This window comes from Streptomyces sp. NPDC021224, from assembly GCF_044332905.1.
Taxonomy (GTDB): Bacteria; Actinomycetota; Actinomycetes; order Streptomycetales; family Streptomycetaceae; genus Actinacidiphila.
The window spans coordinates 57,672-99,209 of sequence record NZ_JBIRPW010000024.1; the positions used below are offsets into that span (position 1 = coordinate 57,672).

The following is a 41,538-nucleotide window of genomic DNA, read 5'->3' on the forward strand; positions in this document are numbered from 1 at the left end:
CGCCCTGCCATGTCGCGTCGGGCCGGTCGACGGTGACCAGCACCCGCGCGCCTGCGGCCTGCCAGTCTCGGGTCTCCGCTGCGAACAGCAGGTCCCCGGGCCCGCGTACGCCGATGAGCACGTTGACCTCGGCGTGCGGGGAGGAGGAGCGCAGGATCCGCCTGACCAGGGGCCGGAGGGGTGCCAGGCCGATACCGCCGGCCACGACGAGCACGTCACCCTCCCCCGGCTCGGCCCATCCGTTGCCGAACGGGCCGCGCACGCCGACCGTACGCCCTCCGCCGCGCAGTGCGGCGGAGACGCCGCCCACCGAGCGGACGGTGAGGACCAGCCGGTCACCCTCCACGGCGCTGACGGACACCGGTGCGTCACCGGCGCCGAAGGCGTACACCATGGCGAACTGGCCGGGCCGGAAGGGGGGCAGCGGGGCGTCTGCCGGTTCCAGGACGAGCGTCGAGGTGCCCGGCGCGGCGTCGACCCGCCGCACGACGTGGTAGGGCACGGGTAGGGCGTCGCCGCCGATGCGGTCGGGAGCCGTCACGGCCGCCCGCTCCCGGTGGCCGGCTCCGGGCCGTAGAGGTCGAGCAACCGGATGCGACAGGCCCGGAGCCGCCGCCCGATCGCCACGGCGGCGACGCAGCGCGTCACGGCCAGACCGAAGGACGGATCCTCGTCGATCGCCCGGCGTACCGTCGCGGCGTCGAATTCCAGGGCCTCCACCGGCTCGCGCGCCTCGGCTCCCAGATGCCAGCGGTACGGCTCGAACAGCCACGACCAGCCCAGCAGCTCCCCGGCTCCGAGCGTCTCCACCACGGCCGGTCTGCGGCCCGGTACCTGGGCGTCGAGGGCGACCAGGCCGGATCGGACCACCCAGAAGCGGCGGGCCTGCGCGTCCTCCTCGAAGATGCGGGTGCCCGCCGGGAAGGTACGGTCGACGGCGAGGCCGAGCAGGCGTTCCCGGTGGGGAGCGGGCAGGGCGGTGAGGAACTGCCCGCCCGGCGCCGTCACAGCTCCCCCCGCGCGGATGGGGAGTCCCGATAGTCGGCCAGCGCGTGGGCCTCCTCGGTGATGTCGATGCCCACCGGGCACCACACGATGCAGCGGCCGCAGCCCACGCATCCCGAGGTACCGAACTGGTCGTGCCAGGTGCCGAGTTTGTGCGTGGCCCACTGCCGGTAGCGGCTGTCGGGCGTGGCACGGACCGGTCCGCCCGGCAGGTGGCTGAAATCCAGGTTGAAGCAGGAGTCCCAGCGCCGCCAGCGTTCGGCGTGGTCACCGGTCAGGTCGGTCGTGTCCTCCGCCGAGGTGCAGAAGCACGTCGGGCACACCATCGTGCAGTTCCCGCAGGTAAGGCAGCGCGAGGCCACTTCGGCCCAGCGCGGCGCGTTGAGCGTTTCGCGCATCAGGTCGCGCAGGTCGACCAGGGGCATGTCCCTGCCCATGCGGTCCGCCGCACTGCTGACCGCAGCTTCCGCGGCCGACCGGGTTGCCGGGTCGGCCGGCCTCCGTGGAAGCTCCGCCAGCACTTCCTCCCCCTCGGCCGTCCCGGCGCGTACCAGGAAACGGTGCCCGTCCGGGTCGACGACCTCGGTCAGCGCGAGGTCGTACCCCTGCTCCGCGGCGGGGCCCGCCCCCATCGACACGCAAAAGCACGTCGCCCCCGGTTCGGTGCACTCCACCGCGACGAGGAAGGCTCGCGCACGACGGCGTTCGTACCCGCGGTCGTGGTGCCGGCCACCGGTGAGCACCGTGTCCTGGACCGCGACCGCCTTCAGGTCGCAGGGGCGTACCCCGAGAAAGGCGTAGGACGGCACCGGGTCGTCCTGCGCCGTGAAACTGACGTTGCCGTCCGCGTCCCGGTCGGCGCTCCACTGGCGCTCGCGCTGCGGGTGCAGGTAGGCCTTCCACGACTGCGGGCCGGCGCTGTGGGCGAAGGCGGCCCCGTCCTTTCTCGGGGTCAGGCGGTAGCGTCCCGCTTCCAGTTCCACGCCCCACCCGTAGGGCAGGTCCTCCCCGCCCCGCACCTCGGCCAGGACGATGGCGCCGTCCCCCACCGTGGGCCCGACGACCGTGCGGCCGCGCGTCCGTAGTGCGCGGATCAGGGCGTCGACGCCGTCCTTCCCGATCACCGCAGCGCGTGCGTGGTCCGCCATGGCCGCCTCCTGAGTGCAGGGCACGGACGTCTCCGTGGCTCCTCCGGCAGTGTGCTGACCGTGCACCCTCGCGGGGCGCGCGACATACGCGATGTCCTCCCGTTGCCGCCCGGGTGTCCCCCGTGCGGCCCGCTCCGGTGGGTCGCCGTCAGGATCGGCCGCGATTCGCGCGAAAGTGGGTGCATGGCCGTCATGCCCACGCGTCCGACGAGGATCAGCGTCATCGGGATCGGCAGCGCCTTCCGGCGCGACGACGCCGCCGGATGGGCGGTGGTGGCACGGCTGGCCCGGTATCGCGCGCAGGGGCGGCTGCCTGCCGGCACCGTCCTCCACACCTGCGGCGCGGATCCCGCACATCTGATGTCGTGCTGGCAGGGCGCTGCCCTGGCCGTACTGGTGGACGCTGCGCGTGTGTTCCCGCCCGGTTCCGGCGCCGTCCGCCGGATCCGTCCGGGCAGGGATGTCGTCCTCCCTGCCTCAACCGGCACGAGCAGCCACGGCCTCGGGCTGTCCGATGCCCTCGAACTCGCGCGTGCGCTCGGCCGACTGCCGGAGAGCGTCCTGCTCTACGCCGTGACGGCCGAGGACACCGGATACGGGCCCGGACTGTCACCCGCCGCCACCGCGGCCGTGCGCACGGCATCCGAACACATCTTGCGGGAAGTCGCCGAGTTCGCCTCGGGCCCCGACAGCCCGTGAACGCGCATTCCGCCCCCGGGGACGTCAGCCGCCGTCGACCTCGATCCTCCGGGCCTTCGTGCCGGTCTCCGCCAGCGGCACGGTAACGGTGAGGATTCCCTTGTCGTACGACGCGGTGATGTCATCCTCCCGGGCCCCGGGCGGCAGCGGTACGGTACGGGTGAAGGAGCCGTAGCGGAACTCGGTGCGGTGGCTCGCCGTCTCCCGCTCCGCGCGCTCCGCACGGACGGTCAGCGCACCGTCCTGGACGGTGATGTCGACGTCCTTGCCGGGGTCGATGCCCGGCAGCTCCGCCCGCACCACGTACGCTCCGTCCTCGGTGCCTTCCTCCAGACGCATCGGATGCTCACCGCCGAAGAGCCGGAGGTCTCTGGGGAGATCCTCGAAGATGTCCGGCCACCAGCGCCTGCGTGCCGTTTCCGCGGCCACGGGAATCGCCTCCCACGCGTGCCTCGTCTGCTACTTCCCACGCTCCTGCGCGTGGCCGTCGTCGGCAAACCGGCGTCCGTCCGCCGGGGCCAGATGGGCCTCCGGCCCCGGGAAGAAGACCGTCTCCCGGTCGTCCTCGGTCCACCGGACGACATACGGGGGCGAGCCGTCGGGATGTTCCAGGCCCACGATCTGCCCTCTGCGGCGCGGGCCGTCGAGATGCAGGGCTTCGACCACTATCCAGTCTCCGACCTCGGCGTGCATGGTGTGCTCCTTCCTGCTCCCCCTCTCCAGCCTGCGCATTACGGGCGGAAGCGACAAGTGCGGTTCGGCCCTGCCGCGGGAGGTGCCGGTCACCACCGGCCCGTCGGCATCCCCAAGACGGAGGGATGCCGCCAGGAGCACACCTGCGTGAACGGCTCCGGGTCCAGGAGCGGCAGTCCGGCGGGCAGCGGAGCGTCCTGCCGCGCCCGGGGACGTTCGGCCCGGCGCGGCGGCCCTGCCCGGTCGGGGTACGGAAGGTGCCGGTCGGCGCCCGGTCGGATCCGTACGGCCTCTGCCGCGTGGGCGCGCACCCGCACAGGCTGGCATGGACGAGAGCTGGAGGCGGAGTCATGACGGCGACAGGCGTGCGGGGCAGAGGGGCATTCGCTCTGCTCTCCGACGGTGGGACCGTGTACATCCGTGTCGCGCGGCCGGAGGACCACGCGGGCCTGCTGGAGCTGTACGGCGAGATGTCACGGGAGAGCCTGCGGTCGCGGTTCTTCGGCGTCACCCGGCGGGCCGGTGAGGTGGCCGCCGAGTGGGTCCTGGCACCGCCACGGACCGGACACGCCGGTCTGGTGGCGGTGCACGGCGACCGGATCGTCGGGACCGCCGAGTACGAGGTGACGGCCGATCCGCGGGTGGCCGAGGTGTCGGTCGCGGTCGCGGACGACTTCCACCGGCGCGGTGTCGGCACGCTGCTCGTCGAGCACCTGGCGAACGCGGCACGCGAGGCGGGCGTCGAGCGCTTCACGGCGGACACGCTCGCCTCCAACCACCTGATGCAGCGGCTCGTCGCAGACCTCGGGCAGAAGGTGGAGCGGCGGCACGAGGACGGCGAGGTGCACGTCACCTTCCCGCTGGCGCCGGACGAGCGGTATCTGGCAGCGGTGGAGCGCCGCGGCAGCACCGCCGACCTGGCCAGCCTGCGTCCTTTGTTGCGCCCGCGCTCGGTCGCCGTGATCGGCGCGGGCACGTCGGCCGGCTCCGTCGGGCGCGCCGTCCTGCGCAACATCCTCGACGGCGGATTCACCGGGCGGGTGTACGCGGTCAACCCGCACGCGCACGCCGTCCTGCGCACGCCGTGCTTCGCGGCGGTCGAGGACCTGCCGCACCCGCCGGACCTGGCGGTCGTCGCGGTGCCCGCGGCCGCGGTACCGGAGGTCGCCGAGCAGTGCGGCACCGCGGGAGTCGGTGCCCTGGTGGTGCTGTCGGCCGGGCTGGGCCCCGAGGAGGGCGCCGCCCTGCTCGGCGCGTGCCGGCGCCACGGGATGCGCCTGGTGGGACCCAACTGCCTCGGTGTGGCGGTCACCGGCGAACACACCGGCCTCAACGCCACCTTCGCCGCACACCGGCCACCGGCAGGCGGAGCAGGGGTGGCGGTGCAGTCCGGCGGTGTGGGCATGGCCCTGCTCGACGGGCTGGCCCGACTGGGCACCGGGGTGAGCGAGTTCGTCTCCCTCGGCGACAAGTTCGACGTCAGCGGCAACGACATGCTCCAGTTCTGGGAGGCCGACGGCGGGACGTCGATGGCCCTGCTCCACCTGGAGTCCTTCGGGAACCCGCGGGCCTTCTCCCGCACCGCACGCAGGGTCGCCCGCCGCATGCCCGTCCTCACGGTCGATGCGGGACGCTCGGGACCGGGACGGCGGGCCGCGGCCTCGCACACCGCGGCCGCGGCCACCGCGACCGTGACCCGGCAGGCGCTCTTCCACCAGGCCGGCATCACCGCGACCCGGACGATCGCGGAGCTGCTGGACACCGCCGCCCTGCTGGACGCACAACCGCTGCCCGCCGGTGCGCGCACCGCCGTGGTGTCCAACGCGGGCGGCGCCGCCGTCCTCGCCGCAGACGCCTGCGCGGAGGCGGGGCTCGTCGTCCCCGAGTTCCCCGCCGACCTGACCGAAGGCCTGCTCGGCGTGCTGCCCGACGGTGCGAAGGCCGGAAACCCCGTGGATGCCACGGCCACCGTCGGCGAGCAGCCGCTGAGCGACTGCCTCGATCTGCTCACCCGGCACGACGCGGTGGACGCCGTCGTGGTCGCTCTGGTGCCGACAGCGCTTGCCGCAGCCACCGGGGACGACCCGTGGCGCGCGCTCACGAACGCGGCTCCCGGCAGCCGTCCCCGCCCGGTGGTGTCGGTCCTGCTGGGCCAGGCCGAGCAGGTGCGGATGCTGCACGGCCGCGACGGGGCCCGGCTGCCCTCCTACGCCGATCCGCAGTCCGCGGCCCGGGCACTGGCCCGCGCCGGCGAACGGGCCCGCTGGCTGGCCCGTTCGCCGGGCACCCGTGCCGTCCCGGCCGGGACGGACCCCACCAGGGCCCGTGCACTGGTGGACGGTCACCTTGCCGAAAGTCCGGACGGCGGGTGGCTCGACCCGGACGGGTGCGCCGCGCTGCTCGCCTGCTACGGGATCCCGCAGGCACGAACCGAGCTGACCGCCACCGAGGACCTGGCGGCAGCTGCCGCCCGCACGCTGGCGGGAGACGGTGAGAGGGTGGCGCTCAAGGCGTACTGGGCGGGGCTGACGCAGGAGCCCGTAGGGGGCGCCGTGCGGCCCGACCTCCGCGGGGAGGACGAGGTGCGGGACGCCTTCCGCGAGCTCGCCGGCCGCTTCGCGGACCGGCTGGCCGGCGTCGTCGTCCAGCCCGCGGCCCCTCGCGGCGTCGAGTTCGTGGCCGGGGTGGTCCAGGACGGCGTCTTCGGCCCGCTCGTCCTGCTCGGCCCCGGCGACACCGCGGCGGACGCGCTCGCGGACCGGGCTGCACGGCTGGCGCCGCTGACCGACAACGACATCGAGGACCTCGTGGCCGCCCCGCACTGGGCGCCCCAGCCGGTCTCCGACACGGACGCCGGCGAGGGCGCCGGGCCGGTGACGGGCGCCATCGATCTCCCCGCTGTGAAAGGACTGCTGGCGCGGCTCTCGGCGATGGCCTGCGATCTGCCCCAACTCGCCGAGGCCGAACTCGACCCGGTCCTCGCCCGCCCGGACGGCGTCCTGGCCGTCGGCGTACGCCTCCGCCTCTCCCCTGCGCGCCCGTCCGACCCCCACTTGCGGCGGCTTCCTTGAGCGTCACGGTCCCGGCACGTGCGCGGGCCGCCCCGGCCCGGGGCGGCCCGCGCACGTCACGCGTCACCCGTCCTGCGGCACGACGGCGACCGGGCAGGGAGCGTGGTGCAGCAGCGCGTGGTTGACGGCCCCGAGTTGGAGTCCGGGCCCGCCGTCACGCCGGTGCGCGCCCACCACCAGCAGGTCGCTCGACACGGCGGCCTCCAGCAGAACGTCCCTGGCAGGGGCTTCCGCGGTGCCGGTGCGGGCCGTCACCGCGGGGAAGTCGCCGCTGACCACGCCCACTGCGTCGTCGAGGACCCGCGCCGACCGTACCGATTCCGCTCCGGCGTCCTGCGGGGCGTCGCCGGTCCCGGTGTGCCTGCGGCGCCATGCGTGCAGGGCGTTCAGCTCGGCCCCGCGCGCCTCCGCCTCCCGGAACGCCCACCGCACCGCGGTGGAAGACTCTCCCTTGCCGCCCACACCGAGGCTGACGCGGCCGAAGTCCCCCCTTACGTTCGGTTCGGCGCCGCGGACCACGACGACCGGGCACGGGGCGCGTCCGGCGACCCGGAGGCCGACGGAACCGAGCAGCATGTCGGCGAGTTCGCCGCGCCCCCGGTTGCCGACCACCAGGGCCGACGACTCGGGCGCCGCCTTGAGCAGCGCTTCCACCGGATCGTCGAGGAATACGTCCGCGGTCACCCGCACATCGGGGCCGAGGCGCGCCACACGCTCCCGGGCCGACCCGACGATGTTCTCCGCCAGGACCCAGCGCCCCGGTCGGGCGGTGCCGAAACTCGGCGCCGCCCTGGTGTAGCGCTCCCAGAGCGCCGCGTGGACGACACGCAGCGGCAGATTGCGCCTGTCCGCCTCGGCGATGGCCCAGTCCAGGGCCCGCAGGCTGGCGTCGGACCCGTCGACACCGACCGTCAGTGGCTTGTTCATGACCGCATCCGCCTCCCGGCCTGGTGTTTCCCGTTTTCTCCACTTTCTCTCCCCTGCCGTACCGCGGCCAGTGCCGTACGGCGCCGGAGCGGGGACGAACGGCCCGGCCGCCCCGGCGGGTCGGGACGCGCAGACCACCCGGACGGCGCGGTGCAGGCCCGTCGGGCCCTGGCAGCCGCCGTGCCGCAGCATGAGTATCGAAACCAGCAGTGGCGGCTCGGAGCCGTACGCACGGCGGAGGAGGCACGTCATGGGCCGGTCGGAGGGGTTCTCCGCTCAGTCGCCGATCCGGGTGTTCCTGCTCGACGACCACGAGGTGGTCCGGCGGGGGCTGCACGACCTGCTGGACGCCGAGCCGGACATCGAGGTGGTCGGCGAGGCGGGCGACGCCGACCACGCGCTGGCCCGGGCGCCCGCGCTGCGCCCGGACGTCGCCGTGCTCGACGTGCGGCTGCCGGACGGTGAGGGCATCACCGTGTGCCGCGAGCTGCGCTCGTCCGTCCCCGGGCTGGCGTGCCTGATGCTGACCTCGTTCGACGACGACGACGCGCTGCTGGACGCGATCATGGCCGGGGCCGCGGGCTACGTCCTCAAGCAGATCAAGGGCGCCGACCTCGTCGACGCGGTCCGTACCGTCGCCACCGGCCAGTCGCTGCTGGACCCGGCCACCACGGCGCGGCTCATGAGCACGCTGCGCGGCGACCGCGCCCCCGCCGCCGCCACGGAGCAGCCGCTGGACGAGCTGTCGCCGCGCGAGCGGGAGATCCTGGACCTCGTCGGCGAGGGCCTGACCAACCGGCAGATCGGCGAGCAGCTCTACCTCTCCGAGAAGACGGTCAAGAACAACGTCTCCCGGCTGCTGGCGAAGCTCGGCGTGGAGCGCCGGGTGCAGGCAGCCGTGATCGCGACCCGTGGGACGCCGGGGTCACGGCAGGGCGGCCGCTGAGGCAGCCTCCGGGCCGGGCCGTTCGACGCCGGGAGCGATGGCCTGAGGCCCTGCACCGGCCGTTCCTCTCTCCTGCACGCTGGGAGCGGGGGGTGAGGAGGCGGCCATGACGAGCGGAACGGCGGCACGAGCGCTGGACGGGGCGGCCTTGGAGAAGCTCGTGGCCGCGGCCGCGCCCTCGATCCACAACACGCAGCCCTGGCGGTTCCGTCTCGACCCGGCCACCACCACGGTGGAGGTGCACGCCGCCGCCGACCGGGCGCTGTACCGCATCGATCCCGGCGGGCGGGGGCTGCACGTCTCCGCCGGGGCGGCCGTGTTCAATCTGCGGGCAGCCGTGGCCCGCTTCGGCTGGGAGCCGGTCGTCCGGCTGCTGCCCCGGCCTGCCGACCCGGGCTGCTGGCAAAGGTACGCCTGGCCGGCCCCCGAGGCTTCGGGGAACGGCACGAAGAGGCCGAACTGTACGAAGCACTCCGGCGCCGGCACAGCAGCCGTTTCCCGTTCAACCGGCCCTCCGGTTCCGTCCGGGATCCGTGCCGAGATCGCGGCGGCCGCTGCCGCGGAGGACGCGCACCTGGTGTTCCCGGGCCCGCAGGAGACCGCGCGCGTCCTGCAGCTGACGTCCGAGGCCGAGTGGCGCGGTCTCGCCGATCCCGCGCGGGCCGCGGAGAGCCGGGCGTGGGTGCGCGACGGTACCAGCAGCGGTGTCCCGACCGCAGCGCTCTCCTCTCGTGACAGCACCGGGCGGATGCCGGTACGCGACTTCACCGCGGGGCTCGGCACCACTCCACGGCTGCCCGAGGCGTACGAGCAGCGCCCCGCCGTGGCCGTTCTCGGCACCATGAACGACGGGCCGGCGGACTGGCTGCGGGCCGGGCAGGGCCTGGAACGCGCCCTGCTGGTCGCCACCGCGCACGGCGTGCGGGCGTCGCTGTTCAGCCAGGCGGTGGAGTGGCCGGACCTGCGGTGGGCCCTGCGGGACCCGCGCGAGGAGTACGTGCACGTGCAGATGGTGATGCGGTTCGGCTACGGGCCGGAAGGACCCGCGACGCCGCGCCGACCCGTCACCGACGTACTCGGCATTGGCGCCTGAACGCCCGAGGAGTTCATCCGCCGGTTCCGCCGAGCGGTACGCACCAGGTCAGGCGGGTGCCACCACGTGGGCCCGGAGTGATCCCGAACCCGCCGCCGAGGTGTTCGGCACGCCGGGCGAGGTTGGCCAGCCCGCGCCGCGGAGTGCCCGCCGGGACGCCCTTGCCGTCGTCGGTGACCGTGACGGTCAGCCGTCCGGCGGTCACGGCGAGCGCGACCTCCACGGCGCCGGCCCGGGCGTGCCGCGCGGTGTTGGACAGCGCCTCGGTCACCACGGCGACTGCCTCGTCCGCGATCGGGGGCGGCACGTCGGTGTCGAGCAGCCCCTCCATGCGCAGCGCGGGCGTGAAGCCCAGGGGCCCCGCGGCCTGCTCGACCTCCGCGGCCGCCCGGGCGCGCAGCCCGGGCGGGCGGCCTGCCGCCTCGTCGGCCCGCAGTCCGAAGATCGTGGCTCGGATGATCCTGATCGTCTCGTCCAGGTCGTCCACGGCCCGCTGCAGCCGCTCGGCGGCCTGCGGATGGTCCACGAAGCGCTGGACGCTCTGCAGGGTCATGCCGGTGGCGAAGAGCCGCTGAACGGCCAGGTCGTGCAGGTCCCGGGCGATGCGGTCACGGTCCTCCAGCACGGTGAGCTGCTCCGCGGCCCGGCGCCGTTCGGCCAGTCGCAGAGCGAGCGCGGCCTGGCCGGTGAAGGCCAGCAGCGGCTCGGCCTCGATCTCCGTGAACGGCGCCGCACCCTGCTCGCGCGCCAGCAGAACCGCGCCCCGTACTCCCTCGTCGGTGATCATCGGGACGGCGACTGCGGGTCCGAGGCCGCCGAACCGAGGCGGGCCCGCGCCTGCCCGAGGGTCCTTGCAGATGTCCTCCGTGGTGATCGGCGCCTCCGCGGCCATCGCGGTGCCCAGGAAGGACCCCTCGCGCGGGAGCACCAGGCCGCGGTGGTCGTCGGCGCACGTTCCCACCGCGATCACCACCTTCAGTGCACCGCCGTCGGCCGGCAGCGCGAGGACGCCGAGGTCGGCGGTGGCAATGTCCCTGGCGTGCCGGACGATCCGCTCCAGCACCTCCTCCTCCCCGACCTCCCCTACGCCGGAGAGCAGGCCCGCCACGATGTCGGCGTTGGCCTCGATCCAGCGCTGCCGGGCGCGGGCCGACTCGTAGAGCCGGGCGTTCTCGACGGCGACACCCGCCGCCACGGCGAAGGTTCCGAGAACGGTCTCGTCCTCGTCGTCGAACTGCCCTCCGCCGCGCTTCTGGGTCAGGTACAGGTTGCCGAACACCTCGTCGCGCACCCTGATCGGTATCCCCAGGAAGCTGTGCATCGGCGGCTGGTGCGGGGGGAAGCCGCACGACGACGGGTGATCGCCGATCTCGGTCAGCCGCAACGGCGCGGGGTGGCGGTTCAGCTCGCCGAGGATGCCGTGCCCCGACGGTGGCGAGCCGATCGCCCTCGCCTCGTCCGCGCCGACGCCGACGGTGAGGAACTCCGCCATCCGGCCGCCTTCGACGACCCCCAACGCGCCGTACTCGGCGTCCACGAGCGCGACTGCCGATCCCACGATCCGGCGCAGCACCTGTGTGAGGTCCAGTTCCCGGCCGATGGACAGCACCGCTTCCAGCAGGTCGTGGGTCCTTCCCTGAGTCCCACGGGCGACGTCGAGCCGCCCGTGCAGCTCGTCCAGGAGCTGATCGAGCTCCAGCCGCGGAAGGTGCGCCTCGTTGCCGCCGGTCTGGCCCACTGCGTCCTCCCGAGGGGTGCGTGATGTACCCGACCCGGCACCACCCCCGCCATCTGCCACGGTAACCGCCGCCCCTGGCGACCGCCGTCGCACGCGGTCCGTCCGGTGACAGCGGCGGAACCGCGGCGGAAAGGGCCTTCCGGCCCCTCCCCCGGGGTCCGTGCCGCTCATGCGCCCGCCGCCACGCCGCGGCGAACCTGGACGTGACAGGGCCGGGCCCCGGGCAGGGCCGACGGCCGCACGTCAGGGGGGACAGGAAGGCGGGCGCCATGGCACAGGAATCCGCTCCGGTCGGTGACATCGGCCGCCGGCTGGCGTTGCGCCGCCGCGAGCTGGGCCTCAGCCGCGAGCAGGTGGCGGACCGGGCCGGTATCGCCCCCGAGTACCTGCGCTACGTCGAGGAGCGTCCCTTCGCCTCCCCGGGGCCGACCTTTCTGCTGAGGGTCGCCGGCGCCCTGGACACCAGCGTGACCCGGCTGCGCGGCGCCGACGCCGGGCTGCCACCCGGCCTCGGCGAGGCCGCGGACGCCCCGCGGCTGACCGCGCTGGACCCCGACGAGTGCCGCACGCTGCTGTCCGACCACGGAATCGGCCGGATCGCGGTGACCACGGAGGACGGGCCGGCGGTTCTCCCGGTCAACTACGCCGTGGTGGGCGGCGCCGTCGTCTTCCGCACCGAGCGGACCGCCGGCCCCGCCCTGGCCGCCGGCCGGCGGGTCGCCTTCGAGGTGGACCGCACCGACGAGGCGCTCAGCGAGGGCTGGAGCGTCCTGGTCGTCGGCCTCGCGTCCGCCGTCACCGACCCCGACGCCGTACGCGACCTGGGGACGCAGACCGCCTCAGCGCCGTGGGCCGGCGGTGAGCGCCTGCTGTGGGTGCGGATCGAACCGGAACGGATCACCGGCCGCCGCATCACCGCGGGCTGACCCCGAGGAGAGGCAATCCCCATGACCGAGACACACGAGGGCGTGGTCGCCGGCGTCTCCACCGTCCGGACCGAGCGGAACGGACCGGTCGTCGAGTGGGCCGCCCAGGAGGCCGCGGCACGCGGGCTCCCCCTGCACCTCCTGCACGCCCAGGAGTGGCCGCGCGGCACCTCGCCGAACGCCGGACCCGAGCACCCTGCGCACGCGTGGGCCCGGCACTTCCGGGCGGGCGGGGAGACGGTGCTGGGCAGGGCGCGCGACGAGGCGCTGGCCTCGCGGCCGGGGCTGAGGGTCACCACCGAGCTGGTGAGCGGCCGAGCGGTGCGCGTCCTGCGCGACGCGGGTGAGCGGGCGGCTGTCATGGTCCTCGGCGCCCGTCGGCTCACCGGAGTGGAAGGGGCATTCGCCGGGAGCGGCAAGGGGCATGCCCTGGTCGGCCAGGTGCCGTGCCCGGTGGCCCTGATCCCCGGAATCCCCCCGGACGCCGCGGGACCGGTCGTCGTCGGCGTCGACGGGTCGTCCGCGTCCACGGCAGCGGTGGACCTGGCCTTCGAGGAGGCTGACGCCGCCGGGGCACCGCTGGTCGCCGTCGCGGTGCGCAACCCCCGCGACTACGCGTGGGCGGAGTACCGGGAGGACACCGAACTGCTCGTGGCCGAGCAGCTGGCGGGCCACCGGCGGCGCTACCCGGACACCGAAGTGCGGCAGGAGATCCGAAGCGGCGACCCCGCGCTGATGCTCGCCTCCGTCTCCCGGCAGGCCCGCTGCCTCGTCGTCGGCAGCAGGGGTCGCGGCGGCTTCCGCGGCCTGCTCCTCGGCTCCACCAGCCGCGCCCTGGTTCATCACACCGACTGCCCGCTGCTCGTCGCTCCACGACCGCCTGACGCCTGACGCCGCCGGACCGTGGAGGACCGGTCGGCCCCGCACCGAGCGACCGACGGCCCTGAACACCACGGCACGAAATCGGCACGGTGGAGTGGAGTCCCGTGGAAAGGAGACCGGCGATGTCCACGCACAGGACCGTCAGCGACCTCATGACGCACACGGTGGTACGGGCCAGGCCGGAGACCCCCTTCAAGGAGGTCGCCAAGCTCCTGGTGGACAACGGCGTCACCGCCCTGCCGGTGGTCGACGACGAGGACCGTCCACTGGGCGTCGTCTCGGAGGCCGACCTCGTGCACCGGGAAGCGGGGCGGCCCGAGCCGGCCGGACTGCCCGGACTGCTGGACGTGCCGCCGCCGGAGCCCTCGGCGGAGAGGACCACTGCGGCCGCGCTGATGACCGCGCCGGCCGTGGTGGCCAGGGCGGAGTGGTCGGCGGTGCAGGCAGCCCGGGCCATGGACCAGGCCGACGTCAAGCGCCTTCCCGTCGTGGACGACACGGGTCGCCTGGCCGGCATCATCAGCCGCGCCGACCTGCTGCGGGTCTTCCTGCGCCGCGACCACCTCATCCGCGAGGAGATCGCCGGTGACATCCTCGAACGCACGCTCGGCATCAGCGCCGACGAGGTGGGGGTCAAGGTCACCGACGGCAAGGTGGCGCTGCACGGCAGCGTGGAGCGGCGCAGCCTCGTCCCTGTGCTGATGCGGCTCTGCGAGGGCGTGGACGGGGTCGTCGAAGTCACCGGGGACATCGGCTACCGCACCGACGAGGCGACCGCGGTGGCGCCGCACGAGCCCGGGAGGCTGCTGCCGTGATCCCGGAGCGCCCCGGCAGTGCGCACGGCGGAGCCGGGGCGGAAGCGCCGGTCGTCCTGGTCGCCTACGCGTCGAGGAACGGGGGCACCGCGGAGATCGCCGGTTGGATCGGTGCGGCGCTGGCCGCCGAGGGCGTCGAGGCCGTGGTGCGGCCCGCGGCGGCGGTACGGGATCTGCCCCCGGTCCGCGCCGTGGTGCTCGGCTCCGGCCTGTACGGCGGCCGCTGGCTGCGCGAGGCCACCCGCTTCGCCCGCCGGCACCGCACGGCCCTGGCGTCCCTTCCGGTCTGGCTTTTCAGCAGCGGACCGCTGGACGCCCCGGCGGCCCGGAGCCGCCTCCCGCCCACCACTGCGGTCCGGCACCTCGCCGACCGGGTCGACGCCGCGGGGCACGCGACTTTCGGCGGACGGCTCGTCCCCGGGGCGCGGGGTCCGGTCGCCCGCATGATCCTCGCTCGCGGACAGGGCGGGGACTTCCGGGACCCCGAGCGGATCAGCGCCTGGGCGCGGGACATCGCCGCGCAGGTGCATGCGGCCCTGGGGCAACCGACGCGATGACCGGGTCAGGCGGGCCCCCGCTCTGCCCGGCCGTCGCCCGATCTGCAGGAGAGATGATCATGTACAACTCACCGCGTACCGTCGGTGACGTCATGACGCAGAAGGTCGTCGCAGTCAGCCCTGACGCGACGTTCAAGGAGATCGTGGCGACGCTGGAGAAATGGAAAGTGAGCGCACTCCCCGTGCTCCAGGGGGACGGGCGGGTCGTGGGGGTGGTGTCGGAGGCGGACCTGCTGCACAAGGAGCAACTGCGCGACAGCGAGCCCGGCCGCTTCGGCTCGGTCCACGCGCTCTCCGACGTCTCCAAGGCCGACGCCGTCACCGCCGAGCACCTGATGACCTCTCCCGCGGTGTGCGTCCACAGCGGAACCACGCTGGCGCAGGCCGCGCGCATCATGGCGCAGCGCAAGGTCAAGCGGCTGCCGGTGACCGACGCGGAGGACAGGTTGCGCGGCGTCGTCAGCCGCGGCGACCTCCTGGAGGTATTCCTCCGCCCCGACTCGGAGATCGCCGCCGAAGTCCGCAAGGAGGTCGTCCACGCGCTGTTCCCGGACGAGGCGGGGCCGCGGGTGGACGTCCGCGAAGGCGTCGTATGGCTCAGAGGCCGGGTTCACGATCCCGGGCTCATTCCGGTGGCAGGCCGCCTGGCCCGGACGGTCGAGGGCGTGGTGGACGTCCACACGGACCTCACTGCCGAGGTGACCGGTCTGTAGTCGCTCCGTAGCAGTTGCTCCACCGTCGCTGCCACGACCTGCCCTGGGCTGTTTAGCATCGAACAACCCCCTCCCCTGTCGCTCTCGCCCCGAGACGCCTGGCCCGACAGGGCCGAACGGGGCGCCCGCGGTTCGCGCAGCGCCGACGCGCCAGGTGCGCGCGTGCGGAGCGGCCACGCTGCAGAAGCCCGGTGAGCAGGGCTCGTCAGGGTGTCAGGGTGAAGTAGTTCTCCTCTTCCTGGGTGAAGTGCAGGCGGAGGACGCTGTGCAGGCCGTAGAGGCAGGCGCGCAGGTCGTCGATTTGTTCGGGGTGGAGGCCGTCTTGGCTGTCGGCGAGCTGCAGGTGGGTGTCGATACGGTGGGCGAGGCGGTGGATCTCGGTGTGTGCGCGGCTCATGGTGGCGGTGGTCTCGAGGCCGCCGAGGGCGTTGGCGAGGGCGGGGTAGAGCTCGTGCTCCTCGGCGCGTTCGTGGGGCAGAAGGCGTTCGTCCAGCAGTCGGTGAACGTGGTGGATCGTCTCCAGGGTCTGCGGATCTGTGGCGTTGCTGAGGCGGTCGGCGGCGTCACGGACGGCTTCGACGATGTCGCGCAGGTTGTCGTGTTCGGCTGCGAAGCGCTGGAGGAGACGTTGTGTGGCCGGGTCGAGGGTTACGCGGGTGGTGCGGTCGAGGCGCAGGGCGCGCAGGGCGTTGAGGATGACGGCGACGTCGATGCCTTCTTGGAGCAGGGCGCCGACTGCGGGTGGGAGCAGGCCGAGGGCGGCGGCGACCATGGCTGCCAGCGACATGGCCATGCCGGCCAGGGCGCTCTGGGTGGCGATGTGCCGGGCTCGGACGGCGATGGTGCAGGCGTCGGCGAGGCGGTCGACGCGGTCGGCGGTAAGGACGATGTCGGCGGCTTCGGAGGAGGCGCTGGACCCGCGGGCTCCCATGGCGACGCCGACGTCGGCGGCGGCGAGGGCGGGTGCGTCGTTGACGCCGTCGCCGACCATGACGGTGACCGCGCGTTCGTGTTCTGCTCGGACGGCGGCGACCTTGTCGGCGGGGCTCTGGCGTGCGTGGAGGTCGTCCAGGCCGAGGACGGCGGCGATTTCCTGGGCCGGTTCGGTTCGGTCGCCGGTGAGCATCAGTACGCGTTGGATGCCGGCTTCACGCAGACGCCGGATGGCGCGCGGTGCGTCGGTGCGCAAAGGGTCGCGCAGGAGCACGGCGGCGGTGAGATGGCCGTCGACGGTCAGCCAGGCGACGGCTGCGCCGTCGAGGGCGGCTCGGTTGTCGGCGGCGCGGGCCCAGGCAGGCAGGGGATGTGTGTCGTGTTTGCCCACGCTGACCGTCGTGGTGCCGATACGGCCGGTGGCTCCGCGGCCTGGTTCTTCGGTGATCTCGTGTGCGGGGCGCAGCGGCAGTCGGCGGGTGTGGGCTTCGTCGGTGAGGGCTCGGGCCAGGACGTGGGGGGAGTACTGGTCGACGGAGGCGGCCAGGGTGAGTGCCTCGTCGGGTGTCGTCCCCGGTGCGGTGGCGATGTCCAGGACACGGGGACGGCCGGTGGTGAGGGTGCCGGTCTTGTCGAGGACCAGAGTGCGGGCGCGGGCGAGAGTCTCCAGCGCGGCGCCGTCCCGGATCACGACGCCTTGCCGGGCGGCGCGGGACAGGCCCGAGACGATCGCGACGGGTGCGGCCAGCAGCAGCGGGCAAGGGGTGGCGACGACCAGCACGGCCACCGCTCGCACGGCCGAGCCGCCGGCCAGCCACGCCAGCCCCGCCACGGCCAGGGACAGGGGGAGGAACCATGCGGCGTATCGATCCGCCAGCCGGATCACCGGCGCGTTCTGGGCAGCGGCCTGCTGGGCGAGGCGGACGATCTCGGCGTAGGTGCTGTCCTGTTCGGTGGCGGTGGCGCGCAGCTCGAAGGCGCTGCCGGCATTGACACCACCACTGCGGACACTCTCGCCCGCGGTGCGCTCGACGGGAACGGACTCGCCGGTCAGCACGGATTCGTCGAGCAGCGCGCTGCCGCCCTCGACCCGTCCGTCGACGGGCACCACCTCGCCGGGGCCGACGACCAGCAGATCACCAGCCTCGACCTCCCCCAGGGAAATGGTCTCCACCTGGTCTCCGGCACGGCGGCGGGCTGAGCGGGGGGCGTGCTCCAGCAGGTGCCGCAGGTCGTGTGAGGCCCGGCGTTCGGCGGCCGCGTCCAGCCAGCGGCCCGTGGACAGCATGAGCGCGATCAGCGCCCCGGCCAGATACTCCCCCGTGGCCAGGGTTCCCGCCAGCGCGAGGACTGCGATCAGGTCGACTCCGGCCCGGCCACGGCGCAACGCCTGGACCACCCAAGCCACCGCGGGGACGATCGCCAGCACCGTTCCCGCCGCCCAGAACCCGTCGGCCGGAGTCCCTGCCCCGGCGAGCCGGGCAGCACCGCCCGCGACCAGGGAGGCGGTGGTGAGCGCGAACAGCACCGGTTCCACCCACCGCCGTGCTGCTCCAGACGCCTGCCGCTGTCCGGTCCCGCCGTCCCGCCCGCCCATCACTCACCTCCGTCCCGCACAGCCGGATGCGTTCCGCTCCTCCACCACCGCACCCGGCCGGCCGGCGATCACGAAAGGGTCCTTCGGCCCAGGCCGCCGGTCTCTTCGAACCGGACACCGGGTCAGCGGTGCTGCCACACCGACTTGGCCCCGGAATCGCCGATCCGGTAGACCTCCACCACCGCTCCCGCTCCCACGACCAGTGCCAGCACGACCGCCACCACACGCCCTGCCGCCGTGGTCAAGGACACCCGGTCCACCCACGCCCCCTCACGCCCGTCAGCGGACTGCGCAAGACGGCGCAGGACCCCGCGATGCAGGGCCCACAGCACCACCGACACGACGAAGACCCCCACGCTCCAGGGCAGCAGGTCGCCGCCCATCTCCGTGTGGTGCTCGACCGCCGCAGTCTCCGGCACCCGCTCCTGCAGCCACTCCCCGGCATTCGTGGCCAGCGGCACTGACACCAGCGCCACCAGGGCCAGCAGCGGCAGCACCACCCCGGCCCTGCGCATCACCACAGGCCACGCCGCACACGCCAGCAGAAGCAGCGCCGACAACGGCACCAAGATCACCACGGCGTGCACCCACAACGGATGCGCCGGGAGTCCGTTGACGGTCGTGGTTCCCACATCGGCTCCAGGATCGGTAGGGGTGTACGGCCACCGTAGAGACCACGCAGGCGACGCCGACGGTGGCGCGCACTCCCGTACACCCAGACGCAGCACGAGGCGTCCCCGACGCCTCGCCCGTATTGCAAACACCCGGGCAGCAGGCGGCCTGCGCCCGTTCGGCCTGGCGAAAAGGCTGGGTGGGTGAATTCTCCTTCCACGGATCGAGCCGATGGACGAGGCGCGGTCGCCACCCGCCTCCTGTCGGTGATGGGGTCGCCTGCGAGGGGGAAGTCAACGACCTGAAAGAGGAAGACCGTGACACGACTCGCCGCCCGGGCCGCCCTGGCCTGCCTGTCCACCGCCGCAGCCGCTCTCGTGCTCGCCGCACCCGCCCGCGCCGTCTCCGCCTCACCACAGGCAGCCGGTCCGGCACCCCACGGCGCCGCCTCCGCGGCGCCGGCCCCGCAGACACTGGCCGATCTCGACACCGCGATGACCGGCGAGGCTTACGCCAACGCCTCCTACACCTTCTACGCCGCCCAGGCCGACCGCGAACACCTCCCGGTAACCGCAGGGACCTACCGGCGCACCGCGTCCACCGAGCTCAACGACCACTTCCGCGCAGAAGCCGCCCTGGCCGGCGTCGTACGCGGCGACGCGGACAACCTGCGAGCCGCCATCGCCGGCGAGGCCTATGAGACCACCACCATGTACCCCACCTTCGCCCGCCAGGCCACCGCCGACGGCGACGACAACGCCGCCGCGCTCTTCACCGAGATCGCCCACGACGAGGCGGCCCACCTGGCCAACTTCCAGGCCGCCCTGCACGTCGTGGAAACCGGCCTCGGCCGCATCCCCGCCCCGCCGCCCGTCGACGCCGTCCAGGTCCCGGCAGGCGGCCCCCAGGTCCACTCCGCCCGCACCCTGGCCAACCTCGACACCACCATGCACGGAGAGGCCCTCGCCCACGCCCGCTACACCCTGTACGGCGAGCACGCCACGGCCGACGGCCGCCCCGCGCTGGGCCGCCTCTTCCAGGGCACCGGACAGGTCGAGCTGCGCGAGCACTTCGCCGGCGAGGCCGCACTGTACGGCCTGGTCGGCACCACCCGCCAGAATCTGACCAGGACCGTCGCCGGCGAGACCTACGAAGCCACCGTCATGTACCCCACCTTCGCCGCCCGCGCCGACGCCGCAGGCGACCACCAGGCCGCCCGCGTCTTCCGCCACAACGCCACCGACGAAGCCACGCACGCCCGCACCTTCCAGCAACTCCTCAACCACCCCCACTGACACCCCGGCCCCACTCCTCCACCGATCCCCCCAGCTCCCACCGGCACAGTCATGAAGCGCCTCCGGTCAGGTCAGTGGACCGACCTCCCCCTGTCCGCATCCTGTTCCGGCCTGGCAGCCCCCGCAGTCCGGAAGAGAACACCAACGTCCGACGGCCGCAGGGCGGCGTGACCAAGGAGTGATGTGCCGCGGCGCGCGATGGCGTGTGCACTTCAGCGGGGAGCGGACGGTGGTGTCTGTCAGGCCGGTAGGCGCGTCTGGGAGGATCGCGCGGTGACCAGCAACGATGTAGCCGCTCGTCGGGCGTTCACCCGCCGGGGCTTTGCCTTGGAGTACGTCACTCTCGGCTGGAACGTGGTTGGCATCGTCGTGCTGGCTTTCGCCGCCGTTTCGGCGAGGTCTGTTGCGCTCGCGGGTTTTGGCTTGGACTCCCTGATCGAGATCGGTGCTTCCACGGTGGTGATCTGGGAGTTGTCGGGCGCCGGGGAGGAGCGGCAGCGACATGCGCTGAAGCTGATCGGTGTCGGTTTCACGCTGCTGGCGCTGTATCTGCTCGTGCAGTCCACCTGGGTCCTGGCGGCGGGCTTTCGTCCGCACCACTCGCCGTTGGGTATCGGCTGGACGGCGGTGACAGCCACGGTGATGTTCGCGCTCGCCGCAGGCAAGGCCCGTACCGGCGCGGCCCTGGACAATCCGGTACTGCAGACCGAGGGCCGCGTCACCTTGATCGACGGTCTGCTGGCCGCCGCCGTCCTGGCCGGTCTCGTGCTGAACGCTCTGGCCGGACTGTGGTGGGCCGATCCGACCGCAGGATACGTACTGGTGTATTACGCGCTGCGCGAGGTCAAGGACGTCTTCTCCGGCGAACACTGACCATCGCGCCCCGGTGCGCCGCGTCGCGCACCCCGTGGTCCTGCCTGTCCGGCCTTGCTCAGTCGTCGAGTGCCCGTCGGAGTCCGGGACCTCCGGAGAGGACCCAGGCGGCGATGTCGGCGGTGGCGTCCGGGGCGTTGACCAGGCCGAGCCATACCGGACGGCCGCCGGCGCGGCGGCCTTCGGCGGAGGGCTGGACGACGACGACGTTGGCGTGCTCACAGGTGTCCAGGCAATTGGCCGGCCGCACGGTGGCCACATCTCGCAGGGTCGTTCGCAGGTCCGCGAGTTGGGCGGCGTGGTCGAGGCCGGGCACCTTGGCGGTGCCGCAGCAGCCGCCGCCGCGGCACACGGTGACGGTGCAGCAGACCGCCCCCGCCGCGCCGCGGGCCGGGGCGGTTTCGGGGGTGCGGCGGCTCACCGGACTGTTCCGGTGCGGGCGCGGCGCCAGGCGCCGTCGGCGAGCAGGCGCAGTCCGTTGAGGCCGACGATCACGGTGGAGCCTTCATGACCTGCGACGCCGAGCGGCAGCGGCAGGTGGCCGGCGAGGTCCCAGATGACCAGGCCGGTGATGAACACCGAGGCGACGACCAGGTTCTGCACCACCAGCCGGCGCGCCCGCCGCGACAGGGCCACGGCGGTGGGCACGGTGGCCAGTTCGTCGCGGACGACGACGGCGTCTGCGGTCTCCAGCGCGAGGTCGGATCCGGCCCGTCCCATGGCGATACCGGTGTGCGCGGCGGCGAGTGCGGGTGCGTCGTTGACGCCGTCGCCGACCACCAGCACGCGGCGGCCGGCCTGCTCCAGCTCCTTGACCGCGGTGACCTTGTCCTGTGGCAGCAGGCCGGCGCGCACGTCGGTGATGCCGACCTCGGCGGCCAGGCGGGCGGCGGCACGCGGGTTGTCGCCGGTCAGCAGCATCGCGCTGGTGCCGGTGAGCCGACCGAGGGCGGTCACGGTGGCGGTCGCGTCGGCGCGCAGCCGGTCGGCGATGCCGAGAATGCCGACGGGGCGGCCGTCGCGCTGCACCAGGACGGCGGTGTACCCGCTGTCCTCCAGCTCACCGGCGACGACCGCGGCGCGAGCCGCCGTACCGTCCGCGCCCGACTCCTTCAGCGTCAGGGCCGGGGCGCCCACGCCGATGGTGGAGCTGCCCAGGACGGCGGTGACGCCGACGCCGGGGGTGGAGGCGAAGTTGCTCACGGCAGGCAGGCCCAGGCCGCGGTCGCGGGCGGCGTCGACGACGGCGCGGGCCAGCGGGTGCTCGCTGGGATGCTCGGCCGCGGCGGCCAGGACCAGGAGGGTGTTCTCGTTCAGGCCGGAGCCGGCCAGGGGGCGGATCGCGGCCACGCGGGGCGTGCCTTCGGTCAGGGTGCCGGTCTTGTCCATCGCGACGGCGTCGACCTGCCCGAGGCGTTCCATCACCACTGCGGACTTGATGAGCACGCCGTGGCGGCCGGCGTTGGCGATCGCGGACAGCAGGGGCGGCATGGTCGCCAGCACCACCGCGCACGGCGAGGCGACGATCATGAAGGTCATCGCCCGCAGCAGCGAGGCGGTCAGCGCCGCCCCGAACGCCAGCGGGACGAGAAAGACCGCCAGGGTCGCGGCGATCATGCCCAGGCTGTACCGCTGTTCGACCTTCTCGATGAACAACTGCGTGGGCGCCTTGGTCTCGGAGGCTTCCTCGACCATGGCCACGATCCGGGCGATCACCGACTCCGAGGGGGCGCGCTCGACCTTGATCCGCAGCGCCCCGGTCCCGTTCAAAGTGCCGGCGAAGACCTCGCCCCCGGCCTGCTTGGCCACCGGCAGCGGCTCGCCGGTGATCGTCGCCTGATCGACGTCGCTCGCACCGTCCAGCACGATGCCGTCCGCGCCGATACGCTCGCCGGGGCGGACCAGGACGGTGTCGCCGACCGCCAGGCAGCTGGTCTCCACGGTCGTCTCGGTGCCGTCGTCGGCGAGCAGGGTGGCGGTGGTGGGGGCGAGGTCGAGCAGGCCGCGCACCGCGTCCTGGGTGCGTGCGGTGGCCAGCGCCTCCAGGGCGCCGGAGGTGGCGAAGATGACGATCAGCAGGGCGCCGTCCATGACCTGCCCGATCGCCGCGGCGCCGAGGGCAGCGACGATCATCAGCAGGTCGACGTCCAGCGTCTTTCCCTTCAGGGCCCGCATCCCGGCCCAGCCCGGCTCCCACCCGCCGGTGGCGTAGGTCAGCGCATACAGCGGGCCCCAGGCCCATGCCGGGGCGCCGGTGAGCTGCAGCGGCAGCGCGACCAGAAACAGCACCAGAGCGGCCGCGGCCCAGCGGGCCTCGGCCAGAGCGAGCACCCTCGTGCGCCGCCGCGGGGCGGCGGCAGGCGTGTGCCGGGGTGGGGCCTGGAGGGGGTGCTGGTCGAGAGCAGCGGTCATCTGCGTGGCGGTCCTTCTCGCGAGGAACGGACGATCCTCCCACCGTAGCAGGAATACTTGAAGAGTCGTTCATGGATCCGTTCCGTAGAATAGTGCCATGGGCCACGGAGCGAACACCGCCGACAACGAGCCGCCGCGCACCCGCCTGACGACGGCCAATGCCGCGCAGGTGGCTACCACGCTGCAGGCACTGTCGACGCCGTCGCGGCTGCTCATCCTGGCTCGGCTGCGTGAAGGGCCGTGTGCGGCGACGGAGCTGGCCACGGCCGTGGGGATGGAGCAGTCGGCCTGCTCCCACCAGTTGCGCCTGCTGCGCAACCTCGGACTGGTCACCGGCACCCGCCAGGGCCGCTCGGTGATCTACGCCCTGCACGACAACCACGTCGCGGCCCTGCTCGACCAAGCCGTCCACCACATCGAGCACCTGCGGCTGGGAGTCGTCGACGCACCCGCCGCCGTCGACGCGGTAACTGCCGCCGCCGACCGGGAGCCGTCCCTGTCCTGACCTGCGGCAGGCCGGAGTCGGAGGCGGTCGGTCAGGCGCCGGCCGTTCTCGACAACCTGCTGTACCGCGTCCGCCGGACGCCGACGACGACTACCTGTGGATCCTCATCAACGACGGCAGGGGCCGGCGCGCTCACGCAGCACGGAGCGCGCGCTGCTGACGCAGAGGCCCTCCGGCAGGGCGACCGTTTTCGGGGCCGAGTCCGCCCAGGCCGTTGTACGTGCCGGGTCACACCGTCTGCGCCTCACCACGGTCGGTGTCGCCGGCCGCCCACAGGGAGCGGGTGCCGAGTCCGACGACGTCCAGGGCGAGTTCGGCGTACATCGCGTTGGCCCAGGAGAACCAGGGCCTGGTGAACCGGCGCGGGTCGTCCTTGTGGAAGGACTCGTGCATCGCCCCGGTGCCCGCGTCGGTGTCGGTCAGCACGCGAAGCGCGCTCAGCCGGTCCTGGGCGACGTCGCTCGTCAGGCCCTGCACGGCGATCGCGATCGGCCAGATGTGCTCCGCGGGGGTGTGCGGGCTGCCCACCCCCTCGGCGGCGCTCCCCCGGTACCAGGTCGGGTTCTCCGGTGAGAGCACGAACTGCCGGGTCGCACGGTAGAGCGGGTCGGTGGCGGGGATGTTCGCGACGAGTGGCAGGGACAGCAGGCTCGGCATGTTGGCGTCGTCCATGAGGAGCGCGTTGCCGTGGCCGTCCACCTCGTACGCGTAGATCTCGCCGAGGCCGGCGTGGCGCACGGTCCCGTGGCGGCGGACGCCCTCGCGCAGTTCCGCCGCCAGCAGCGCGGCGTCGGCAGCGAGTGCCGGGTCCGACAGGTGGCGTGCGATGTCGGCCACGCCGTCGAGGGCGGCAGCCGCGCACAGGTTCGCAGGCACGTTGTACCCGTGGACGCAGGCGTCGTCGCTGGGCCGGAATCCGCTCCAGGTCATGCCGGTCCGGGCGACCGGCGTTCCCCGTCCCCCGTTGGGCAGCGTGTCGCCGGGCGGGCCGGCCTGCCGCACGAAGCGGTACGTCGACCGTCCCTCGTGGTCCTGCTCCCTGCGCCACACCGTGACGACGACGCGGGCGATGCGCGCGGTCTCCTCGAGGTGGTCGGTCAGTCCGGTGGCCATCCAGAAGCGGTGGGCCAGCAGGAGCGGGAAAGCGAGGGAGTCGACCTCGTACTTCTCCTCCCACACCCATGGGTCCTCGCACAGGTCGTCCGCGTCGTGCGCCCGCCCGGAGGGCCCGGCGTTGAAAGCGTTCGCGTAGGGGTCGCGTTCGATCTGCCGGAACTGTCGCCTCATCACGGCGGTGACGAGGTTCCGCAGCGGGGCGTCGTCCCGCACCAGCGCCAGGTACGGCATCGTCTGCGTCGTCGAGTCGCGCAGCCACATGGCGGGGATGTCACCGGTCACCACGAAGGCCGTGCCGTCGGGCATCGAGCGGATGGTGCGCGCCAGAGTGTCGTCGAGGCAGCGTACGAGGGTCTGCCCGAACCGGGGGTCGCCCAGCGCGTCGAGGCGGCGAAGGGCCTCCTTGACGGTCGGGTGGTCCCTGACGGTGGTGGGGAACTTCATGCTCGGACCTCGCGCGGGCCGCCGGAAGGCGGCCCGTAACGGATGACGCGCGTCGGAACGGTGACGCGGCGGGCGGCGGGCGGGGTTGCGCCCCGGTTACCGAGGCGGTCGAGCAGCAGGCGCGCGGCCTGGCGGCCGATCTCGTCGGCGTCGTAGGAGACGAGCGTGAGCGACAGGCCGAGCACGTCGGAGAGGTCGAAGTCGTCGAACCCCGCGAGGGGAATGCTGGTCCCCGTCTTCAGCAGGACCCGGATCGCGCCCTGGCTGATGCGGTTGTTGGCGCAGAACAGCGCGGTGGGGGGGTTGGGCAGGTCCAGGAGTTCCGCGGTCGCGCGCTCCGCCGTCGCGGCGTCGACGAGGCCCTGGCGGATCAGGGAGCCGTCCGGCTCGGCACCGGCCTCCTCGTGCGCCGCCCAGAACCCGCGCAGACGTTCCGTCCCGGTGTACAGCGCGGGAGGGTTGCCGAGGAAGGCGACACGGGTGTGTCCTTCGGCCAGCAGGCACGCCGTGGCCTCGCGGGCTCCGTGGAAGTCCTCGACGAGTACGCAGTCGGTGTCGAGTCCCGCCGGCGGCCGTGCGGCCAGGACGACGGGGACGCGGCGCATCGCGTCCTCGAGGTGCTTTTGCCGGCTTCCCGCGGGAACGACGATCAGCCCTTCGACCTGGTGGTCGACGAGGCCGTCGACCAGGCCGGGCTCCTTGTCGACCTGGTCGGCGGAGTTGCTGAGCACCACCCTGAAGTCGTGCTCGGTGGCGACCTCCTGCACTCCGAGCGCGAGGCGCGAGTAGAACGGGTTGGCAAGGTTGGTGACGACGAGCCCTATCATCCCGCTGCCCCCGAGGCGCAGGCTGCGGGCGGTCTCGTTGCGGCGGTAGCCGAGCCGGTCCACAGCGGCGAAGACGCGTTCGCGGGTCGCCTCCGACACGCCGGGGTCGTTCTTGAGCACCCGTGAGACGGTCATTGCACTGACCTGCGCGAGCTTGCCGACGTCGTGCATGGTCGGTCCGCCGCCTCGCTGAGTGGGCATGCCCCTCCTTCTGCCTGCGCCGTCCAGCGGCGGAGTCACTCTCATCATGCGGGGTCCGGCACGTCCTGGGCCCATTGGGCGGCCCCGGTCAACGGCGCCTCCTGCGGATGTCCGGCCGGCTGGACGCTCACCGCCGGCGTGCTCGCCGCGCGGAGCCCGTCGGTGAAAGCAGGGTGGACCAGCTCCCACGACCGGGCCATGGACCCGCCGATGACCACGCAGCTGGCCTCGAAACGGGCGATCCAGGGATCCAGGGCCTGGCCGAGCGTGCCGAAAGCGTACTCGAAGACCTCGGCGGCCACGGGGTCCCCGTCCTGGGCACGTGCGGCGATCTCCCGGACGTCCGGGACCCCGGGACCGTCCGGCAGTGCCGCCCGGCGGGCGTAGCGTGCCCGGATGGCGCGGCGGGAGACGGTGTCCTCCAGCGGCCCACCGTGCGCGGTGAGGTGGTGGACGAATCCCTCGGGCGGCACCCGGGGGTCGTCGTGGACGGGCCGGCCGCGTTCGAGGAAGGACGACCCCACGCCGGTGCCCAGCGTCAGGCACACGACGCGGTCGTGCCCGGCAGCGGCGCCGGCCCGGTACTCCCCGAGACCGAAGGCATCGGCGTCGTTGAGGAAGCGAAGCCGATCGGCGCGATCGCCCAGGCGCCGGCGCAGACCGGCCGCCACGTCCACCCCGGACAGCGACTCGAACTTGCCTACGCCCACGTAGCGGCCGATGCCGTCGTCGTAGTCGAAGGGGCCCGGCACCGCCACACCCCAGCAGGGCCGGTGCCCCGTCGGCAGCGCAAGCCCGGCGCGGGCGACGGTGTCGAGGATGCCGTCGGCGGTGCCGTGCGAGTCCAGGGGCCTGCGGATCACGGACGACGGGACGGGGCGGCCGGTGTCCGTGGCGACGAGTGCGGCGGTGACGTGCGTACCGCCGATCTCCAGCACGGGGACCGGCGCGGCCGGACCCGCGGCGGCGGCGGTCACTGCCCGACCACCAGGGCCTTCACGACGTGCACCTCGTCGGGTCCCACGGAGCGGACACGGTAGGAACCCACCGCGGCGGGGACCGTGAGGGTTTCGGCGAAGGCCAGGAAGTGACTGCGGCCCTCACCGGTCTCGATGACCGCCCCCCGGCCCGCGGAGACGTTGAGGATGTGGAAGCGGCCTGCCGTGTCGTCGGCGACGTCGGCACCGGGGGACACGACGAGGCGGTGCACCGCGTAGAACATCTCCGGCAGCGCGCCGATGACCTCCTCGCGCCAGCCCTCACCGGCACGCACCGTACGCGGCTGCTGGATCAGGTCCTTCGTCACGGCGTCGCCGCGCCGGGAGGCGTCCAGGTTGGCGAAACCGTGCTCGTACGGCAGAGGCCGGGAGGCGCCGGCGGCGTCCTTGCGGAGCCAGTCGTAGAAGCGCAGGGAGTACAGGTACGGCGTCGCGCTCACCTCCAGCACCAGGTTGCCGGCGCCGGAGGCGTGCGGCGTGCCCGCGGGGATCATGAACAGCTGACCCACCGTGGCCGGGTGGCTCTGCACATGGTCCGCCACCGGCAGCGGGGTGCCGTCGGCGATGGCATCCTCCACCTGCCGGCGCATGACGCCGGGGTCGGCGCGCTCGGTGAGGCCGAGCAGCACCTGGGCTCCCGGCTCCGAGGCGGTGACGTAGTACGTCTCGTGCTGGGTGTACGGCCATCCGAACACCTCCCGCATGTACTGCTCCTGCGGGTGGAGGTGCAGCGACAGGTTGCCGCCGCCCATCGTGTCGAGGTAATCGAACCGGATCGGGAAGGAGGTGCCGAAGCGGCGGTGCACCTCCGGGCCGAGCATGTCCTCGGGGTGACGCACGCACAGCAGCTGGAACGGGACCTCGACCTGCGCGCCGCCCCGCGCGCCGACGAGGACTCCCGCCTCGGGGGCGATCAGCTCGTACCCCAGGGCCGTGTTGCCCCCGCCCGGGGTGAAGCCCAGCTCGGTCGCCGCCCACTGGCCCCCCCAGGGAGTGGAGTTGAAGTAGGGCCGGGTGCGCACCGGGCCCCGGGCCAGGTGCGCCAGGGTGCGGCGCAGCGCAGCGCCGTCCAGTGAGGCGGGCGCGTCCGGGTCCTGGAGGTCGATCCACCGGTCGATCCGGCAGGCGATGGCGTCCCGGTGCCGGTCGAGGACGGGCCAGTCGGTGTAGAACAGGGCCACGAGGTCGCCGGGCCCGCCGGGGCGGCCGAGATTGACGCCGACCGGCAGCACCTTGCCGGCCACGGCGGCCTCGGCGTACCGCTTGGGCAGGTCCGCGTACCAGAGCAGGTCCGACTCGCAGAGCGCCGCGCCCGGCCCGAACACCAGCAGGACCCCGTCGCCGGCAGGCTCCACCGGCTCGGGCACGACGTCGAAGAGGTCCGCGACGTCCGCCTCGGACAGCGGAGTGAAGAACGGGTCGTCGGCGGGGACGGGCCGGGCCTTCAGCCGCTCGGCGGCGGACGGCGCGTAGTGGTCGCGCACGTCCAGCAGCTCCACCTCGCGTCCCGCGGAGCGGAGGGCAGCCGCCAGGCCGTCGGCCAGCGCGTCCCAGTCGGCCGCGGAGGGCCCGTCCACCGACAGGACGAGCGGACCGGCGGGCAGCCCGCCGGTCGTCGCCTGCCAGCCCGTCACCACCTGCCCGTCCACCGGTTCGTAGCAGGGGTGGGGGTCGTACGAACGAGACGCGGACTGCACATCGGCTCCTCACCAGATCACCAGAAGTTCGTTAACGATAACAGTTCATGGCTGAAGCTGGCCACATTCCGCCCCCCGTGGATTGACGCTCAGAAAAACGCATCTGAGCTGCACATTTACAGCCGGAGTGAGACATGGAGCCACTGCTTCCGGCGGAGAAGCCTTGCCTTCGGTCGAATGTTGTCGTTAACCTCCACGCAACGTGTACTCGATGCCTCAAGGGGTTTGCGAGTGCCCGCGTGCCCTGTGGGGCATATCCGGCCACTCGTGGTGGCCCGATTCGGCGAAGGGTGATCAATGTCAGCATCGGGCAGGACCCGCCGTGCGGCCGTGCCGCTCGCGCGGCGCAGCCTCCTCGCCGGGATGGCCGCGGGCGCGGCCTCCCTCGCGCTCCAGGGGTGCGCTCGCGGCGAGAGCACCTCCGCGCAGCCGGGCACCACGAGTCTCTCCAACGACAACGCCACCTGGGACGACGGATACCGCGCTGCCGGGCGCACGCTGAAGGGGTTGACGGGCTACGCCCTGCGCCCGCTGTCCAACCCCTCGGTGACGTCGTACCAGCAGGTCGTGCAGATGACCCTGCAGACCTCGAAGGCCTCCGACCTGGTCAAATGGGCTTCCGGCTACCAGCTCAAGCGATTGGCGCGCACGGGCGGGCTCACGGATCTGACAGGGGTCTGGGACAAGTACGTGGCCAAGGGGTGGGTGCGCGACGCGTCACGGGACGCCGTGTCCTACCGCGGAACGGTCCACGGCATCCCGATCTACGAGTCGTACTACGTGCTGTTCTACAACAAGCACGTGTTCGCGAGGCTGGGGCTGTCGGCCCCGGGCAGCTGGGCGGAACTGCTGCACTGCGCGGAAGTCCTCAAGCGCAACAGGATCACGCCGTTCCTCGCCAGCCAGGTCGGCGGCTGGCCCGCGATCGAGTGGTTCCAGGAGCTGGTCACCAAGGTCGACCCGCACTTCTACCAGAAGCTGGTGACCGGTGAGGCCTCCTACACCGACCCTCCGGCCCGCCAGGCGATGGACATCTGGCTGGACTTCATGCGCAAGGGCTGGATGACGCCGCCCGACTTCGACCAGGCACGCGGCCCCGGTGCGTTGAAGGCCGGCACCGTCGGCATGTTCCTGCACGGCACCTGGCAGTCGCAGGGGATCGCCGCGGCCGGCATGAAGCCCGGGGTCGACTACGACGCCTGCATCCTTCCCACGGTGCGGACGTCCACCCCCAAGAGCGTGATCGCCGAGTCGGGTGTGTTCGTCGTCCCCCACCGCGCCTCCTCGCACGGCGCCGCGGTGGCGAACGCCGCCGCCTGGCTCACGCCCTCGGTGCAGCGGGTCTGGAGCGACTTCCTCCAGGACAGCTCGGCGAACCCGACGGTACGTGCGAGCAACCCGGTCGTGGCCAAGCTCCAGCAGGACATCGCCCAGGAGCGCCGTATCCCGCTGATCCGCTACTGGGAGGCCAGCCCGCCGAGCCTCATCCAGGGCAACACCGACGACCTGGGCGGCTTCATGGCCGGCCAGACCTCTCCGGCCACCACGCTGCGCCGGATGCAGGAGCGTGCACAAGACGAATGGGCGGCCTGGAGGCGCGACGAGGCATGAGTACTTCGACAACCGAAACAGACCTCCCCGCCGCCGGCGGCGGAAGGCGGGCGCAGTCCCCCGGTGACGCCCGGCGGCCCCTCCTGTCACGTTCCCGGCTCAATCCGCGTGAACGGATGGCCGCGGGCACCTTCATGGCCCCGGCGGTGCTCCTGGTCGTGGCCTTCCTGATCCTCCCGTTCGTCTGGACGGTCTACCGCAGTTTCTTCAGCGACTCACGGACCTCGCCCTTCAGCTGGTTCGACAACTACTCGCGGTTCGCCTCCGACCCGGCGTTGTCCCGCTCCGTCCAGAACACGCTCATGTGGGTCGCCGGCACGGTCGTGCTGCCCTTCGTGCTCGGTCTGGCCGTCGCCGTCATGACCAACGCCACCCGCTGGTCCCGCGCCGCCCGGCTGTGCGTGGTGCTGCCCTACGCGCTCTCGGGTGCCGCGGTGGCGGTGGTCTGGAACTTCATGCTCACCACCGACGGTGCCGTCAACCAGGTGCTGACGAACCTGCACATGGGCTCGCTGGCGCACGGATGGCTGCTGACGTGGCCGGGCAACACCGTCGTGATGATCCTGGCCAACGCCTGGCAGGCCACGGGAGTGGCGGTCATCCTCTTCCTCGTCGGTCTCCAGTCCATCCCGCCGGAGACGCTCGAGGCGGGCGCGCTGGACGGCGCCGGGAGCTGGCAGCAGTTCCGGTACATCGTGCTCCCGCAGCTCAGGCCGGTGTCGATCATCGTGATCGGCATGAGCCTGGTCAACGGTCTCAAGTCGTTCGACCTGATCTGGGTGCTCACCCAGGGCGGTCCGGGGCGGGCCACGGAAACACTCGCGGTGTCCATGTACAACGAGACCTTCCTCGAGCTGCGGCCCGGCGTGGGAGCCGCGATCGCGGTCGTCCTCACCGTGATCGTGCTGGCGGCCTCGTGGCTGTACCTGCGCCGCCAACTGGACGTGAAAGGCGAATGACCATGTCTCTCGGCCGAGTTCTGCGAAACGGCACCGTCGTGGTGCTCGCCGCACTGTGGCTGATCCCCACGTGGCTTCTCGTGGTCAACGCCATGGTGCCCGCGGGCAGCTACTCCGGTGCCCCGCACTGGCTGCCGGAACACTTCGGACTGTTCGGCAACATGTCCCAGGCCTGGGACAAGGCCAACCTCGGACCGGCGTTCGGCAACAGCGCGCTGTACGCCACCGTCAGTGCCGTGGCCGCCGCCGTCGTGGCCTCGGGCGCCGCCTTCGCCACGATCGTCATGCCGGTCAAACGGCGGGTGCTGTGGTTCTGGGTGATCTACTCCGGCACCCTGCTGCCGCTGCAGGTCTTCATCCGGCCGCTGTTCGTCGAGTACGCCCGCTCCTCCCTGTACGACACCCAGATCGGCCTGATTCTGATCTACACGGCCATCGCCGTTCCCTTCGCGTTCTTCGTCATGCGCAACTACGCGCTGACGCTGCCGCGCGAGGTCGTGGAGGCCGCGCGTATGGACGGCGCGTCGTGGTGGCGGGTGTTCTGGCAGATCCACGTCCCGCTGACCAAGTCCGCGATGGTCGCCGTGTTCGTGTTCCAGTTCGTGGCCGTCTGGAACGACCTGATGTTCGGCATCACGCTCACCACGAGCCGCAACATCCGGCCCGTCATGGCCGCGCTCGCCGACCTCCAGGGCAACTACTCCAACGTCGGACCCCCGATCGTCCTGGCCGGCGCCCTCCTGGTCTCGCTGCCGACGCTGGTGCTGTTCATCTCCGCCCAGCGCTACTTCGTCAGCAGCCTGAAGATCCACAGCTGATCCGCACCCCTCCTCCGTCGAGAAGAGAACGCCATGCTGAGATCGACACTCCGCCACACCACGGCCGCCGCACTCTGCGCCGGGCTGCTGTGGACCGCCACCCCCGCGATCGCGCGGTCCGCCCACGACGGCCGGCCTCCTCGCACGGCTGCCTCGGCCCAGTGGGCCGACCGGGCCACCGACGCGTACCGGGCGCTGCAGGCGAACCTCTACCAGGGCGCCGACGGGCACGGCCTCTACCTGGAGCGGGTACCCCGGCAGGCCGGGGATCCCGCGCACTCCTACCTGTGGCCGATGCGGGAAGCCGCGGCCGCGGCTGCGGACATGCAGCAGCTCCCGAAGACCGGCCCGTCCTACCGCCGGGACGCGACGCAGCGCTTCGACACCGTCGAGTTGTACTTCGCCGCCGGTGACCGCCCGGGCTACCGGTCCTACCTGCCCGCCCCCCTGGGACCGGGCGGCGACGCCTACTACGACGACAACGCCGTGGTCGGCCTGAGCGAGCTCGACCAGTACGAGGCCACCGGGGTCAGCACCTACCTCGACCGGGCCGAGCAGGTCGTACCCGTCGTGGCCCGCGCCTGGGACGACGACAGCACCAAGGCCTGCCCGGGCGGCATGGCCTGGTTCGACTCGCCCGGCAACACCATCCGCGCCACCAACGTCACCTCGCTGTCCGCCCAACTCGCGGCCAGGCTGTACGAGGACACCCGCGACATCGCCTACCTGCACGCCGCCGAGACGTGGTACGGCTGGGTGTACTCGTGCATGCGGCAGTCTCCCGGCCTCTACGTCAACGACCGCGGCGACGACGGCAGCACCGACCCGACCCTGTGGAGCTACAACTCGGGCTCCATGATCGGTGCCGCCGTGGCCCTCTACCGCGGCACCGGCGACGCCGGCTATCTGGACAAGGCCGTCGAGGACGCCCGGGGCTCGCTGGCGTACTGGACCCAGGCCACCCGCCTGCACGACCAGCCGGCGATCTTCAACGCCTTCTACGTCAAGGACCTGCTCGCCCTCGACGCGCTGCGACCCGACCCGTCGTACCTGCGGGCCGCCACCGGCTACGCGGACAGTACCTACGCCACCAACCGGGACGCCGCGACCGGTCTGTTCCGCTTCCAGCCCTCGGGCGGCGGCAGCTACGACGCGACCGCGCCGGCCGAGACCCTGGAGCAGTCCGCCATGGTCCAGATCTTCGCCACCCTGGCCCGCGCCACCGGGCAGGGCCGTCAGCCGGGCCGCCCCGCGAGCTCCTGACCGGCGGCGGCAGGAACCCGCCGCGCCGGCCGCACACTGCGGCAGCCGCCCCACGTACCACCCACGACACCCGACACGAAGGACACCCACGGCCATGCCCAAGCCACCGCTGACCAGGCCCTCCTGGTGGGACTCCGACATCGCGCGCGACCTCCTGCGCGACCGCGTGGCAGTCACCACGGGTACCGCCGGCCGGGAGGTACGGCTCACCGGGGAGCCCCTGCTGCGCCGGAGCAGCAGGGGCGGGCTGCTCCAGTCCGTCCGGGTGGGTGTACGCCACTCCGGCGCGGGGGACGGCGTACCGCTGATCACGCGTGCCCGCGTCACAAGCGAGGGCGGCGCTCCCCTGCACTGCGAGATCGTTCCCGGCCCCGGGGACGACGTGCGCATCCTGATACCGGAGGTGGACGCCCCCACGGTCGTACGGATCGAACTCCCCGAGCTCGGCGAAGACGCCGCCGTCGACTTCCAGGCGCGCCCGCAGCGTCACTGGACGCTGCACCTGGTGCAGCACTCCCACCTCGACATCGGCTACACCGACCCCCAGGGCCGGGTGCTGGCCGAGCACCGCGCCTACCTCGACTCGCTGCTCGAACTGTGCGACGACACCGACGACTGGCCGGAGGCCGCCCGTTTCCGCTGGGCCGTGGAGGGCTTCCACTCCTTCCAGGACTGGCGGGCGAACCGCCCCGAACGCCAGATCGCAAGCTTCCTCGAGCGCGTCCGCGAAGGCCGTATCGAGCTGACGGCCATGCCGTTCAACCTCCACACGGAGACCTGCTCCACCGACGAGCTGCACGAGCTGCTGCGCCCCATGACGGAACTGCGCGACCGGCACGGCCTCGACATCCGCACCGCCATGCAGACCGACGTGCCGGGCCAGGTGGTCGGTCTGCCCGACGTCCTGGCCGGCAACGGCATCCGCTACCTGTCCGTCGCCCACAACTGGGCCGGCCGCGCCCAGCCGCACCTGGTCGGAGGAGAGCGGCTGCCCCGGCTGTTCCGCTGGCAGACCCCCAGCGGCAACAGCGTCCTGGTCTGGCGCACCGACACCCCGCACGGCCTTGCCTACATGGAAGGTTCCATCCTCGGCTTCGACGAGTCCTACGACCGGGTCGACGACCTCCTGCCCGCCTACCTCGGCGCCATGGCCCTGTTCCCGTACCCGCACCAGGGTCCGGGGATACCCGGATTCCCCGCCCTCGGCCACACCCCCGACGCCGACCCGTATCCGTGGGACGTCCTGCACCTGCGCGTGCTCGGCAAGTTCGCCGACAACGGCCCACCCCGCCGGATCATCTCGGACACGGTGCGCCGGTGGAACGAGGAGTGGGCCTTCCCCCAGCTGCGCGCCTCCCGCCACCAGGACTTCTTCGAGGACGCCGAGAAGCGGGTCGGCGACCGCCTGGAGACCTACCAGGGTGACTGGAGCGACTGGTGGGTCGACGGCGTCGGCGCCGGCGCCGTCCCGCTGGCCGCCACCCGCCGCGGCCAGGCCGCCCTCGCCGAGGCGCAGACCGTCGCCGGCTACGCCCAGCTGCTGGGCGTGCCCGGCAGCACGGCCGTCGCGAAGGAGGCGCCCACGGTCTACCGCGCGGCCTCGCTGTTCAACGAACACACCTGGGGCGCCGGGGACCCCTGGACCCATGGCGACCACGGGCACAGCTCCGGCGAGACGCAGTGGCACTGGAAGTACGCCCAGGCCCTGCGCGCCCACGACGAGGCGGAGACGCTGCTCGACTCCGCGAAGGCCCTCCTCGGCGAGGCCCTCCCGCCCGGGCCGGGCGCCCTTGCCTCCTTCTACGTGGTGAACACCTGCAGCTGGCCCCGCACGGAGACCGCCGTCCTCTTCCTGCCGGAGAGCACCGTCGGGCTGGGCGACGCCGTCCGGGTCCTCGACGCGCGTACCGGCGCGCCCCTGCCCATGGTGGAGGAGGCCCAGAGCAACGAGCGCCACCGGGCGGCCGGCCGGTTCCTGAAAGTGCCCGTGGCCGACGTGCCGGCCTGCGGCGCCGTCCGGCTGGACATCGTCCCCGGCGCCGCTGACACCGGCGCCGGCGCCACCGCTGCCGCCCCGCACACCACGGGCACGCCCGCGGACACCACTGTCCTGGAGAACGAACATCTGCGCGTCACCGTGGACCTGGGCGGGGCCTGCATCGGATCGGTCGTCGACAAGCGCACCGGACGCGAACTCGTCCGGCAGGACGCCACCATCGGTTTCAACGGCTACGTGTACGACGAGTACGCCACCGCCGGCGGCTTCAACCACCAGTCCAGCAAGACCGTCGCCGACGACTCGATGCACCTGCTGGCCTCGCGTCGCGTCGCGCCGCCCGCGGCGCTCGTCGAGCGCTTCTCTGACGCCACGGGACACACGCTGGTGTACGAGTGCGCGCCCGCGGGCACGCGTCGGCTGCGCGTCACGGTGCACCTCCCGCACGGCGCGGCACGCCTCGACATCGACAACCGCATCGACAAGGCCGCGACGCTGACCAAGGAAAGTGCGTTCTTCGCCTTCCCCTTCGCGTTGGAGGACCCCGCGGTGCGCATGGAGGCCACCGGCGGCGTCACCGGCACAGGGCTGGCGACGGTACCGGGATCCGCGGTCCACATGCGTGCCGTCCGGCGCTGGATCGCCCTCACCGACGGGACCCAGCACGCCGCGCTGACCACGACCGACGCCCCGCTCGTCCAACTCGGCGGCATCGCCATCCCTTACGTCCCCTACCCGCAGTCACTGGCGCAGGAGGAGCCGGCCACCGTCTTCTCCTGGGTGCACAACAACATCTGGGACACGAACTTCCCTGCCGAGCAGGCGTTCGACCACAGTTTCCGCTACAGCGTCGGCTTCGAGGCCACCGACGCCACCGCGGCGGCCGGGGAACGGCTGGCGGTACGCACCGCGGCTGTCACCGGCCACCCGCTGGTCACGGTGCGCGCCCGCGACGAGGCCCGCGGGCCGTCGCCTGCGCAGGTGCGGTTCCTCACCGTGGACGATCCCCGTGTGCGCCTCGTGGGTCTGACGTCCCCGGACGACGGTGTCCTGATGGTCCGTCTGCAGTCACTGGCCGAGGTCCCGGTCACCTGCCGACTGGCCACGCCGTTCCCCGTCACCCAGGCGTTCGGCACCAACTACCTCGGCCTCGCCGGGCGCGAACTCGGCCTGGAGCCCGGCGACGTGGTCCCGGTGGAGGTGCCCGCGCTCGGGACCGCGGCGGTCACCCTTCATCTGCGCTGAACGGCTCCGGGTTCGGCGGAGAGTCTCCACCGAACCCGCAACGGTTCGGTACCGGACGCTCACGGGCTGAGGGCCGTCCGGTCTCCCGCACCGAACCACCGAGGCGGCGGACTGACGCGCCGCCACCGCGCCGGCGCGGTTCTTCCCGCGGGAAGCGGGCCCGCGGCCGCCGCGGGCGGGAGGGAGGCCTCGCGCAGCAGTCGAGGCGCGTCGTCGAGGGCGAAGCCGACGCCGCCGATCCACCGGCGAACGTGACATCGCGCACCTTCTGCCGCACCGGTCTCCCCCGCGGGCGAAGTCCCCCCGAAGCCGTGCACAACGCCTTGTGCGGCCAAATCCGGCGGTGTAGTCCTGTCCCCGTCACGCCACTGCCGGGTGTGCCCGCGACGCGGCACCCGGCGGCCGGGGCAGGACGACTGGCGCCAGGCCGACATGAGGGAGAACGCCGTGATCAGCGAGGACATCCGGGCCGTGCTCGCCGCCGACCCGGAACTGGGCGCGGGCAACGTGCTGTCCACCCTGCTGGCGCTCGGAGCGGATCCGGCAGGTCCGGGCGCGGCCTTCGACACGCCCGTCGACGGCCACCCCGCCGGGCACCGGCTGACGCTCGGCGAGCTGCGGGAGCGGGTGGCCGCCCGAGCGGCGTGGTGGCACGCGCACGGCATCGGCCGGGGCGATCCGGTGGCGGTGCACGTGTCGGGGTCCGCGGACTGCCTGCTGGCGTTCCTGGCCCTGACCTGGCTCGGGGCCGTCCCCGCGCTGATGGACCGGTCCCTGGCGGGCGACATCGCCGCCGGGTTCGTACAAAAGCTGCGCCCGGTGGCACTGATGACCGATCCCGAGCACCGCGCCGTGCCGGCCGGCCTCGACCTGGGCGATGGCGTCCTGCACGTGGAGGCGGCGGAGACCGGCACCGCGGACCCGGCGGACGCGCCCGCGCACTTCCGCCACCACGCCGACGACCCGGTGGCCGTCACCCACTCCTCGGGCACCGCCCGGATGCCCGCGGCTGTGGTGCACACCCACGCGAGCCTCTTCGCGGCCACGCGGCTGCTCAGGCTGGCGGCCCCGCCCGCCCCGGGCGACGCACGGACGCTCAGCGCACTGCCCGCCGCCCACGCGGGCAGCGTCCAGGCGCTGAACGAGGCGCTGTGCCTGCGCGGCGAAGCGCTGTTCCTGTCGGCACCGCACGACGGCCCCGCCGTCGTGGCCGCGATCGAGCGCTGGAGGCCGGGCAGGGTTCTCGGCACGGCTGCCACCTGGGCGCAACTGGCCAGAACGGACCTGGCGGCGCACGACCTCGGCTCGGTGGCGCGGTGGTCCAGCAGCGGGGGCCCCACGCCCGAGCCGCACATCCGCGAGCTGGTCGCCGTCGGCTCGCGGGAGGCCCCGGCCCGCGACGGCGTCCGGCGGCTCCCCGGCTCCGTCTTCGAGGACGGCCTTGGCTCCACGGAGACGGGCCACTCCGTCTTCCACATCACCCACACCTCCACGACCGGGCGGTACGGACGCTGTGTCGGCGTCCCGCACGACTTCGCGGAAGTGGCGCTGCTCGACCTGGCGACGGGCCGGGAGGTCCCGGCCGGCGAGGTCGGCCATCTGGGCCTGCGGGCCCCGACGCTGGCGCCGGGCTACTGGAACGACTCGGGGGCGACGTACCGCGGGCGGCAGGGCGGCTTCCACATCTCCGGTGACCTGATGTACCGGGACGGGACGGGCTGCTACCACCACGTCGGCCGGGCGGCGGACGCGGTGCCGCTGGGCGAGGGGAAGTGGCTGTACCCGGCAGTGGCGGAGGACCGAGTCCTCGCCGCGTGCCCGGAGGTGCACGACTGCGTGGTGGTCGCCGACCGGGTCGGCGGCGAGGTCGTCACCGATGTCCTGCTCGTACTGCGGTCGGGCGCCGATCCACGGGCCGACCGTACGGGCGCGGTGCACGCCGCGCTGGAGCCCGCGGCCGCGGGGACACTGCGCGGGGTCGTGGTGATCGACGAGGCCGACCCACTCGCGGGCCCTGCCGGTGAGGGGCGCAAGTCGCTGGTGCGGGAACGGCACCGCGCGCGGACGGTGGGTTCCGGCGCGGGCGCCGCCGGGGAACCGCCGGTGCCGCCCCTCGCCGAGCGGCTGACCGTCGGCTTCTCCGGGGAGGGGGAGGGCGAGGGCGAGATGACCTGGGGCATGTGGGAGATCTGGGGCGCCATGTGCCGTCAGGAATCCGCACTGCCCATCGGTGGCCGCGCCCCGCTGGAGGCGGACCGGCCGCTCGCGGACATCGCGGACGAGCTGCGCTACCTGATGGTGCGCTTCCCCGCCATGCGTACCAGGCTGCGATTCGACGCCACGGGCCGACCCCGGCAACGGCTCTTCGCGTCCGGTGAGGTCACCCTGGAGGTGTACGACGCCGCCCCGGACGGCGACGCCGACGAGGCCGCCGCGGCTGTCGAGGCGCACTACCGGCGTACCGCCTTCGACTACGCGCAGGACTGGCCGATCCGTATGGCGGTGGTGCGGCAGAACGGCCGGCCGGTGTGGCTGGTGACCATCCTCCACCACCTCGTGACCGACGGGCGGGGCGGCGCGATCATGCTCCGCGACGTCATGGCGCGAGAGACCGCCCCCGTCACCGGTATGCAGCAACTCGAACAGGCCCGCTGGCAGCGGTCCCCCGCCGGACAGCGGCAGAGCCGGCGGACCCTGCGGTTCTTCGAGAACATACTGCGGACGGTGCCCGCACGGCAGTTGCCCGGGCCCACGGACCCGCGCACGCCGCGGCACTGGCTGGCCGAATTCCGGTCCACGGCGCTCGCGGTGGCCCTGCCGAGGATCGCCGCGCGAACCGGTGCCGGAACGCCGGCCGTCCTGATGTCGCTGTTCGCGCTCGGCCTGCACCGGGCCACCGGCATCAGCCCCGTGGTGGTCCGGCCGGTGGTCAGCAACCGCTTCCGGCCGGCGCTGTCGGATGTGGTGTGCCCTGTCTCGCAGTCGGGCATGTGCTCCCTGGACGTCGAGGGAGCCACCCTCGCCGAGGTCGTCGAGCGCGCCGAGCGGGCCACCATCGCCGCCTGGAAGTACGCCTACTACCAGCCGGAGGACCTGGACGCGCTGATCGCCCAGCTCTCCCGCGAGCGCGGCGAGGACATCGTCATCGGGACCTACCTCAACGACCGCACCACGCACGCCCCGACGCCGGACACCGCCCGGCGGCCGGCCCCCGGCGAGACGGCGGAGGAGCTCCGGGCGGCGCTGGAGCGCTCCGAGTTCACCTGGACCGGGCGCCAGGACACCTCCTCGGAGCGGTTCTTCGTCTACGTCGACGACGCACCCGGCGCAGGGCTGACCCTGGACATCCGCATCGACACGCACTACGTGTCGCCTGCCCAGGCAGAGGCGTTCGCCCGCTGCATGGAAGCGGCGGCGGTCGAGGCAGCGCTGGGGGACGAAGCCGGACGTCCGTCCGGCTCAGAGGCGCCGCCGCAGGGAGTGAGCCGTTGACCGGGCCGGCGGCGGCTCGATCGCCGGACGGCTACGGCGCCCGCGTCACCGGCCCCCGCCGCTCCCGTCGGGCGGCTCTCACACGGTGACCCGCATCGGGTCGGTGAAACCCGCCGGGCCGACGCCCGTCCGGGCGACCATCACGGTGCCCACTCCACGGGGTGGCGGGGTGGTGAGGGTGGCCCGGGTCAGCGGCACACTTCCGGAGTACCGCTCCCCCGTGGTCGGCCGGCGCCGCACCTCACCCGGCCGCGGCTCGGTACGACATGCGAGGGACGAACACGGGCACGTGCGGAGCCCAGCGGCCGGTCCACCGGTCCGCGGGCCGCGGACGTCCGGTGGGACTCCTGCGGCCGGCGCCGTTCGGCGCCGGGGCCGGGCCGCCCGAGCCGCGCCCCGGCCCGGTCTTCGCCGCAGCCGGGAACCCTCCGCGAAGAGGAGGCGGCGGCCGTACCCGCCGCCACGAGGATCACCACCACGACGACGACAGCGCCAGGGCGGCGCAGCCACGATGCGATTCCCCGAGGGCCGGGGACCCGTCAGCACCTGGGCTGCGCGGCCGGCGCGGAGTGCGTCCGTGGCGTTGACCTTTCGTACCGGCGGGTCCACACTTGCCAGCGCCTCGCGTCGGCCGGGTTCCGACGTCGACGCGTCTTTCGAATACCGCCGAGCCTCGCGAACGGACCCCCCACCGGCTCCGGGCGGCGGCGCACTGAGCTGCGCCTCCGGACGGACCGCCAGGAAATGAGGTCGAGTGATCTTCGTGTCCAGCAGTCTGTCTGCTCCTCCGGGAGCGCCCCCGGACCGGTGCGCTGTCCGTAGTCGGATGTTAGCGCAATCAATTCCTCTGTTCGCGGGCTCTCCGTTCAAGGAGTGTGTTCTGTGAAGAAATCCCATGTCCATGGACGCTACCGACCGGCGCTCGTCGCCCTGCTGTCCATCGTGCTCGCGGCCGCCGGGGTGTCGTTCGTGGCGACCTCTGCGCAGGCCGCGGCCGGCTGCCGGGTCGACTACAGCGTGACGAACCAGTGGTCCGGCGGCTTCGGCGCCAATGTGAGCGTTACCAATCTGGGTGAGCCACTCACCAGTTGGCAGCTCACCTGGGCCTTCGCGAACGGGCAGACCGTCACTGACCTGTGGAGCGGCTCCTACACCCAGACCGGCGCACAGGTCACCGTGACCAACGCCGCCTGGAACGGCACCCTCGCCACGGGCGCGTCCACGAGCTTCGGCTTCAACGGCGCCTTCACCACGGCGAATCCCGTCCCCGCCGCCTTCGCCCTCAACGGCACGGCCTGCACAGGCGCCGTCACCAGCACACCGTCGACCACACCGCCGACCACGACGCCGCCGACGACGCCGCCGACGTCGGGTGGGACGTGCACTCTTCCGTCGTCGTACCGGTGGTCGTCGTCGGGTGCGCTGGCGCAG

Annotated in this window: 34 protein-coding genes (1 of these 34 cut by a window edge); 19 read left to right on the plus strand and 15 right to left on the minus strand. The window is 73.1% G+C overall.

Annotation, left to right across the window (positions count from 1 at the left end; genetic code table 11):
- The 3 genes in view from ACH4PY_RS34885 to ACH4PY_RS34895 are tightly spaced (each overlapping or abutting the next) and all read right to left on the minus strand, a layout consistent with a single transcriptional unit that may run on beyond the window.
- Nucleotides 1-541 carry the 5' portion of an FAD/NAD(P)-binding protein gene (locus tag ACH4PY_RS34885; protein ID WP_398192408.1) on the minus strand. Its footprint begins 281 nt before the window's first position, so the window shows 541 of its 822 coding nt (coding positions 1-541); its start codon is at nt 539-541; its stop codon lies off the left edge, out of view.
- Nucleotides 538-1,008 (minus strand): cyclic nucleotide-binding domain-containing protein, encoded by a 471-nt coding sequence (locus ACH4PY_RS34890; RefSeq protein ID WP_398192410.1) that lies wholly within the window; start codon nt 1,006-1,008, stop codon nt 538-540. Before ACH4PY_RS34890 ends, ACH4PY_RS34885 begins: the two co-directional genes overlap by 4 nt.
- A complete protein-coding gene (locus tag ACH4PY_RS34895) occupies nt 1,005-2,153 on the minus strand; it encodes a 4Fe-4S dicluster domain-containing protein (RefSeq protein WP_398192412.1) in 1,149 nt (382 codons plus the stop codon). The genes ACH4PY_RS34890 and ACH4PY_RS34895 overlap by 4 nt, the downstream gene beginning before the upstream one ends.
- A 183-nt stretch (nt 2,154-2,336) precedes the next feature.
- On the opposite strand from ACH4PY_RS34895, the gene ACH4PY_RS34900 reads away from it, so the two are divergent.
- Nucleotides 2,337-2,852 carry a hydrogenase maturation protease gene (locus ACH4PY_RS34900; RefSeq protein ID WP_398192414.1) on the plus strand — a complete coding sequence of 172 codons (516 nt, stop codon included), beginning with the start codon at nt 2,337-2,339 and terminating at the stop codon, nt 2,850-2,852.
- A gap of 24 nt (nt 2,853-2,876) precedes the next feature.
- Here ACH4PY_RS34900 and ACH4PY_RS34905 read toward each other — a convergent pair whose 3' ends face one another.
- Nucleotides 2,877-3,191 carry an Hsp20/alpha crystallin family protein gene (locus ACH4PY_RS34905; protein ID WP_398192416.1) on the minus strand — a complete coding sequence of 105 codons (315 nt, stop codon included), beginning with the start codon at nt 3,189-3,191 and terminating at the stop codon, nt 2,877-2,879.
- A 120-nt stretch (nt 3,192-3,311) separates the two neighbouring features.
- Nucleotides 3,312-3,545, minus strand: a complete 234-nt coding sequence (locus ACH4PY_RS34910) for a DUF1918 domain-containing protein (protein WP_398192418.1) — start codon at nt 3,543-3,545, stop codon at nt 3,312-3,314.
- A 410-nt stretch (nt 3,546-3,955) separates the two neighbouring features.
- Between ACH4PY_RS34910 and ACH4PY_RS34915 the strand changes: the two genes are divergently transcribed.
- Nucleotides 3,956-6,616, plus strand: a complete 2,661-nt coding sequence (locus ACH4PY_RS34915) for a GNAT family N-acetyltransferase (protein ID WP_398192420.1) — start codon at nt 3,956-3,958, stop codon at nt 6,614-6,616.
- Nucleotides 6,617-6,679: 63 nt separating this feature from the next.
- Here ACH4PY_RS34915 and ACH4PY_RS34920 read toward each other — a convergent pair whose 3' ends face one another.
- Entirely contained in the window at nt 6,680-7,543 is an 864-nt protein-coding gene (locus tag ACH4PY_RS34920; protein WP_398192422.1) for a universal stress protein, read from the minus strand.
- Nucleotides 7,544-7,793: 250 nt separating this feature from the next.
- On the opposite strand from ACH4PY_RS34920, the gene ACH4PY_RS34925 reads away from it, so the two are divergent.
- Both ACH4PY_RS34925 and ACH4PY_RS34930 read left to right on the plus strand, forming a co-directional pair.
- Nucleotides 7,794-8,489, plus strand: coding sequence for a response regulator (locus tag ACH4PY_RS34925; RefSeq protein WP_398192424.1), 696 nt, complete (start codon nt 7,794-7,796; stop codon nt 8,487-8,489).
- A gap of 106 nt (nt 8,490-8,595) precedes the next feature.
- Nucleotides 8,596-9,582, plus strand: coding sequence for an Acg family FMN-binding oxidoreductase (locus ACH4PY_RS34930; protein WP_398192426.1), 987 nt, complete (start codon nt 8,596-8,598; stop codon nt 9,580-9,582).
- 13 nt (nt 9,583-9,595) lie between these two features.
- Here ACH4PY_RS34930 and ACH4PY_RS34935 read toward each other — a convergent pair whose 3' ends face one another.
- The gene (locus ACH4PY_RS34935; RefSeq protein WP_398192428.1) at nt 9,596-11,320 is read right to left on the minus strand and encodes a GAF domain-containing sensor histidine kinase; all 1,725 of its coding nucleotides are present in this window, start codon (nt 11,318-11,320) and stop codon (nt 9,596-9,598) included.
- A 269-nt stretch (nt 11,321-11,589) separates the two neighbouring features.
- On the opposite strand from ACH4PY_RS34935, the gene ACH4PY_RS34940 reads away from it, so the two are divergent.
- From ACH4PY_RS34940 to ACH4PY_RS34960, 5 genes are all read left to right on the plus strand, one after another.
- Entirely contained in the window at nt 11,590-12,246 is a 657-nt protein-coding gene (locus tag ACH4PY_RS34940; protein ID WP_398192430.1) for a helix-turn-helix domain-containing protein, read from the plus strand.
- 21 nt (nt 12,247-12,267) lie between these two features.
- Entirely contained in the window at nt 12,268-13,137 is an 870-nt protein-coding gene (locus tag ACH4PY_RS34945) for a universal stress protein (protein WP_398192432.1), read from the plus strand.
- Between the two features lie 113 nt (nt 13,138-13,250).
- Complete coding sequence (locus tag ACH4PY_RS34950; protein WP_398192434.1) at nt 13,251-13,943, plus strand: CBS domain-containing protein; 693 nt, start codon at nt 13,251-13,253, stop codon at nt 13,941-13,943.
- The gene (locus ACH4PY_RS34955; RefSeq protein WP_398192436.1) at nt 13,940-14,500 is read left to right on the plus strand and encodes a flavodoxin domain-containing protein; all 561 of its coding nucleotides are present in this window, start codon (nt 13,940-13,942) and stop codon (nt 14,498-14,500) included. Before ACH4PY_RS34950 ends, ACH4PY_RS34955 begins: the two co-directional genes overlap by 4 nt.
- A 59-nt stretch (nt 14,501-14,559) precedes the next feature.
- Nucleotides 14,560-15,213, plus strand: a complete 654-nt coding sequence (locus ACH4PY_RS34960; RefSeq protein ID WP_398192438.1) for a CBS domain-containing protein — start codon at nt 14,560-14,562, stop codon at nt 15,211-15,213.
- Nucleotides 15,214-15,418: 205 nt separating this feature from the next.
- Here the strand turns inward: ACH4PY_RS34960 and ACH4PY_RS34965 are convergent, their stop codons facing one another.
- Together ACH4PY_RS34965 and ACH4PY_RS34970 are read right to left on the minus strand one after the other, a co-directional pair.
- A complete protein-coding gene (locus ACH4PY_RS34965) occupies nt 15,419-17,743 on the minus strand; it encodes a heavy metal translocating P-type ATPase (protein ID WP_398192440.1) in 2,325 nt (774 codons plus the stop codon).
- Nucleotides 17,744-17,865: 122 nt separating this feature from the next.
- On the minus strand, nt 17,866-18,375 hold the full coding sequence (locus ACH4PY_RS34970; RefSeq protein WP_398192442.1) for a DUF2231 domain-containing protein: 510 nt from the start codon (nt 18,373-18,375) through the stop codon (nt 17,866-17,868).
- Nucleotides 18,376-18,672: 297 nt separating this feature from the next.
- Here ACH4PY_RS34970 and ACH4PY_RS34975 point away from each other — a divergent pair, with 297 nt between their 5' ends.
- The gene (locus ACH4PY_RS34975; RefSeq protein ID WP_398192444.1) at nt 18,673-19,650 is read left to right on the plus strand and encodes a rubrerythrin family protein; all 978 of its coding nucleotides are present in this window, start codon (nt 18,673-18,675) and stop codon (nt 19,648-19,650) included.
- 273 nt (nt 19,651-19,923) lie between these two features.
- Nucleotides 19,924-20,523 carry a cation transporter gene (locus ACH4PY_RS34980; RefSeq protein ID WP_398192446.1) on the plus strand — a complete coding sequence of 200 codons (600 nt, stop codon included), beginning with the start codon at nt 19,924-19,926 and terminating at the stop codon, nt 20,521-20,523.
- A gap of 58 nt (nt 20,524-20,581) precedes the next feature.
- Here ACH4PY_RS34980 and ACH4PY_RS34985 read toward each other — a convergent pair whose 3' ends face one another.
- Nucleotides 20,582-20,944 carry a (2Fe-2S) ferredoxin domain-containing protein gene (locus tag ACH4PY_RS34985; RefSeq protein ID WP_398192448.1) on the minus strand — a complete coding sequence of 121 codons (363 nt, stop codon included), beginning with the start codon at nt 20,942-20,944 and terminating at the stop codon, nt 20,582-20,584.
- The gene (locus ACH4PY_RS34990) at nt 20,941-22,935 is read right to left on the minus strand and encodes a heavy metal translocating P-type ATPase (protein ID WP_398192450.1); all 1,995 of its coding nucleotides are present in this window, start codon (nt 22,933-22,935) and stop codon (nt 20,941-20,943) included. Before ACH4PY_RS34990 ends, ACH4PY_RS34985 begins: the two co-directional genes overlap by 4 nt.
- A 97-nt stretch (nt 22,936-23,032) precedes the next feature.
- Between ACH4PY_RS34990 and ACH4PY_RS34995 the strand changes: the two genes are divergently transcribed.
- Complete coding sequence (locus tag ACH4PY_RS34995) at nt 23,033-23,440, plus strand: ArsR/SmtB family transcription factor (RefSeq protein WP_398192452.1); 408 nt, start codon at nt 23,033-23,035, stop codon at nt 23,438-23,440.
- Between the two features lie 228 nt (nt 23,441-23,668).
- Here ACH4PY_RS34995 and ACH4PY_RS35000 read toward each other — a convergent pair whose 3' ends face one another.
- From ACH4PY_RS35000 to ACH4PY_RS35015, 4 genes are read right to left on the minus strand one after another with little or no spacing between them, the layout of a single operon-like run.
- On the minus strand, nt 23,669-25,000 hold the full coding sequence (locus tag ACH4PY_RS35000; RefSeq protein WP_398192454.1) for a glycoside hydrolase family 125 protein: 1,332 nt from the start codon (nt 24,998-25,000) through the stop codon (nt 23,669-23,671).
- Nucleotides 24,997-26,028 carry a LacI family DNA-binding transcriptional regulator gene (locus ACH4PY_RS35005; RefSeq protein WP_398192456.1) on the minus strand — a complete coding sequence of 344 codons (1,032 nt, stop codon included), beginning with the start codon at nt 26,026-26,028 and terminating at the stop codon, nt 24,997-24,999. The genes ACH4PY_RS35000 and ACH4PY_RS35005 overlap by 4 nt, the downstream gene beginning before the upstream one ends.
- Before the next feature lie 44 nt (nt 26,029-26,072).
- Nucleotides 26,073-27,005: an ROK family protein gene (locus ACH4PY_RS35010; protein ID WP_398192458.1), complete on the minus strand. Its 933-nt coding sequence runs from the start codon at nt 27,003-27,005 to the stop codon at nt 26,073-26,075.
- Complete coding sequence (locus ACH4PY_RS35015) at nt 27,002-28,723, minus strand: class I mannose-6-phosphate isomerase (protein ID WP_398192460.1); 1,722 nt, start codon at nt 28,721-28,723, stop codon at nt 27,002-27,004. Before ACH4PY_RS35015 ends, ACH4PY_RS35010 begins: the two co-directional genes overlap by 4 nt.
- A gap of 297 nt (nt 28,724-29,020) precedes the next feature.
- On the opposite strand from ACH4PY_RS35015, the gene ACH4PY_RS35020 reads away from it, so the two are divergent.
- The 7 genes from ACH4PY_RS35020 to ACH4PY_RS35050 all read left to right on the plus strand — a co-directional run.
- Entirely contained in the window at nt 29,021-30,334 is a 1,314-nt protein-coding gene (locus ACH4PY_RS35020; RefSeq protein WP_398192462.1) for an ABC transporter substrate-binding protein, read from the plus strand.
- Nucleotides 30,331-31,293 carry a carbohydrate ABC transporter permease gene (locus ACH4PY_RS35025; protein ID WP_398192464.1) on the plus strand — a complete coding sequence of 321 codons (963 nt, stop codon included), beginning with the start codon at nt 30,331-30,333 and terminating at the stop codon, nt 31,291-31,293. The genes ACH4PY_RS35020 and ACH4PY_RS35025 overlap by 4 nt, the downstream gene beginning before the upstream one ends.
- Nucleotides 31,290-32,111: a carbohydrate ABC transporter permease gene (locus tag ACH4PY_RS35030; RefSeq protein WP_398192467.1), complete on the plus strand. Its 822-nt coding sequence runs from the start codon at nt 31,290-31,292 to the stop codon at nt 32,109-32,111. Before ACH4PY_RS35025 ends, ACH4PY_RS35030 begins: the two co-directional genes overlap by 4 nt.
- A gap of 33 nt (nt 32,112-32,144) precedes the next feature.
- Nucleotides 32,145-33,374, plus strand: coding sequence for a glycoside hydrolase family 76 protein (locus tag ACH4PY_RS35035; RefSeq protein ID WP_398192469.1), 1,230 nt, complete (start codon nt 32,145-32,147; stop codon nt 33,372-33,374).
- Nucleotides 33,375-33,468: 94 nt separating this feature from the next.
- Complete coding sequence (locus ACH4PY_RS35040) at nt 33,469-36,615, plus strand: alpha-mannosidase (protein ID WP_398192471.1); 3,147 nt, start codon at nt 33,469-33,471, stop codon at nt 36,613-36,615.
- 447 nt (nt 36,616-37,062) lie between these two features.
- A complete protein-coding gene (locus ACH4PY_RS35045) occupies nt 37,063-40,107 on the plus strand; it encodes an AMP-binding protein (RefSeq protein WP_398192473.1) in 3,045 nt (1,014 codons plus the stop codon).
- Nucleotides 40,108-40,989: 882 nt separating this feature from the next.
- A partial coding sequence (locus tag ACH4PY_RS35050; RefSeq protein ID WP_398192475.1) for a cellulose-binding domain-containing protein occupies nt 40,990-41,538 on the plus strand: 549 nt, incomplete at its 3' end.

Coding starts and splice junctions, on each gene's coding strand:
- ACH4PY_RS34895 (WP_398192412.1), bottom strand. CDS start 2,153: ATGGCGGACCACGCACGCGCTGCGGTGATCGGGAAGGACGGCGTCGAC.
- ACH4PY_RS34900 (WP_398192414.1), top strand. CDS start 2,337: ATGGCCGTCATGCCCACGCGTCCGACGAGGATCAGCGTCATCGGGATC.
- ACH4PY_RS34905 (WP_398192416.1), bottom strand. CDS start 3,191: ATGCGTCTGGAGGAAGGCACCGAGGACGGAGCGTACGTGGTGCGGGCG.
- ACH4PY_RS34910 (WP_398192418.1), bottom strand. CDS start 3,545: ATGCACGCCGAGGTCGGAGACTGGATAGTGGTCGAAGCCCTGCATCTC.
- ACH4PY_RS34920 (WP_398192422.1), bottom strand. CDS start 7,543: ATGAACAAGCCACTGACGGTCGGTGTCGACGGGTCCGACGCCAGCCTG.
- ACH4PY_RS34925 (WP_398192424.1), top strand. CDS start 7,794: ATGGGCCGGTCGGAGGGGTTCTCCGCTCAGTCGCCGATCCGGGTGTTC.
- ACH4PY_RS34930 (WP_398192426.1), top strand. CDS start 8,596: ATGACGAGCGGAACGGCGGCACGAGCGCTGGACGGGGCGGCCTTGGAG.
- ACH4PY_RS34940 (WP_398192430.1), top strand. CDS start 11,590: ATGGCACAGGAATCCGCTCCGGTCGGTGACATCGGCCGCCGGCTGGCG.
- ACH4PY_RS34945 (WP_398192432.1), top strand. CDS start 12,268: ATGACCGAGACACACGAGGGCGTGGTCGCCGGCGTCTCCACCGTCCGG.
- ACH4PY_RS34950 (WP_398192434.1), top strand. CDS start 13,251: ATGTCCACGCACAGGACCGTCAGCGACCTCATGACGCACACGGTGGTA.
- ACH4PY_RS34960 (WP_398192438.1), top strand. CDS start 14,560: ATGTACAACTCACCGCGTACCGTCGGTGACGTCATGACGCAGAAGGTC.
- ACH4PY_RS34965 (WP_398192440.1), bottom strand. CDS start 17,743: ATGGGCGGGCGGGACGGCGGGACCGGACAGCGGCAGGCGTCTGGAGCA.
- ACH4PY_RS34990 (WP_398192450.1), bottom strand. CDS start 22,935: ATGACCGCTGCTCTCGACCAGCACCCCCTCCAGGCCCCACCCCGGCAC.
- ACH4PY_RS34995 (WP_398192452.1), top strand. CDS start 23,033: ATGGGCCACGGAGCGAACACCGCCGACAACGAGCCGCCGCGCACCCGC.
- ACH4PY_RS35000 (WP_398192454.1), bottom strand. CDS start 25,000: ATGAAGTTCCCCACCACCGTCAGGGACCACCCGACCGTCAAGGAGGCC.
- ACH4PY_RS35005 (WP_398192456.1), bottom strand. CDS start 26,028: ATGCCCACTCAGCGAGGCGGCGGACCGACCATGCACGACGTCGGCAAG.
- ACH4PY_RS35020 (WP_398192462.1), top strand. CDS start 29,021: ATGTCAGCATCGGGCAGGACCCGCCGTGCGGCCGTGCCGCTCGCGCGG.
- ACH4PY_RS35025 (WP_398192464.1), top strand. CDS start 30,331: ATGAGTACTTCGACAACCGAAACAGACCTCCCCGCCGCCGGCGGCGGA.
- ACH4PY_RS35030 (WP_398192467.1), top strand. CDS start 31,290: ATGACCATGTCTCTCGGCCGAGTTCTGCGAAACGGCACCGTCGTGGTG.
- ACH4PY_RS35035 (WP_398192469.1), top strand. CDS start 32,145: ATGCTGAGATCGACACTCCGCCACACCACGGCCGCCGCACTCTGCGCC.
- ACH4PY_RS35040 (WP_398192471.1), top strand. CDS start 33,469: ATGCCCAAGCCACCGCTGACCAGGCCCTCCTGGTGGGACTCCGACATC.